At 39.9% G+C, this 55,338-nt stretch carries 72 protein-coding genes, 3 pseudogenes and 2 CRISPR repeat arrays (2 of these 77 only partly in view); of the genes and pseudogenes, 61 read left to right on the top strand and 14 right to left on the bottom strand.

All coding sequences use genetic code 11. The annotated features are described in order from the left end of the window. Together BO219_RS06645 and BO219_RS06640 are read left to right on the top strand one after the other, a co-directional pair. Positions 1-96: the final stretch of a peptidoglycan D,D-transpeptidase FtsI family protein gene (locus BO219_RS06645; protein WP_077428917.1), read on the top strand. It extends 1,653 nt beyond the left edge of the window; 96 of the gene's 1,749 nt are visible here — the last part of the coding sequence; the start codon falls outside the window, past its left edge; its stop codon occupies positions 94-96. Next, a complete protein-coding gene (locus BO219_RS06640; protein WP_077428916.1) occupies positions 93-689 on the top strand; it encodes a YrrS family protein in 597 nt (198 codons plus the stop codon). The genes BO219_RS06645 and BO219_RS06640 overlap by 4 nt, the downstream gene beginning before the upstream one ends. A gap of 4 nt (positions 690-693) precedes the next feature. Here the strand turns inward: BO219_RS06640 and BO219_RS06635 are convergent. From BO219_RS06635 to BO219_RS14425, 4 genes and pseudogenes are all read right to left on the bottom strand, one after another. Further along, positions 694-798 (bottom strand): annotated as a pseudogene (locus BO219_RS06635) (DUF2536 family protein); the annotation flags it as partial. A gap of 129 nt (positions 799-927) precedes the next feature. After that, positions 928-2,040 carry an IS200/IS605 family element RNA-guided endonuclease TnpB gene (gene tnpB / locus BO219_RS06630; RefSeq protein ID WP_077428914.1) on the bottom strand — a complete coding sequence of 371 codons (1,113 nt, stop codon included), beginning with the start codon at positions 2,038-2,040 and terminating at the stop codon, positions 928-930. Positions 2,041-2,052: 12 nt separating this feature from the next. After that, entirely contained in the window at positions 2,053-2,454 is a 402-nt protein-coding gene (gene tnpA / locus BO219_RS06625; protein ID WP_077428913.1) for an IS200/IS605 family transposase, read from the bottom strand. Positions 2,455-2,526: 72 nt separating this feature from the next. Next, entirely contained in the window at positions 2,527-2,637 is a 111-nt protein-coding gene (locus BO219_RS14425; RefSeq protein WP_143271274.1) for a DUF2536 family protein, read from the bottom strand. Positions 2,638-2,774: 137 nt separating this feature from the next. On the opposite strand from BO219_RS14425, the gene BO219_RS06620 reads away from it, so the two are divergent. The 16 genes from BO219_RS06620 to BO219_RS14765 all read left to right on the top strand — a co-directional run bounded on the left by BO219_RS06620 (position 2,775) and on the right by BO219_RS14765 (position 22,945). Next, positions 2,775-3,413, top strand: a complete 639-nt coding sequence (locus tag BO219_RS06620) for a class I SAM-dependent methyltransferase (RefSeq protein ID WP_077428912.1) — start codon at positions 2,775-2,777, stop codon at positions 3,411-3,413. A gap of 18 nt (positions 3,414-3,431) precedes the next feature. Continuing rightward, the gene (gene mtnN / locus BO219_RS06615; protein ID WP_077428950.1) at positions 3,432-4,130 is read left to right on the top strand and encodes a 5'-methylthioadenosine/S-adenosylhomocysteine nucleosidase; all 699 of its coding nucleotides are present in this window, start codon (positions 3,432-3,434) and stop codon (positions 4,128-4,130) included. Positions 4,131-4,175: 45 nt separating this feature from the next. Then, positions 4,176-5,099, top strand: a complete 924-nt coding sequence (locus BO219_RS06610; protein ID WP_077428911.1) for a PLP-dependent cysteine synthase family protein — start codon at positions 4,176-4,178, stop codon at positions 5,097-5,099. Position 5,100: 1 nt separating this feature from the next. Then, positions 5,101-6,234, top strand: coding sequence for a bifunctional cystathionine gamma-lyase/homocysteine desulfhydrase (locus BO219_RS06605; RefSeq protein ID WP_077428910.1), 1,134 nt, complete (start codon positions 5,101-5,103; stop codon positions 6,232-6,234). A 59-nt stretch (positions 6,235-6,293) separates the two neighbouring features. Beyond that, positions 6,294-6,527, top strand: a complete 234-nt coding sequence (locus BO219_RS06600; protein ID WP_226373772.1) for a YrhC family protein — start codon at positions 6,294-6,296, stop codon at positions 6,525-6,527. A gap of 377 nt (positions 6,528-6,904) precedes the next feature. Further along, positions 6,905-9,580: direct repeats of the CRISPR family, unit length 30 nt; unit sequence GTTTGTATCGTACCTATGAGGAATTGAAAC. A gap of 390 nt (positions 9,581-9,970) precedes the next feature. Next, positions 9,971-11,698, top strand: coding sequence for a TIGR02556 family CRISPR-associated protein (locus BO219_RS06595; protein WP_077428908.1), 1,728 nt, complete (start codon positions 9,971-9,973; stop codon positions 11,696-11,698). Then, the gene (gene cas7b, locus BO219_RS06590; protein ID WP_077428907.1) at positions 11,679-12,641 is read left to right on the top strand and encodes a type I-B CRISPR-associated protein Cas7/Csh2; all 963 of its coding nucleotides are present in this window, start codon (positions 11,679-11,681) and stop codon (positions 12,639-12,641) included. Before BO219_RS06595 ends, cas7b begins: the two co-directional genes overlap by 20 nt. A gap of 12 nt (positions 12,642-12,653) precedes the next feature. After that, the gene (cas5b, locus tag BO219_RS06585; RefSeq protein WP_077428906.1) at positions 12,654-13,373 is read left to right on the top strand and encodes a type I-B CRISPR-associated protein Cas5b; all 720 of its coding nucleotides are present in this window, start codon (positions 12,654-12,656) and stop codon (positions 13,371-13,373) included. Positions 13,374-13,423: 50 nt separating this feature from the next. Next, complete coding sequence (locus BO219_RS06580) at positions 13,424-15,763, top strand: CRISPR-associated helicase/endonuclease Cas3 (RefSeq protein WP_077428905.1); 2,340 nt, start codon at positions 13,424-13,426, stop codon at positions 15,761-15,763. An 8-nt stretch (positions 15,764-15,771) separates the two neighbouring features. Further along, positions 15,772-16,281: a CRISPR-associated protein Cas4 gene (cas4, locus tag BO219_RS06575; protein ID WP_077428949.1), complete on the top strand. Its 510-nt coding sequence runs from the start codon at positions 15,772-15,774 to the stop codon at positions 16,279-16,281. Between the two features lies 1 nt (position 16,282). Then, entirely contained in the window at positions 16,283-17,284 is a 1,002-nt protein-coding gene (gene cas1b, locus BO219_RS06570) for a type I-B CRISPR-associated endonuclease Cas1b (protein WP_077428903.1), read from the top strand. 9 nt (positions 17,285-17,293) lie between these two features. Continuing rightward, entirely contained in the window at positions 17,294-17,557 is a 264-nt protein-coding gene (gene cas2 / locus BO219_RS06565; protein WP_077428948.1) for a CRISPR-associated endonuclease Cas2, read from the top strand. Positions 17,558-17,571: 14 nt separating this feature from the next. Continuing rightward, on the top strand, positions 17,572-18,321 hold the full coding sequence (cas6, locus tag BO219_RS06560; RefSeq protein ID WP_077428902.1) for a CRISPR-associated endoribonuclease Cas6: 750 nt from the start codon (positions 17,572-17,574) through the stop codon (positions 18,319-18,321). A 180-nt stretch (positions 18,322-18,501) separates the two neighbouring features. Next, a CRISPR array of direct repeats spans positions 18,502-20,506; the repeat unit is 30 nt; unit sequence GTTTGTATCGTACCTATGAGGAATTGAAAC. Between the two features lie 328 nt (positions 20,507-20,834). Next, positions 20,835-21,959 (top strand): IS200/IS605 family element RNA-guided endonuclease TnpB, encoded by a 1,125-nt coding sequence (gene tnpB / locus BO219_RS06555; RefSeq protein ID WP_077428900.1) that lies wholly within the window; start codon positions 20,835-20,837, stop codon positions 21,957-21,959. A 227-nt stretch (positions 21,960-22,186) separates the two neighbouring features. Then, positions 22,187-22,417: a hypothetical protein gene (locus BO219_RS14770; protein ID WP_226373771.1), complete on the top strand. Its 231-nt coding sequence runs from the start codon at positions 22,187-22,189 to the stop codon at positions 22,415-22,417. Positions 22,418-22,534: 117 nt separating this feature from the next. Then, positions 22,535-22,945, top strand: a complete 411-nt coding sequence (locus BO219_RS14765) for a hypothetical protein (RefSeq protein WP_226373770.1) — start codon at positions 22,535-22,537, stop codon at positions 22,943-22,945. Between the two features lie 36 nt (positions 22,946-22,981). Here BO219_RS14765 and BO219_RS06545 read toward each other — a convergent pair. The 4 genes and pseudogenes from BO219_RS06545 to BO219_RS06530 form a co-directional block, all read right to left on the bottom strand. Beyond that, positions 22,982-23,368, bottom strand: a pseudogene (locus BO219_RS06545) (sigma-70 family RNA polymerase sigma factor); the annotation flags it as partial. Positions 23,369-23,396: 28 nt separating this feature from the next. Beyond that, complete coding sequence (locus BO219_RS06540; RefSeq protein WP_077428897.1) at positions 23,397-23,894, bottom strand: ImmA/IrrE family metallo-endopeptidase; 498 nt, start codon at positions 23,892-23,894, stop codon at positions 23,397-23,399. Positions 23,895-23,990: 96 nt separating this feature from the next. After that, positions 23,991-24,683, bottom strand: a complete 693-nt coding sequence (locus tag BO219_RS06535; protein WP_077428895.1) for a restriction endonuclease — start codon at positions 24,681-24,683, stop codon at positions 23,991-23,993. Further along, complete coding sequence (locus BO219_RS06530) at positions 24,676-25,032, bottom strand: helix-turn-helix domain-containing protein (RefSeq protein WP_077428893.1); 357 nt, start codon at positions 25,030-25,032, stop codon at positions 24,676-24,678. Before BO219_RS06530 ends, BO219_RS06535 begins: the two co-directional genes overlap by 8 nt. Positions 25,033-25,192: 160 nt before the next feature. Between BO219_RS06530 and BO219_RS06525 the strand changes: the two genes are divergently transcribed. The 33 genes from BO219_RS06525 to BO219_RS14755 all read left to right on the top strand — a co-directional run bounded on the left by BO219_RS06525 (position 25,193) and on the right by BO219_RS14755 (position 44,296). Next, positions 25,193-25,417 carry a helix-turn-helix transcriptional regulator gene (locus BO219_RS06525; protein ID WP_043967617.1) on the top strand — a complete coding sequence of 75 codons (225 nt, stop codon included), beginning with the start codon at positions 25,193-25,195 and terminating at the stop codon, positions 25,415-25,417. 8 nt (positions 25,418-25,425) lie between these two features. Continuing rightward, entirely contained in the window at positions 25,426-25,665 is a 240-nt protein-coding gene (locus BO219_RS06520; protein WP_077428891.1) for a hypothetical protein, read from the top strand. Between the two features lie 21 nt (positions 25,666-25,686). Beyond that, entirely contained in the window at positions 25,687-25,944 is a 258-nt protein-coding gene (locus BO219_RS06515) for a hypothetical protein (RefSeq protein ID WP_077428889.1), read from the top strand. A 17-nt stretch (positions 25,945-25,961) separates the two neighbouring features. Further along, positions 25,962-26,090 (top strand): hypothetical protein, encoded by a 129-nt coding sequence (locus tag BO219_RS15025; RefSeq protein ID WP_268915858.1) that lies wholly within the window; start codon positions 25,962-25,964, stop codon positions 26,088-26,090. A gap of 141 nt (positions 26,091-26,231) precedes the next feature. Continuing rightward, positions 26,232-26,450, top strand: a complete 219-nt coding sequence (locus BO219_RS06510) for a hypothetical protein (protein ID WP_226373769.1) — start codon at positions 26,232-26,234, stop codon at positions 26,448-26,450. 9 nt (positions 26,451-26,459) lie between these two features. Next, the gene (locus BO219_RS06505) at positions 26,460-28,757 is read left to right on the top strand and encodes a phage/plasmid primase, P4 family (protein ID WP_077428887.1); all 2,298 of its coding nucleotides are present in this window, start codon (positions 26,460-26,462) and stop codon (positions 28,755-28,757) included. Positions 28,758-28,874: 117 nt separating this feature from the next. Further along, positions 28,875-29,297: a hypothetical protein gene (locus tag BO219_RS06500; RefSeq protein ID WP_077428886.1), complete on the top strand. Its 423-nt coding sequence runs from the start codon at positions 28,875-28,877 to the stop codon at positions 29,295-29,297. 174 nt (positions 29,298-29,471) lie between these two features. Beyond that, complete coding sequence (locus tag BO219_RS06490; RefSeq protein ID WP_077428882.1) at positions 29,472-29,654, top strand: Fur-regulated basic protein FbpA; 183 nt, start codon at positions 29,472-29,474, stop codon at positions 29,652-29,654. Between the two features lie 115 nt (positions 29,655-29,769). Next, positions 29,770-30,105, top strand: a complete 336-nt coding sequence (locus BO219_RS06485; protein ID WP_077428881.1) for a hypothetical protein — start codon at positions 29,770-29,772, stop codon at positions 30,103-30,105. Positions 30,106-30,251: 146 nt separating this feature from the next. Continuing rightward, positions 30,252-30,545: a hypothetical protein gene (locus tag BO219_RS06480; RefSeq protein ID WP_077428879.1), complete on the top strand. Its 294-nt coding sequence runs from the start codon at positions 30,252-30,254 to the stop codon at positions 30,543-30,545. Positions 30,546-30,748: 203 nt separating this feature from the next. Continuing rightward, the gene (locus BO219_RS06475) at positions 30,749-30,961 is read left to right on the top strand and encodes a hypothetical protein (RefSeq protein WP_077428877.1); all 213 of its coding nucleotides are present in this window, start codon (positions 30,749-30,751) and stop codon (positions 30,959-30,961) included. Positions 30,962-31,093: 132 nt separating this feature from the next. Next, the gene (locus tag BO219_RS14660; protein ID WP_198936658.1) at positions 31,094-31,240 is read left to right on the top strand and encodes a hypothetical protein; all 147 of its coding nucleotides are present in this window, start codon (positions 31,094-31,096) and stop codon (positions 31,238-31,240) included. A gap of 2 nt (positions 31,241-31,242) precedes the next feature. Further along, positions 31,243-31,401: a hypothetical protein gene (locus BO219_RS14760; protein WP_012574467.1), complete on the top strand. Its 159-nt coding sequence runs from the start codon at positions 31,243-31,245 to the stop codon at positions 31,399-31,401. A gap of 4 nt (positions 31,402-31,405) precedes the next feature. Continuing rightward, positions 31,406-31,624, top strand: a complete 219-nt coding sequence (locus tag BO219_RS06465) for a hypothetical protein (protein ID WP_077428875.1) — start codon at positions 31,406-31,408, stop codon at positions 31,622-31,624. A gap of 61 nt (positions 31,625-31,685) precedes the next feature. Continuing rightward, complete coding sequence (locus BO219_RS06460; RefSeq protein WP_077428873.1) at positions 31,686-31,877, top strand: hypothetical protein; 192 nt, start codon at positions 31,686-31,688, stop codon at positions 31,875-31,877. 59 nt (positions 31,878-31,936) lie between these two features. Beyond that, positions 31,937-33,055 (top strand): hypothetical protein, encoded by a 1,119-nt coding sequence (locus tag BO219_RS06455; RefSeq protein WP_077428871.1) that lies wholly within the window; start codon positions 31,937-31,939, stop codon positions 33,053-33,055. Positions 33,056-33,073: 18 nt separating this feature from the next. Beyond that, positions 33,074-34,825 carry a fibronectin type III domain-containing protein gene (locus tag BO219_RS06450; protein ID WP_077428869.1) on the top strand — a complete coding sequence of 584 codons (1,752 nt, stop codon included), beginning with the start codon at positions 33,074-33,076 and terminating at the stop codon, positions 34,823-34,825. Positions 34,826-34,985: 160 nt separating this feature from the next. Then, positions 34,986-35,453, top strand: a complete 468-nt coding sequence (locus tag BO219_RS06445) for a hypothetical protein (RefSeq protein WP_077428947.1) — start codon at positions 34,986-34,988, stop codon at positions 35,451-35,453. Next, entirely contained in the window at positions 35,453-35,734 is a 282-nt protein-coding gene (locus BO219_RS06440) for a hypothetical protein (RefSeq protein ID WP_077428867.1), read from the top strand. The genes BO219_RS06445 and BO219_RS06440 overlap by 1 nt, the downstream gene beginning before the upstream one ends. Next, the gene (locus tag BO219_RS15020) at positions 35,728-35,862 is read left to right on the top strand and encodes a hypothetical protein (RefSeq protein WP_268915860.1); all 135 of its coding nucleotides are present in this window, start codon (positions 35,728-35,730) and stop codon (positions 35,860-35,862) included. The genes BO219_RS06440 and BO219_RS15020 overlap by 7 nt, the downstream gene beginning before the upstream one ends. Further along, positions 35,862-36,266 carry a hypothetical protein gene (locus tag BO219_RS06435; protein WP_077428865.1) on the top strand — a complete coding sequence of 135 codons (405 nt, stop codon included), beginning with the start codon at positions 35,862-35,864 and terminating at the stop codon, positions 36,264-36,266. The genes BO219_RS15020 and BO219_RS06435 overlap by 1 nt, the downstream gene beginning before the upstream one ends. After that, positions 36,266-36,418, top strand: coding sequence for a hypothetical protein (locus BO219_RS14655; RefSeq protein ID WP_198936657.1), 153 nt, complete (start codon positions 36,266-36,268; stop codon positions 36,416-36,418). Before BO219_RS06435 ends, BO219_RS14655 begins: the two co-directional genes overlap by 1 nt. 6 nt (positions 36,419-36,424) lie before the next feature. Continuing rightward, entirely contained in the window at positions 36,425-36,778 is a 354-nt protein-coding gene (locus tag BO219_RS06430) for a hypothetical protein (protein ID WP_077428863.1), read from the top strand. Continuing rightward, the gene (locus tag BO219_RS06425; RefSeq protein WP_077428861.1) at positions 36,778-37,434 is read left to right on the top strand and encodes an ATPase; all 657 of its coding nucleotides are present in this window, start codon (positions 36,778-36,780) and stop codon (positions 37,432-37,434) included. The genes BO219_RS06430 and BO219_RS06425 overlap by 1 nt, the downstream gene beginning before the upstream one ends. Continuing rightward, a complete protein-coding gene (locus tag BO219_RS06420; protein WP_035021146.1) occupies positions 37,403-37,750 on the top strand; it encodes a hypothetical protein in 348 nt (115 codons plus the stop codon). The genes BO219_RS06425 and BO219_RS06420 overlap by 32 nt, the downstream gene beginning before the upstream one ends. Beyond that, positions 37,737-38,093, top strand: a complete 357-nt coding sequence (locus BO219_RS06415) for a hypothetical protein (RefSeq protein WP_077428859.1) — start codon at positions 37,737-37,739, stop codon at positions 38,091-38,093. Before BO219_RS06420 ends, BO219_RS06415 begins: the two co-directional genes overlap by 14 nt. Positions 38,094-38,430: 337 nt before the next feature. Next, positions 38,431-39,927: a recombinase family protein gene (locus BO219_RS06410; protein WP_077428857.1), complete on the top strand. Its 1,497-nt coding sequence runs from the start codon at positions 38,431-38,433 to the stop codon at positions 39,925-39,927. Positions 39,928-40,121: 194 nt separating this feature from the next. After that, positions 40,122-40,700, top strand: coding sequence for a hypothetical protein (locus BO219_RS06405; protein WP_077428855.1), 579 nt, complete (start codon positions 40,122-40,124; stop codon positions 40,698-40,700). 65 nt (positions 40,701-40,765) lie between these two features. Then, positions 40,766-41,023 (top strand): hypothetical protein, encoded by a 258-nt coding sequence (locus BO219_RS06400; protein ID WP_143271273.1) that lies wholly within the window; start codon positions 40,766-40,768, stop codon positions 41,021-41,023. 1 nt (position 41,024) lies between these two features. Beyond that, positions 41,025-41,456 carry a helix-turn-helix domain-containing protein gene (locus tag BO219_RS14650; RefSeq protein WP_198936656.1) on the top strand — a complete coding sequence of 144 codons (432 nt, stop codon included), beginning with the start codon at positions 41,025-41,027 and terminating at the stop codon, positions 41,454-41,456. A 70-nt stretch (positions 41,457-41,526) separates the two neighbouring features. Next, complete coding sequence (locus tag BO219_RS06390; protein WP_158074589.1) at positions 41,527-42,906, top strand: DUF2325 domain-containing protein; 1,380 nt, start codon at positions 41,527-41,529, stop codon at positions 42,904-42,906. Between the two features lie 130 nt (positions 42,907-43,036). After that, on the top strand, positions 43,037-43,522 hold the full coding sequence (locus BO219_RS06385) for a hypothetical protein (RefSeq protein WP_143271272.1): 486 nt from the start codon (positions 43,037-43,039) through the stop codon (positions 43,520-43,522). A gap of 51 nt (positions 43,523-43,573) precedes the next feature. Next, on the top strand, positions 43,574-44,296 hold the full coding sequence (locus BO219_RS14755) for a helix-turn-helix domain-containing protein (protein ID WP_226373768.1): 723 nt from the start codon (positions 43,574-43,576) through the stop codon (positions 44,294-44,296). A 44-nt stretch (positions 44,297-44,340) separates the two neighbouring features. On the opposite strand, the pseudogene BO219_RS06375 reads toward BO219_RS14755, so the two are convergent. Continuing rightward, positions 44,341-44,715, bottom strand: a pseudogene (locus tag BO219_RS06375) (sigma-70 family RNA polymerase sigma factor); the annotation flags it as partial. 175 nt (positions 44,716-44,890) lie between these two features. Here BO219_RS06375 and BO219_RS06370 point away from each other — a divergent pair. Continuing rightward, positions 44,891-46,207, top strand: coding sequence for a TrkH family potassium uptake protein (locus BO219_RS06370; protein ID WP_077428945.1), 1,317 nt, complete (start codon positions 44,891-44,893; stop codon positions 46,205-46,207). 27 nt (positions 46,208-46,234) lie between these two features. On the opposite strand, the gene motB is transcribed toward BO219_RS06370, so the two are convergent. From motB to pssA, 3 genes are all read right to left on the bottom strand, one after another. Continuing rightward, the gene (motB, locus tag BO219_RS06365) at positions 46,235-46,990 is read right to left on the bottom strand and encodes a flagellar motor protein MotB (RefSeq protein ID WP_077428847.1); all 756 of its coding nucleotides are present in this window, start codon (positions 46,988-46,990) and stop codon (positions 46,235-46,237) included. Then, positions 46,974-47,774, bottom strand: a complete 801-nt coding sequence (gene motA / locus BO219_RS06360) for a flagellar motor stator protein MotA (protein WP_077428845.1) — start codon at positions 47,772-47,774, stop codon at positions 46,974-46,976. The genes motB and motA overlap by 17 nt, the downstream gene beginning before the upstream one ends. Before the next feature lie 140 nt (positions 47,775-47,914). After that, positions 47,915-48,454, bottom strand: a complete 540-nt coding sequence (gene pssA / locus BO219_RS06355) for a CDP-diacylglycerol--serine O-phosphatidyltransferase (protein ID WP_006317790.1) — start codon at positions 48,452-48,454, stop codon at positions 47,915-47,917. A gap of 124 nt (positions 48,455-48,578) precedes the next feature. Here pssA and BO219_RS06350 point away from each other — a divergent pair, with 124 nt between their 5' ends. After that, positions 48,579-49,376: a phosphatidylserine decarboxylase gene (locus BO219_RS06350; protein ID WP_077428844.1), complete on the top strand. Its 798-nt coding sequence runs from the start codon at positions 48,579-48,581 to the stop codon at positions 49,374-49,376. A gap of 8 nt (positions 49,377-49,384) precedes the next feature. On the opposite strand, the gene BO219_RS06345 is transcribed toward BO219_RS06350, so the two are convergent. Continuing rightward, complete coding sequence (locus BO219_RS06345) at positions 49,385-49,525, bottom strand: sporulation histidine kinase inhibitor Sda (protein WP_077428843.1); 141 nt, start codon at positions 49,523-49,525, stop codon at positions 49,385-49,387. Between the two features lie 278 nt (positions 49,526-49,803). Between BO219_RS06345 and BO219_RS06340 the strand changes: the two genes are divergently transcribed. The 8 genes from BO219_RS06340 to BO219_RS06305 are packed head-to-tail and all read left to right on the top strand — an operon-like array spanning position 49,804 to position 54,791. Next, the gene (locus BO219_RS06340) at positions 49,804-50,316 is read left to right on the top strand and encodes a YqeG family HAD IIIA-type phosphatase (protein WP_077428841.1); all 513 of its coding nucleotides are present in this window, start codon (positions 49,804-49,806) and stop codon (positions 50,314-50,316) included. A gap of 5 nt (positions 50,317-50,321) precedes the next feature. Next, positions 50,322-51,425 (top strand): ribosome biogenesis GTPase YqeH, encoded by a 1,104-nt coding sequence (gene yqeH, locus BO219_RS06335; RefSeq protein WP_077428839.1) that lies wholly within the window; start codon positions 50,322-50,324, stop codon positions 51,423-51,425. Between the two features lie 16 nt (positions 51,426-51,441). Continuing rightward, positions 51,442-52,272 (top strand): shikimate dehydrogenase, encoded by an 831-nt coding sequence (gene aroE / locus BO219_RS06330; RefSeq protein ID WP_077428838.1) that lies wholly within the window; start codon positions 51,442-51,444, stop codon positions 52,270-52,272. Then, positions 52,266-52,559 (top strand): ribosome assembly RNA-binding protein YhbY, encoded by a 294-nt coding sequence (gene yhbY / locus BO219_RS06325; RefSeq protein WP_004889429.1) that lies wholly within the window; start codon positions 52,266-52,268, stop codon positions 52,557-52,559. The genes aroE and yhbY overlap by 7 nt, the downstream gene beginning before the upstream one ends. Positions 52,560-52,569: 10 nt before the next feature. After that, positions 52,570-53,136: a nicotinate-nucleotide adenylyltransferase gene (locus tag BO219_RS06320; protein WP_004889430.1), complete on the top strand. Its 567-nt coding sequence runs from the start codon at positions 52,570-52,572 to the stop codon at positions 53,134-53,136. Next, the gene (gene yqeK / locus BO219_RS06315) at positions 53,126-53,701 is read left to right on the top strand and encodes a bis(5'-nucleosyl)-tetraphosphatase (symmetrical) YqeK (protein WP_004889432.1); all 576 of its coding nucleotides are present in this window, start codon (positions 53,126-53,128) and stop codon (positions 53,699-53,701) included. Before BO219_RS06320 ends, yqeK begins: the two co-directional genes overlap by 11 nt. Continuing rightward, on the top strand, positions 53,698-54,054 hold the full coding sequence (gene rsfS, locus BO219_RS06310) for a ribosome silencing factor (protein ID WP_006317816.1): 357 nt from the start codon (positions 53,698-53,700) through the stop codon (positions 54,052-54,054). The genes yqeK and rsfS overlap by 4 nt, the downstream gene beginning before the upstream one ends. After that, on the top strand, positions 54,051-54,791 hold the full coding sequence (locus tag BO219_RS06305) for a class I SAM-dependent DNA methyltransferase (RefSeq protein WP_077428836.1): 741 nt from the start codon (positions 54,051-54,053) through the stop codon (positions 54,789-54,791). The genes rsfS and BO219_RS06305 overlap by 4 nt, the downstream gene beginning before the upstream one ends. 60 nt (positions 54,792-54,851) lie before the next feature. On the opposite strand, the gene comER is transcribed toward BO219_RS06305, so the two are convergent. Beyond that, positions 54,852-55,338, bottom strand: the 3' portion of a protein-coding gene (gene comER, locus BO219_RS06300) for a late competence protein ComER (RefSeq protein ID WP_077428834.1). It continues 344 nt past the right edge of the window; the window shows 487 of its 831 coding nt (coding positions 345-831); its start codon lies beyond the right edge, outside the window; the stop codon is at positions 54,852-54,854.

Raw genomic sequence — 55,338 nt, 5'->3', positions numbered from 1 at the left:
GAAACAACGTCATCTGCCTCCGTCACGAATGCCATTTTTGCTGATATCGTTCGCGCAACATATGATTTGGAAGAGAAAGGAAGGTATGAAGAGTGAGCAGCCGTTTTGCGAAACGTTCAAAACAAAGAAAAGTAAACCGCATATTGAATACGTTAATTACCATTGTATTTGCGCTTATTTTATTTTTTGGATGGAAATGGTTGTTCGCCAACGACCGACCGACAAAAGAAACGAATGCTTCGCCACAACCGGTTGAAGTGGAGACAAATGAGCCGCCAAACGATGAGCAACCATCCGAAACGGAAACAGAAACAAATGAGCAACAATCGAACGACAACGTTGAAGAAACGGTTGTCGATGATCCAAACTCAAACGTGATTCGTGAGATCGTCAATCCGACATGGCAGCCGATCGGCACGACCCAATCTGAGCCACATGTGACACAATACGATAAAAACTCGGTCGATTGGAAAGAGATGCTCGATGCTATTAGTTATGCGACAGGCATTTCTTCGTCCGATCTTATCGTCTGGTTTATCGGAAATGGCGGCAGCCCGAATCACGCCGTTGCTACCGTTTCCAAAAAAGATAAAACAGAACATTATAAAGTGTTTATCGAATGGGTGACAAATGAAGGGTGGAAGCCGACGAAAGTGCAACAACTAAAAGAAATAGAGCGTCGTCCGTAACGCTCTATTTTTTTGCTTTAAAATGCACGAGCGCGCTATAAAGGAGCTGTCCGTTTTCGAGCAGTTGCATTTGATAGGAAACATGATGTACTTCAAGCATAATCGCTTTGTTATGGTGAACCTCCCACGGCTAAAGTCGCGGGCTTCTCACTTCGCAGTGAGAATTTCCTGCTTCATCGTCCTCGCAACCTACTAACTCCACAGGCGTATGATTCCGACAGTTCCTGCCGTACGATATTTATGCAAATAAACCTAATTCTTTTAAGCCTTGTTGTAGTATATTTTTTGCAGCATTCTCATCTCTTTGATGAATCGTGCCACAATGATCGCAAACCCATTCTCTTATGGATAATAACTTTACTTTTTTGTTTACACACCCACACGCTGAACAAGTTTGCGATGATGCAAACCATCTGCTTATTTTATGATATGTTCTACCATACCACATCGACTTATATTCTATCTGTCTGCAAAATTCACCCCATGCTACATCTGATATTCTTTTAGCGAGACGTGAATTTTTTATCATGTTTTTCACAGCTAAATCTTCGCTAATGATTACTTGGTTTTCGTAAACAATTTTCGAAGATAGCTTGTGTTGAAAATCTTTTCTAGTATTACTTATTTTTTCGTTTACTTTCGCTATTTTAATTCTTTGCTTGTTCCAATTTTTACTTCCTTTTTTCTTTCTTGCAAGCTGTCTTTGTAGCTTTGCCAATTTCTTTTCATATTTTTGTATTGCTTTAGGGTCTTTTATGTGGTTGTTATGATTGTCTATTAGAAATTCTTTTAGCCCCAAATCAAAAGCATACACATGATTGTTTTTTGGTAATTGTTTTATTTCAGTATCAACTAATATGGACACAAAATATTTGCCACTCGGCACTTGAGAGATAGTGGCAGACTTTATTTGTCCATCAAACTTTCTATGCAACTTGCATCTCATCCATTTAAGTTTTGGGAGTTTGATTTTGTTGTTATCAAAATCAACTTCTATATTATTGTTAGTGAAATTAGTCGTATAACTGTATCTATGTGATTTTTTTGTTTTAAATTTAGGGAAGCCAGATTGTTTTTTAAAAAAATTTTGAAAAGCGTTGTCTAAATTATAGATCGCATTAGTTAATGCGAACTTATCTACTTCTTTCAGCCACACAAATTCGCTTTTTAACTCCCTGTTACAATGATTATTGCAATCTGTTTTAGACATTTGTTTCTTTTTTGTTTCATACAATTCTATCTTTTTAGCGAGATAATAATTATATACAAATCTTACACAACCAAATGTTTTAGCTAATTGTATTTTTTGTTCTTCATTAGGACATAAGCGATATTTGTATGCCCTTAACATAGATAAACTCACCTACTTTTCCTTTTGGGAGTTAATATAATTTCTTATTTGTTCTTCTGTATTTTCACTAACTGTTGCGACAAAATAAGATGGATTCCAAAGATGCCCTCCCCAAAGTTGTTTCTTTAACTCTGGGTATTGTTTAAATAACAACCTCGCACTTACACCTTTTAATGCCTTAATCATATCTGGTATATAGTGCTGCGGACTACATTCTATGAGTAAGTGTATGTGGTCTAAATCTCCATTGATTTCTTGTATCACAAACCCATTTTCTGCGGCAATCTTTTGCAATATTTCCACCAAACGCTGTTCTATTTTGTCAGTTAATATTTTGCGTCTATATTTCACACACCATACGATATGATATTGAATAGAATAGACATAACCTCGTCCGTAGTGTATTTTTTCCATATATTATCACCTAATTGTAGGGTAACATGTGTATGAGTGAAAATCAAGATTTTATCTGGTTTTATAGCCACATTATAAATAACATATGCTAGCGTCCTTACTCATGACTAAAGTCACGAGAATGCGGACGCTGCCTCTTTCAAAACATTCTACTTTATCTTGGATTAAATCAAACGTGATCATCGTCTTCCTCCTCTCTATCCGTAGTTTAACACATTTCCATTGAACATCGACAAAAAATGTGATAGATTGAGAACAGTAATACGTTTAATTTATACTATACTTATAGGAATTATCACTTTTAAATGGAGTGTGACATCATGGGACGTGAGTTTTTAGACATCTTTGAAACGTGGGCACAGTCGTATGATTCGTCAGTATACGGGCACGATGAGCAATATCGTGACGTATTTGACGGATATGAGACGATTTTAAATACAGTTGTTGAAAAAAGCGGCAACGTTGTGTTAGAGTTCGGCGTTGGCACAGGAAATTTAACGAAAAAATTGATTGAAGCGAACAAGACGGTATATGGCATTGAGCCGTCTGCACCGATGCGCGAACTGGCGAAAGAAAAGCTTGCACATGTGTCAATTGAAGACGGAGACTTTTTACAGTTTCCATTGCCGAGCGAACCGATCGATACGATTGTAAGCACATATGCTTTTCACCATTTAACAGATCAAGAAAAAGAAGAAGCGATCGGCAAATATAGCACACTTCTTCGTAAAGGTGGTAAAATAGTGTTTGCTGATACAGCGTTTATTGACCATGAGGCGTATGAGGCGATGATTGCAGAAGCGAAACAAAAAGGATTCGTCGATTTAGCGGAAGACTTACAGCGCGAATATTACACGACAATTCCTGCCTTAGAGCATATGTTTACTACACACGGTTTTACGGTCACATTTACGCCGATGAATCGCTTCGTTTGGTTGATGGAGGCTGTCAAACAATAAGTGAAAGAGGTTGAAACGATGAACATAGCGATCATTGGAGCGATGGAAGAAGAAGTAGCCATTTTACGAGAAAAGATAGCGAACCGAACAGAAACAACGGTAGCAAATTGTTCATTTTATAGCGGCACGTTAGACGGAGCGAACGTCGTCTTATTAAAATCAGGTATCGGTAAAGTGAATGCGGCGATGTCAACAACGATTTTGTTAGAGCGGTTTGCGCCAGATGTTGTCATTAACACAGGTTCAGCTGGCGGTTTTGCGCCGTCGCTAAACGTTGGCGATATCGTCATTTCAACCGAAGTTGTTCATCATGATGTAGATGTGACGGCATTCGGCTATGCGTACGGACAAGTGCCGGGCATGCCGGCGCGCTATGCGGCAGATGAGCGGTTAGTGCAAGCAGCTGAAACGAGCGCTGCGCATATTCGCGACATTCAAGTAGCGAAAGGGCTCATTGCAACAGGCGATTCCTTTATGCACGATCCAGCGCGCGTTGACTTTGTACGCACGCAGTTTCCTGACTTATACGCAGTTGAAATGGAAGCGGCTGCGATTGCGCAAGTATGTTATCAGTTTGGTGTACCGTTCGTCGTCATTCGCGCATTATCAGACATCGCAGGTAAAGAGTCGAACGTATCGTTTGAACAATTTTTACAAAAAGCAGCTCTTCACTCATCTGAACTTGTGCAATTAATGGTGAATGAATTAAATAAATAGGGAGAGGCATCCTCTCCTTCTTTTCATCTTTTGGGAGGTCACAACATGAAAGTAGCGAAAAACGTGCATGAATTGATCGGGCATACGCCAATCGTTGAAATTACGCAATTTCCGCTGCCAAAGGGGGTACGCATATTTGCGAAATTGGAATATTTTAACCCAGGCGGAAGCGTCAAAGATCGTCTCGGCCAAGAATTGTTAAACGATGCGCTAGCGACAGGCAAGTTAAAAGAAGGTGGAACGATTATCGAGCCGACGGCAGGCAATACAGGGATCGGTCTTGCGCTTGCGGCGATCGGAAAAAACATTCGCGTCATTTTTTGCGTCCCCGAAAAGTTCAGCATCGAAAAACAACAACTCATGCGCGCGCTTGGCGCAACAGTAATCAACACCCCAACGAGCGAAGGGATGGAAGGAGCGATTCGTAAAGCGAAAGAGTTGGCGGCTGAAATTCCAAACTCCTACTGCCCACAGCAGTTCGCTAATCCAGCGAACCCACGCACGTATTATAAAACGCTCGGTCCAGAAATTTGGGAGCAACTGGACGGACATATTGACGTATTTGTCGCCGGTGCAGGAACAGGCGGTACATTTATGGGAACGGCGCAATTTTTAAAGGAGAAAAATGCGCGTGTGAAAACGGTCATCGTAGAACCAGAAGGCTCGATTTTAAACGGTGGAAAACCAGGCCCGCATCGCACCGAAGGGATCGGCATGGAATTTTTACCGCCATATATGGATACAAGCTACTTTGATGCGATTCATACGATTTTAGATGATGATGCGTTTCGTCGTGTTAAAGAGCTTGCGCAAAAGGAAGGATTGCTTGTCGGTAGCTCGTCTGGTGCGGCGTTTCATGCAGCGTTATTAGAGGCGGAACAGGCGAAAGAAGGAACGAACATTGTCGTCGTATTTCCAGATAGTAGCGAACGGTATTTAAGTAAAAACATTTACGAAGGCGGGATGTAATGTGAGAAGAAAAACGAAATTGATTCATGGTGGCATTGCTGGGGATGTGCATACAGGGGCTGTCTCGGTTCCGATTTATCAAGTGAGCACGTATAAACAGGAAGCGGTCGGTGTGCATAAAGGATACGAATATTCACGTACCGGCAATCCAACACGGCATGCACTAGAGGAGCTTATTAAAGATGTGGAAGAAGGATATGCTGGCTTTGCGTTTAGTTCTGGGATGGCAGCTATTACAGCGGTTATGATGTTGTTCAACAGCGGCGATCACGTCATTTTAACTGACGATGTATACGGTGGCACATACCGCGTCATGACGAAAGTGTTGAACCGTCTTGGCATTGAATCGACATTTGTCGATACGAGCGATTTAGCGAATATTGAAGCGCATATTCAACCAAATACGAAAGCGATTTATCTTGAAACGCCAACGAATCCGCTTTTAAAAATTACAGACATCCAAGAGGCAGCAGCGATTGCGAAACGCCATGGACTACTAACGATCGTCGATAACACGTTTAGCACACCATATTGGCAAACGCCAATTGCGCTTGGTGCAGATATCGTCATTCATAGCGCAACAAAATATTTAGGCGGTCATAGCGACGTCGTTGCTGGGCTTGTCGTCGTTAATAGCGAACAACTTGCGACCGACTTGCACTTCATCCAAAACTCGACAGGTGGCATTCTCGGTCCGCAAGATTCATGGTTATTAATGCGTGGCATCAAGACGCTTGGCATTCGCATGGAAGAACATGAGGAAAATACACGCAAAATTGTTGAATTTTTAACGAATCATCCAGCTGTTACACGCGTGTATTATCCTGGGCTTCCGTCACACCCAAATCATGACGTAGCGAAAAAACAAATGCGCGGCTTTGGCGGCATGGTGTCATTTGACGTTGGCAGCGCCGAAAAAGCAGAACAAGTGCTCACGCGCGTCCGCTACTTTACGCTAGCGGAAAGTTTAGGAGCGGTTGAAAGTTTAATTTCCCTCCCTGCAAAAATGACGCACGCATCCATTCCGAAAGAGCGTCGTGCTGAACTCGGCATTACGGACGGACTTATTCGCATTTCTGTTGGCTTAGAAGATGCGGATGATTTAATTGAAGATTTAGCACAAGCGTTGGCATAAATTACATCGCCCCCTTTTTTCTTTTCTATGATACATTGAAAGAAGGAAGGAGGACGGTTATGTTGGATGAACAAAAGCAACATTGGTTAGGAAAAGCGCGTGACTACAAAGCATACAGTCTCGTTTTATTTGCGCTTAGTGCGTTTTTATATATCGGAACATTGATTCCAAGCGCCATCGACGAAGCGAAGCGACCACTTGTGCTTGGAGCAGTGTTTATTCTCATGCTCGCCTCTATTTTTTTCTCTCACCGTTCAAATGTATACGTAAGAAAAATAGAAGAAGAAGCGTAAACCCCATTTTCGAACGAGACAAAAACGTGTAAAATAAAAGAAAATGGGCAAAAGGGGGAATGCATGATGATGTGGATGATTACAGGTCTAGTCATTACAGCTGTCATCGGTTTTGTTATTATCGCGGAAGTGAACGCCGAAGCATAAAACAGTCTCCAAATCGGAGGCTGTTTTTTATAAAACAACTACTTGTGAATACATTCACAACTGTCGTCGACCTCCAATCGTGCAAAAACCCCAGGGGATCGACGACAATTTGTTTTTTGCAACTTTTTCAGACGTATCAACGCATCAAGGTTATTGACAGAATTTTCGGATGTATGTATAATGACATTGTATAGCTTTTCCATATGTTGATTTATCAACACTGTTTCGGGGTTTGTATCGTACCTATGAGGAATTGAAACATACCAGTGTCCTCATACTCCTTGACAATCTCATTAGGTTTGTATCGTACCTATGAGGAATTGAAACCCGATGAAGTTGAAAAACTTCCAATTGTTGGGGCAGTTGTTTGTATCGTACCTATGAGGAATTGAAACCAAACTGGATCGACTTGTGCGGTCTGTCGGTGACTTAGAGTTTGTATCGTACCTATGAGGAATTGAAACCACTACGGAACACCTACAAGAACACATGCAAAACACGTTTGTATCGTACCTATGAGGAATTGAAACTCCATGTAGTTACTGCCGCCCCACGAACGCGGGACGATAGTTTGTATCGTACCTATGAGGAATTGAAACTGAAGTAGTGAATCACTAGACAAGTTGAAATCAGCAAGAGGTTTGTATCGTACCTATGAGGAATTGAAACAAGAAATGCGTGAAGGCTTGGGAGCATGGTATGTTGTTTGTATCGTACCTATGAGGAATTGAAACAAACAAGCATGTAGCAGTTCATGAACAAAGGTCTGTTCGTTTGTATCGTACCTATGAGGAATTGAAACTCCCTGTTTCCAAACAAGGCAGTTACACAGCAGACAACGTTTGTATCGTACCTATGAGGAATTGAAACCAAGATTCTTATCTGAGTTAGAACCGTTATTCTTGAATGTTTGTATCGTACCTATGAGGAATTGAAACATTCGATTCTTTGCCGCAATTCTTCTTCCGGTGTTAGTGGTTTGTATCGTACCTATGAGGAATTGAAACATACATGAATGTCAATGTAATACTCCATCAATTGTTGTTTGTATCGTACCTATGAGGAATTGAAACGACCTTTCAAAAATCATACCCGGAACACAGCTTTAGTTTGTATCGTACCTATGAGGAATTGAAACTCAACCGTTGGATAGTTTTTTCCTGTAATCCAATTCGGTTTGTATCGTACCTATGAGGAATTGAAACATTGTCCTCCATCTCCTGCTGGCTCGCCGCCATCACCGTGTTTGTATCGTACCTATGAGGAATTGAAACATCCTTTGGAAATCACTATCTATGCTTACTACAACGTTTGTATCGTACCTATGAGGAATTGAAACTTCCAACGATGATGAAATCTGTTCCCTCGATGATTACACGTTTGTATCGTACCTATGAGGAATTGAAACAACCCACGCCAGCAATTTGCGAGCTCCCCAAGTTCAACTTGGTTTGTATCGTACCTATGAGGAATTGAAACTGTTCGAGCAGCCATTTCAGTTGCTCATAGTATTTCGCTGTTTGTATCGTACCTATGAGGAATTGAAACACTGCTGAAGAAAAGAAACAACACGAGAAGGCGATGGAAGGTTTGTATCGTACCTATGAGGAATTGAAACACAGGCAAATTCGCGGGTTGGTTGAGTATGAAGTAAAGCAGTTTGTATCGTACCTATGAGGAATTGAAACTCCTGTATACTTGCTGCACTCGCCGTCGATGCGTACGCGGGTTTGTATCGTACCTATGAGGGATTGAAACCTCAGTCTTTAATCGACTCAAATCAGGGCGAACGCCGGTTTGTATCGTACCTATGAGGGATTGAAACATTTTGTACCTAGCGCATCAGCGAAGTCATCGACACTTTGTTTGTATCGTACCTATGAGGGATTGAAACATCGAGCCATGATTCGAAATGTGGGAATGTTTTGCCTTGTTTGTATCGTACCTATGAGGGATTGAAACCTTCAAGGTCCACTCGGAGCAGGAAAAACGTTGATGAGTTTGTATCGTACCTATGAGGGATTGAAACTTTCAATAATTCCATTCATTAGAAGATAAAATCCGAGTTTGTATCGTACCTATGAGGGATTGAAACAAAAGTTAGGACTTTAACTTCACCTTAAAATCAAAGTTTGTATCGTACCTATGAGGGATTGAAACCAACGGAAACGAGATTGCATCTCGAATCAATCAGACAGCGTTTGTATCGTACCTATGAGGGATTGAAACATAAAATTGTACAGGGGGGAGTCAACAAAATGGAAAGGTTTGTATCGTACCTATGAGGGATTGAAACTGGAAATCAAAGATATGGCAAGGGCAGCAAAAGAGTTTCAGTTTGTATCGTACCTATGAGGGATTGAAACTATCTTTGAGCATGCTTTTTCCTCCTCTTTGCTAGACTGTTTGTATCGTACCTATGAGGGATTGAAACATTTTCGTACGCCTCGACATCTGTGAGATTGGATAAGTTAGTTTGTATCGTACCTATGAGGGATTGAAACTCCACCCCAAGCGAAACTCTGCAGCTTTTCACACAATGTTTGTATCGTACCTATGAGGGATTGAAACTACGAGTTGTTCAAATTCCAGCCCTTCTAATTCCTTGTTTGTATCGTACCTATGAGGAATTGAAACTCACAATTCCTACCGGGAAGAGCGTTTCCCGGTAGGTGTTTGTATCGTACCTATGAGGAATTGAAACATTTGTTGTTCATGCTCTATTTTCATTTCTAAAACGTTTGTATCGTACCTATGAGGAATTGAAACATTAAAAGACTGATCGAATCTAAAAGCATAAATAAAATGTTTGTATCGTACCTATGAGGAATTGAAACCAATCAGGACTTGAACGGCTTTTTCCTTCCGCGAAAAAGGTTTGTATCGTACCTATGAGGAATTGAAATGCGTAAGGATGAGAGACATCCCCAAGGTTTCTGTCATTGTATCGAACAATCATGCAAGATATGTTTGATAAGCGTTTGTTGAAAACAATAAAAAGCTGGGAAAGGAAGAAGCGATCGATAAGGGGATCGCTTTTTTTATGTGCGTATTACCAAGAAGTGGTGTATACGAACAAGCGAAATCAAAAGCAAAAGAAAGTGGAGTATCACCGCTCCTTTGTTTGTGAAAGCATATGTTGCTGACTACGTTCAAGTATGATTGTTTACGTGTATGCAAATACGAAAATGGAAAATTCGATTTTTTTTAACAAATAAGAGTAAAAATGTATTGAAAAATATAAAAATTATGAGAAAATATAGCTATTAGTTAGCTGTGTTTTGGGAGGTGTAACATTGATCGAGTCAATATCAGAAATTGGAAAGTGGGCACTAGAAAAAAAGCAGAAAACGGTTGTAGATCAGTTGATTGAAGACCATGGTTATCCATATGCGATGAATATTTTACTAAAAGAAGAGGATGGGACGTTTGTTTTTGTTGGTATAGAAGTAGAAGAGGCTCACATAGATTTCAAAAAATATTTATTTAGAAATGGATCGCCGCGAGGAACGAACTATTCCCCAACTGCAAGAATTACGACAGTCGATAATACGTTTCATCAAAAAGTACTAGGATGGTTGAAGAAAGTTAAAGACGATGAAGACCTCTACTTCTCTTCTATTTACGAATTGCTCGTGAGCAAACAGGAGGAAGTCGTTTCTCAGCTTCAAGAAAAAATCGATCAATTGAAAGATAGAGCGATTTTGTCACTCAAAATTAACAACAAATTTTTATACGATCTTCCGTTATTTGTAGATAAATTTCTATTTATGGTGAATGAAAAAGATTTAGAGCTATACGCTGAGGGAAAAGTATGTTCTGTGTGCGGAGAGAAAAAAGATGTTGTCATCGGGAGAATGTCGGTTTTTCGTTTTTATACGCTTGATAAGCCAGGATTTATTACGGGCGGTTTTAACGAAAATTCAGCATGGAGGAATTTTCCTGTTTGTTTGGACTGCAAAGCATTCATTGAGGAAGGGAGAAAAACGATTGAAGAGAAGTTGCGTTTTCAGTTCTACGGTTTATCGTATTTACTTATTCCAAAATTTATTCTTTCCTCTCCAATGAATAGCGACGACTATGAGGACATAATGAATCTTCTATTTTGGCAGCCAAAAGATATACGGCTTCAAGATGAAAAAGTCCAATCATTTATGACAACGGAAGAAGATATACTAGCGGTGCTTGCGGATGCCAACAATACCATCTCCCTACAACTGTTATTTTTACAAAAAATTCAAAGTGCAGAGCGTATTTTGTTGCTTATTGAAGATGTTCTTCCGTCAAGATTACGAGAAGTTTTTCAAGCGAAAGCACATGTAGAAAAAGTACTTTCTTTTGCAGATCGCCAATTCCATTTTGGAATGGTGAGGACGTTTTTTAATAGTAATGCAGATCGATATTTTCTGACTATTGTTGATCGAGTATTTAAGAAAGAACCAATCCATTTCACGTTTTTGTTGCCGTTTATTATGAAAGAGATTCGTCGCGATTTTTATGAAGTGGAATCAAACACAAACTTCTTCTACAAGGTGAGACAAGCTATAGCAGTCATTCTTTTTCTTGAACAGTGTGGGGTGCTGAAAATGAAAGGAGGAAGCGTAGTGCCAAGCAAATTTGATGCGCTATTTGAAACGTTTGGGCAACAGTTGGATACAAATGAGAAGAAAGCGATTTTCTTATTAGGTGCGCTGACGCAAATGTTACTAGAGGTACAGTGGAAAGAGAGAGGGAGTCAGCCGTTTGTAAAGCAGCTGATGGGTTTAAAGATGGATGAGCGCACAGTAAAAGGACTTCTTCCAAAAGTGATCAATAAACTAAAAGAGTATGATGCATATCAAAGAAGTCATCAGCAGTTAGCAGAAGACATTTCATCATTATTTATGATGGCACAAAAAAACTGGAAGCTGTCCGTGGACGAGTTGAATTTTTATTTTGTTTGCGGAATGAATCTTGTTTCTAAAGTGAAAGAGTGCTTATTTGAACAGAAAGGGGAAAAGGTTAATGTTGAACAATCGATCTGAATTGCTTTTTTTATACGATGTCATGTGGGCAAATCCAAACGGAGATCCTGTAGACGAAAATAAGCCTCGAATTGATGAGGAAACAGGAAAAAATATCGTAACGGATGTACGATTGAAGCGCACAATACGAGATTATTTACATGGCTATTTAGGAAAAGAAATTTTTGTTCGTGAAATTGCTGATGAAAACGAATACATTCAGGACGCAAAAATGCGTGCGGAAGATTTCTTGATTAAAGACGGCGAAAAACAAAATAAATCAAAACTATCCTTAGTCGAAATGAAAACGCTCATTAACGAACAAGTATTAAATGAGTGTATTGATGTGCGACTTTTTGGGGTAACTTTACCGATTGAAAAAAGTAGTAAGGAAGCGAGCTCTATTACACATACAGGACCGGTGCAATTTAAAATGGGACAATCGTTGCACTCCGTTAAGTTACACTATGTAAAAGGGACCGGTGCTTTTGCTTCGGGAAGCAAAAAGTCGACAAAAACGTTTCGTGAAGAATATGTATTACCGTATTCGCTTATTTCCTTTTACGGCGTGATTAATGAAGTAGCTGCTAAACATACGAAGTTAACTGAAGAAGATGTACAGTTGATGCTTGAAGCGATGTGGAATGGGACAAAAAGTCTTATCTCTCGTTCAAAAGTGGGACAAGTTCCGCGTTTATTGATGAGAGTAGTATATAAAGAGAAACATTTCCAAATTGGAGAATTGGATAAATATGTGTCGCTCCATGCAGAAAAAGTAGATGAGGAAATTCGTGATGTAAATGACTATGTGCTAGATGTGACGAATTTGCTTCAAGTGTTAGAAAAATATAAAGAGCGCATTGAACGAATTGAGTTAGCAAAAGACGATCGTCTTGTTTGTAGTGAAAATTTAGTAAGATCTTTAGAATGCAAAGGTTTTGTTGTTGAACAAAAATCGTTTTAAGGGTGAAGTTATATGAATGTACTTATTTTTGATCTATACGCCGATTTTGGACATTTTCGTAAAATATATTCAACCTCTTCACCCCTAACATATTCCATTATCCCACCTACCGCCTTTTACGGGATGATTGGTGCCATTGTTGGATTAGAAAAAGAGGAAAATACGTACCTCAAATATGTGAATCATCATACGGTAAAATTTGCAGTGCAGCTACTTCATCCTGTAAAAAAAATAAGAATGGGATTAAATCATATCAATACAAAAGGAAATGTGTGGATTCCAAAACATCGGAGGGAAGGAGCGCGAACGCAAATTAGAACAGAGTTTCTACGCTTTCCGAAATACCGATGTTATGTACATATCGAGGACTCCACACTATTCAATAAACTGATTGACTATGTAACATTTGGAAAAAATGTATATACAGTGAGTATGGGCTTAAGCGAATGTCTGGCGAAAACGGAATTCGTTTCTATTCGGGAGTTTGAAGAGAAAAAAGACGAGGAAGCTACTGAAATCGCGACAGCTGTTCCTGAACGGAAACTGAACAGTCTAGAAATTGAATTCGGAAAGGAATATTTTAAAGAAAGATTGCCTATACGTATGGATCATGAACGAATTGTGGACTTGTACGGTGAAGTGCTTTTCGAAGCTAATGGACGAACGGTGAAAGCTTCTGTTGATTCCTATTGGACGGATCATCAAGGAACGCAAATTGTTTTTCTGAATTAGAGCGCGTATGTCACTTCATGCGTGCTCTCTTTACATATGGAGGGAACATGATGAATGAATTATATTCGCATCCGAACTATCCTCTTCAAAGACATATAGAAGGGGTAAAATGGTTGTCGTCACAATTTTTGCGTGAAAAAAATTTAAGCTTCACAGAGCAAGAGTGGGTACAAACGCTTGTGGAGCATGTTGCTTTTTTTCATGATATTGGGAAGTCACATCGGTATTTCCAAGATTATATTTGTGGTTTGAATGTTCCGAAGCAACTGAAAACCCATGCGTTGCTCTCGGCGTTTGTGTTTATGGCTTTTATAGAGAAATACGAGAACATTGAAGAGTTATGGAAGTATATTTCGTTTGTTATTATTAAGCGTCATCACGGCGATCTTCATGACTTGCTGGAAGAATGGAAACAATTTAGTAGTGAAATGGAGCAACAGTTACTAAATCAAATTGAAGCCATTGATTTTCAACAACTAAATGACACATATATGCATTTCATTCCTGAACTTTCCAAACATCCATTGGCGAAGTCTGATTTTGAAAATGCTGTTCGAAATTTATTTAAACAAAGCCGCAACATTCGGCGTTACGTCATGCGTTGGAATCAAGAAAATGATTCGCTAGTTCCCTATGTACGATTTTTATTTTTATTTTCATTGCTACTAGATGCAGATAAATCAGAAGCGGGAATTATACAAAAAGAAACAAAGTCTTTTTTTGAAAGATGTGCTATCCCTTCCTCGCTTATCGAAGTATATAAACAGAAACGAAATTGGGACAGGAATAAAATAAATGAGTTGCGCGAAAGAGCGTTTGAAGAAATTACAACCATTCCGATTGATGTGGCGAATCATTTTTATTCGCTACAACTCCCAACTGGTATGGGGAAAACTCTTGCATCTTTACAATTCGCCATTCGCCTTAGAGAAGCGATTGAAAAGGAAAAGGGCGTTACTCCACGTATCGTATATAGCCTACCATTTTTAAGTATTATCGATCAAACAGCATCTGTATTAGAAGATATTTTTCGATCAAATAACAAGGTGGTCGATCAACGGTTATTTTTATCACACCATCACTTAGCAGAAATGCAATATTCGCTTGCACAAGATGAAGAACGATATGATGTCGATTATGATGTGGCAAAACTTTTAATTGAGGGATGGAACTCGGAAATCGTTTTAACTACATTTGTTCAACTTTTTCACACGATATTTACTAACCGAAATAAGTTGATACGAAAATTTCATCGCTTAGCTAATGCTATCATTATTATTGATGAAGTGCAGGCTATACCGCATCGATATTGGCTTGTAGTAAAAGAAATGTTTCGAATTTTAGCTGAAGAACTGAACTGCTATTTTGTATTTAGCACAGCGACCACACCTGCCATTTTTCAAAGAGATGAAATGGTACAGCTTGTTGAGCCTTCGACATACTTTCAAGCATTGTCGCGTGTTCAGCTGTTTCCGTACGTGCAAAAAAATATGACCATTGACGAGTTTGTGAATCAACTTTGTTTGGATGAAGAAAAAAGTTACTTATTTATCGTTAATACAATCGATTGTGCGAAAAATTTATATGAAAAATTAGCTGAACATATTTGTTCAGAAAAAATGACATTTTTATCAACACATATCCCCCCGAAAGAAAGGTTGCGAAGAATTCAAGAGATTAAGAACGGAACATATCGAGTTGTTGTAAGCACGCAACTCGTAGAGGCTGGAGTGGATATCGATTTTGATGTTGTATATCGTGATCTTGCCCCATTGGATTCCATTCACCAAGCAGCAGGAAGATGTAACAGAAACGGTTTAAAAAAGGGAGAGGTTTATGTAATTTCATTAACAGATGGGAGACGTCGCTATGCTAGCTATATTTATGATTTAGTACGTATTGATTTAACTCATTCGCTTTTGAATAACTATTCGGTTATAGAGGAGAGCGAGTTTTTCTCTTTGATTGAAAAATATTTTGAACAGCTCTCTCTGAAAATGAATAATCGAGAGTCTATTCAGCTTTTAAATGGAATTAAAAGTCTTTATTTTGACGGCGAAGCAACAACGGAACGCGTACCAATTTCTCACTTCCGTCTTATTGAAGAAGGAGAAGATAAATTTGATGTATTTATTGAATTGGAAGAGGAAGCCAAAACGATATTTCAACGGTTTGAGAAAATCATAAGGATAAAGGATCCTTTTGAACGCCAAAAGCGATTTGCGGCTATGAAGGCATCTTTTTATCAATACGTTGTTTCTATTCCACGAAAAGTTAGCCATAAACCACCTATTTTATATGGTATAGGTTACGTTAACATAGATATGCTTGATGATTTTTACGATCAAGTGCTTGGATATAAAACGAAAAGCGAAGGAATGATATGGTAGGTGAAAACATGGACTATGAAATTCCTATCACCGGAACAGACATATGGTATTATTACATCTGCCATCGCGAAGTATGGCTGATGAAACATCAAATTGCACCTGATCAAGAAGATGGATCGCTTGATCTTGGACGTTTTATTTCAGAGATGTACTATCGAAGAAATAAAAAAGAATTGTCATTCGGCAATATTGTCATTGATCGCATTCGCCAAGAGGATGGGCAAATCGTTGTGGGGGAAGTGAAAAAGTCGTCGCGGTATATGAAAAGTGCAAAAATGCAGCTCCTTTATTATTTAGACCATTTACGTCAAATGGGAATTCAGGCGAAAGGGGAGTTGTTGTTTCCAGAAGAACGAAAAAAAGAAGTGGTCGAATGGACAGAGGAAGCAAGATTAGAGCTAGAGCAGGCTGTTAAAGAGATTCAGCGCATTTCGCGCATGCCGGTGCCACCGAAGCCAAAGAAAATCCAGTTTTGCGCAAAATGTGCGTATCGTGAATATTGTTGGGCGGAGGAATGAGATGAAACGGACATTGTACATTTTTCAAAACGGAGAGTTGCGCCGAAAGGATAATAGTCTTTATTTTGAAACAGAGGAACGGAAAAAGTATATTCCCGTCGAAAATACAAGTGACATATACATTTTTGGAGAAGTAGATGTATCGAAGCGTTTTCTTGAGTTTGCTTCGCAAAAACAAATCATCGTTCATTATTTTAACCGTTACGGCTATTATGTTGGGTCGTTTTATCCAAGGGAACATTTAAATGCGGGCCATGTGATTTTAAAACAGGCGGAGCATTATATAGATATACAAAAACGTCTTAACTTGGCACGACGATTTATTGAGGGTTCGATCCAGCAAATGGGGCGCGTGCTAAAGTACTATCGTTCCCGTTTGGAGAAAAAAGATGTTTTCAATGACATATTAGAAAGTTTTGAAAAAGAGTTGCTTTTGTTGACTGACGCTCAAACAGTAGAGCAATTGATGGCATCGGAAGGGCATATGCGCGAAAAATATTACAGTGCGTTTGATACGATTATTCGTCATCCCGATTTCGTATTTGAAAAACGAACGAAGCGCCCACCTCATAATCGTTTAAATGCACTCATTAGCTTTGGAAATTCGATCGTGTATACGATGTGTTTAAGTGAAATTTACAAAACGTATCTCGATCCGCGCATTGGCTTTTTGCATAGTACAAATTTCCGACGGTTTTCACTTAACCTTGACGTGGCTGAAATATTTAAGCCAATTATTGTTGATCGTCTTATTTTTTCATTAATCAATAAAAAAATGTTAGCCAAAAAACATTTTGATAAGCTAACGGACGGTATTTTATTGTCTGAAGAAGGACGAAAAATATTTGTGAGCGAATTAGAAAAGAAAATGCAAACAACGGTACAACATCGCCATTTAGGAAAATCGGTATCGTATCGACGACTAATCCGTCTCGAACTATATAAAATTCAGAAGCATTTATTAGGGGAAAAAGAGTACGAACCGTACGCAGCGAAATGGTAGGTGATGGCGGTGTTTGTTATTTTAGTGTACGATTTTAATGAGAAGCGCGTAGCGAAAGCGTTAAAAATTGCCCGTAAATATCTTCATTGGGTACAGAACTCTGTGTTTGAAGGAGAAATATCAGAAGCAAATTATAAGAAATTAAAAATTGAACTGCAAAACATTATGCACTCGGATGAAGACTCTGTCATTTTTTACACGTTTCGTACGCAAAAATATTCAAAACGTGAAGAGTTTGGTTTGAAAAAAGGCGGAGAGGAATTTATTTTATAGAGGGGAAAAGACGAATGAGATTGATGATTACATTACGGGGAACAGAGGGAGCGGTAACATTGCCACTCCACTATCAACAATATTTGCAAGGGCTAATCTATCATTCGCTAAGCGACGGATCGTTTGCATACTTTTTGCATGAGCGTGGATTTCGCAAAGAAAAGCGATCGTTTAAACTGTTTACATTTAGCCGTTTATTTGGCGAGCATCACGTTCAATATGATGCGAAAACGATTACTTTTGTTGATTCGATTCAATGGCACATCGGCACTGTATTACCTGAATTGACACAACAGTTAGGGGAATATTTGCTTCTTCAGCCGTATGTGCAAATTGGAGATCAGCGTATCATTGTCGAACGGGTAGAAACAGAAAAACGATCTATTGATCGAAGTGAAATTGAAATCGAAATGTTGTCGCCACTGACCGTATACAGCACGTATGAAACGGTAGACGGAAAGAAAAAAACACAATTTTTTGATCCGAGCGATGAAGTATTTCCGCATTTAGTCGAACGGAATTTTCATAACAAATATGAAGCATATTACGGGATTCCGCCAAGCGATCGGCTACTCATCGAACCTGTCGATGTTCGAAAATGCGATCGGGTCGTAACGAGCTTTAAAGGCTTTTACATTACAGCGTGGAAAGGGCGGTATAAGCTCATTTCTTCTCCAGAGAATTTAACGTTTTTGTATCGTGTAGGTATCGGCGGACGGAATTCACAAGGATTTGGTATGTTTCGTGTTGTGTCAAGAAAGTGAAATAATTCACAACTGTCGTCGACCTCTAATCTTGCAAAAACCCCGAGGGATCGACGACAGTTTATTTTTTGCAACTTTTTCAGACGTATCAAAGCATCAAGGTTATTGACAGAATTTTCGGATGTATGTATAATGTCACTGTATAGCTTTTCCATATGTTGATTTATCAGCACTTTTTGGGTTTGTATCGTACCTATGAGGAATTGAAACGTGTTTTTCTCTCTTTAGCTCTTGAGGCCGCTTCTCGTTTGTATCGTACCTATGAGGAATTGAAACACAGCGCGTAAGTTCCTGCCGCGTTTGAGGTATAAGTTTGTATCGTACCTATGAGGAATTGAAACAAGTCTACGTTTGAACAAGCTGTTTATAATGCTGCTGGTGTTTGTATCGTACCTATGAGGAATTGAAACCTGAAGATGGTACGGAAGTTAATCCTGATGGTTCAACGTTTGTATCGTACCTATGAGGAATTGAAACTGATTTCGCTTTTGAAGTCTGTGAAAAATCCGTCAACGGTTTGTATCGTACCTATGAGGAATTGAAACTGCTACTCACAAAAGCGAGGTGATGACGATGCACATTGTGTTTGTATCGTACCTATGAGGAATTGAAACTGCTACTCACAAAAGCGAGGTGATGACGATGCACATTGGTTTGTATCGTACCTATGAGGAATTGAAACTACAATTGTACAACAAAACCAACCAACAGGATTAGGCGGTTTGTATCGTACCTATGAGGAATTGAAACCATGAATTATCACGCGGAATCTTCTCTCATGTATCAAAGTTTGTATCGTACCTATGAGGAATTGAAACTACCGATTCCGATTCTTTTTCAATCATATTCGCCTGCGTTTGTATCGTACCTATGAGGAATTGAAACACAAGCTTGTACCCTTGCAGCTGATACTTTCTGACTTTGTTTGTATCGTACCTATGAGGAATTGAAACAGTAAAGCATCATCGGTGATGGGACTCAAATTGTTAGAGGTTTGTATCGTACCTATGAGGAATTGAAACCAGCGCGTCAGAACTTGTTGAAAAGTATGGACAGCCAGCTGGCGTTTGTATCGTACCTATGAGGAATTGAAACTTCTACCATACTTAACACCCTTTCTTGTTTGTTTGTGTTTGTATCGTACCTATGAGGAATTGAAACTATCGTTTGGCAAAGTTATACAACGTTGATATTTCGGTTTGTATCGTACCTATGAGGAATTGAAACTTGACGGCGATACCGTTTCACTTGAGACAGGACGCGGGTTTGTATCGTACCTATGAGGAATTGAAACAGTCAGGAGCGTTCACAAATGCAATACGAGCCAACTCGTTTGTATCGTACCTATGAGGAATTGAAACTCTCATCATGAAACTGTATACCGACAACGCGATACTTTCGTTTGTATCGTACCTATGAGGAATTGAAACCTGATATGCTTCCGAGATACGCTTTTCTAAGTCGCAGTTTGTATCGTACCTATGAGGAATTGAAACACCCTCTTCATAGACTCATGATACAAACGTATAACACGTTTGTATCGTACCTATGAGGAATTGAAACAATCGTTCGTCCGGTGTGATATCATCAAATTTTTTTCGAGTTTGTATCGTACCTATGAGGAATTGAAACATGCAATTGTAGCGCTTACGCAATACGTTGCGGTGATATGGTTTGTATCGTACCTATGAGGAATTGAAACAACATCAAATCCAATCGTAATGTAAAGCGAAGGAAAGCAAAATAAGTTTGTATCGTACCTATGAGGAATTGAAACAGACAGAACGTCCAATTTCTTTCTTTTTCGTTTTCATGCGTTTGTATCGTACCTATGAGGAATTGAAACCATAGATTCCATTATTAACCAAAATTAAACGCTCGTCAGTTTGTATCGTACCTATGAGGAATTGAAACCGGAAAGAAGCACACCGACGAGGCAACGCAGAAAATTTCGTTTGTATCGTACCTATGAGGAATTGAAACTCAACCCCACAGTCTATCTAAAAAATCATCAGTTGCGAGTTTGTATCGTACCTATGAGGAATTGAAACCCGTTAAACACAAGCTGATCACCGCCTGGAAGAGGCGGGTTTGTATCGTACCTATGAGGAATTGAAACCGTCGTAGAGAAAGTGATTCAGACCGCGGACGGGGAGTTTGTATCGTACCTATGAGGAATTGAAACATGGGTATAGATGAAAAGCGTAACTAGAACTTTATCTTAGTTAGTTGAGAATATTCCTACCTCAAGGAACGTGAAGAGGATTGCCCGGCAAGTAGGTGGGAAATGAATCGTTTTCGGATAGGGGGAGCTACTTTTCATCTCGATTTTTTGACTGTTCGGAAGTCATTTGTAGTAGGTGAAAAATCGTATGGGTACGCGTACCCTCTCTGTTTCTGTTTTGTATTTTAAAAGTGTTTTTGGAAAGCGTAAAACAACAGTTTGTTTTTGCATCGTCCTATCTCAATATTGTTCATTAAATTATGGTATACCATGACAGAAGGTGAAAGTCATGATCGTATATAAAGCGTATCGGTTTCGTATCTACCCAAATCAGAAACAAAAAATACTGATAAATAAAACGTTCGGATGCGCACGCTTTGTGTTTAATCATTTTCTTGCCAAATGGAACAACGCATACAAAGAAACAGGAAAAGGACTTTCTTATCAGTCTTGTTCTGCACAATTGACCAAGTTGAAAAAAGAATACACTTGGCTAAAAGAAGTGGACAGTATCGCACTTCAAACCTCGTTGAAACATTTGTCGGATGCTTACACACGCTTTTTCCAAAAACAAAACGACAGACCTCGCTTTAAGTCAAAAAAGAACAAGGTACAATCTTATACAACAAAGTACACGAACGGAAATATTGCGATTGTAGGTAACAAAATCAAACTTCCGAAACTAGGGTTCGTTCGTTTTGCCAAAAGTCGTGAAGTCGAAGGACGTATCTTATCCACGACCATTCGACGTAATCCAAGCGGAAAATATTTTGTATCTATTCTTGCAGAAACAGATGTGCAACCACTCCCTAAAACACATACAACTGTTGGTATCGACATGGGACTAAAGCACTTTGCTATTCTCTCAGACGGCACCAAGTACGCTAATCCGATATTCTTTCGGAAGCTTGAAGAAAAATTAGCAAAAGCACAACGTATCCTCTCTAGGCGCCAAAGGGGGAGTTCCAATTGGCATAAACAGCGTATGAAGGTCGCTCGTATTCATGAGAGTATCGTGAATGCCAGAAACGACTATTTGCATAAAATCTCCACCGAAATCGTCAAAAACCACGACATCATCGGGATGGAAGATTTGTCAGTCAGCAACATGCTCAAAAACGACAAACTAGCCAAGGCGATTAGCGAAGCGTCATGGGCAACGTTCGAAGCGATGATCGCGTACAAAGCCAAATGGTATGGGAAACAATTGATTGTGGTGGCGAAAAACTTCCCATCCAGTCAGTTATGTTCCTGCTGCGGATATCAAAACAAGGATGTGAAACATCTTGCTTTACGTGAGTGGGAATGTCCAAGTTGTCACACTCATCATGACCGAGATGTAAATGCAAGTATAAATATTAAAAACGAAGCCGTTCGGCTTCTAACCGCAGGAACTGCGGGGCTAGCCTACTAAATAACTGAAGGATGCTTCGGTGTTCGTAGGAATCTCCCGCTTTAAACCAACCACAAGGTTATTAAGCGGTGAGTAGTTCAACTGAACGTAGTGGGATGTAAAGTCGATACTCTCGCATAGATAGGTTTTATTTGGATAAAACCTCCCCCTTTTCACCTACTTTTCACCATCGACTTGTACACTTACGGTATAGGGTACATGATATGTGAAAGGTAGGGGAGTATATGTTGAAGAAAAACATTGTAAAAATAATATTAGACGTATCGATGGCGATTACGTTTGTGTTGTTAATGAATCCGCGGGTGTTTAATGGCTTACTGTTTCATGAAGTGGCAGGGTTAGTGATTGGTGTCGCTGTGCTTGTGCATATTGGATTAAACTATCAATGGGTTGTCCATACGGTGAAAAAATATTCGATCGTTCGCTTTCGAGGAAAACGGGATTTAGTTTTTTGCTAAGTGTATTATTGCTTCTTTCGATGACGGGGATTATTGTGACAGGTATTCTGATTTCGAAAGTTGTGTTTCCCACATCTTCTTAGTGGCGAAAATCATGCGTTGCGGGAGATACATGATGTGTTTGCGAAATTGACGCTTTTGCTTGTTGGGGTGCATATCGCATTGCATTGGCAATGGATTATGGGCGTGTTTCGGAAAATGTTGAAAACAAAAGAAGGAAATTGGAACAAAAAGGCGATTGTGACTTCTGTCCTTATTCTTGCGTTATTTATAGGAAGTATGCAGTGGCTAGCAACCAATGTAAAGCCTAATGAGGCGTTTAAGCCGAAGTTTGAGCAAAAAGTAGCACAAGCGAGCGAAACATTTCCACCACCCGGAAAATTTCGTGAAAGACCACATGAAGAACATCATGGAACCAGCCATCCGTTGCTTGTTATTTTGGGACACTTCACATTTTGGACAGTTGTGATTGTTCCAGTTTACTACATCGAAAAACGAATGCGTCATAAACGACAAGTTCGTGTATAAAAACAGGTGTCCTGGGTTGGCAGGACACCTGTTTTATTATGATTCTTTTTTCCCTTTCTCGTGTTTATAACATTCGTGATATAGCTTCATTAACGCCCGTTTTTCAATGCGTGAAACGTAGCTGCGGGAGATGCCGAGTTCTTTTGCGATTTCACGCTGGGTGCGTTCCGGTTGCATGTTTAGGCCGAAGCGGCTAATAATCACTTGGCGTTCGCGGTCGTCCAGTACATGTAAATGTTGGGCGATGTTTTCGAGCTCGTTATTTTTTTCAATCATATCACTAATATCTTCGTCTTCAGATTTTAATACATCTAACAAACTAATTTCATTTCCATCGCGATCTTGCCCGATCGGGTCGTGAAGGGAAACGTCTTTTCTCGTCTTTTTTAGCGAACGTAAATGCATAAGTATTTCGATTCTAATGTCAATAGTACGCGGTAATAAATAACAATCACAAACAAGAAGCCTCTAGTTTTGTACTGAGCACTTTATTTTCAATGTAATCCATCCGCCTTTCACAAATTTCAGCTGGCACACGGAACGTTTCCTGCATTTCATATACGATGAAGTCGCGTTTTTGTGAAAAATCGATATATGTAAGCATATGATAAGGGATCGCAGCGAATAACGTAAATCGCTTTGTTTGTGATTCTTGAAAGTATCTGAATGAGTCCGCCATTTTCGACTGGTCGCCCACATGTAAGAATAAATGCCCGATTTCATGAAAAAATACTTCTCTACGCTTGAGTGAGTCTAAATCGTGATGAAGCGCTACAATTTTCAAGTCGTCGCAGTATTCCGCAAACGATCCGAATTTTGATTCGAGAAGCAAAATATCGAATTTCCTTGCGATATACTCTTCATCGAGCTGAGAAGGATAGATGATCCCGTTTTGCTGATATGCTTCCGAGATACGCTTTTCTAAGTCGCAAGGCTTATATAAGTACATTCTACCTCATCCCCCACAAGTTTTTTTCTTTAATTATACAAACATATGTTCTTATTTACAAGAAAAAGAAAAATCCCTAAGCTTGACCAAGGGATTTTATTTTTTCGCAGCTGACACCTGTCGTTTTGCTTCTCGTTCTTTCCAAGCTACAATCTTGTTCTCAACAAATTCAATTGCAAAACAGTCGATATGATGTGTATCAGCTTCGGCAAGTGCGGCATTGGTATATGTTGTAGTAGCAATAAACCACCCTTTTATGCAACGATGATTACGTTTTGCCCCAACTAATTCGCGAATCTCTTTAACTGTAATTTGTCTTCCTGAATTTATATAGTGTTTGCATTGTACAGCGATTTTAAATTTTTCTTTCTTGTCTGTAAGAATTAAGTCAACCCCCTTGTCTTGTGCAGGAGGGGTGATTTCTGGATTGTAGCCCATTGCTTTGAAATATAAATAACAAAGCCGTTCAAATTCATAACCGTTTAGATCGCGTAACGGTAGAGAAATGATTTCATCATCCGATCGGACACCATATTTCTTTTTGTTCCCATTTAATGAGTTCTTAGCTGTTGATTTCTTTGTTGAAGCACTTTTCCGAGGAGTGTTTTTCTTTGGAGATTTTTTAGCTGGAAGCATTCTTTCAACTAAGGCAGGGATGACGATTATTCCAAACAATAACGTTCCCAAAAAAGCATATACGTTAGCGAACTTAGAATAGTTCAGCAGGATTACAGCGAGAAACGCGAATCCCACTAAACCAGCAATAAGTTGCCTCTCTTTTTTACCCATTTTTTTTCTCCTTTTCTTGTCGTGCTTTCCACTTAATGAATTCAATATGCTTCTTAATTTCCTCGATCTCTTGTTCTGTCAATCCGTCCATGTCGAAAAAGAAAAGGTTTCTACCTTCTTTACTATCGATAGTTTCATGTGGATTATCAGTCCGACCATAAAGATAATCTATTGACACTCCGAAAAAATCAGCGAATTTAGCTATTAATTCGATGTCTGGTGTTCTTGATCCGTTTTCATATCCTGAAATTGTTGATTCGGCAAGCGAAAAAATCTTTCCAAATTCTTTTTGACTAAGTTTTTTTTGTGAGCGCAATTTTCTTAATCGTTCTCCAAATTTTTGATTCATGACAATCCCCCTATCATTTCAAAAAATATTATACCTTTGCAAAACGCAAACAAAAATATTTTTTAAAAAACTTTACAAAACGCGTTGACACTTTGCGTTTTGTGAAGTAATATAATAATTGAACAACGCAATACGCAAAGTAAAATTGGAGGTGAAAGTAATGAACTTGCTAAAAGAAGCCAGAATTGCGGCTGGTTTAAGCATTGAAAAAGCCGCAGAGAAACTCAATATTTCGGCTGGATATCTTTCGCAAATTGAAAATGGACATCGACATGTGAGCGCAGAACGCGCAGAACAGATTGCAAAACTGTACAAAAAGCGTAAAGATGAAATTTTTTTACCTTCTCGCTACGCAGTACGCGAAGTTTCATCTAATCCAGCTTGAAAAAGAAGGTGATCTTTTTGCGAAAATTCAAACGGGTATGGAACAGCCCAAACGGAAAGTATCGCGTTGTCGGTATACAGTTTGACGATGAGATAACGGCAACGATTTTCGTTCAAGTGCAAGGGCGGAAAACATCGTTGACGTATAACATGCGCACAAAAGAAAAGCTTCCAAAATACGTTGTTGATGCGTGTGAATTAATCAAACAAGAACTTACATTTCTTTGTAATCATTGTAAATCAAATTAAATATCGAAAGAAGGTGTCGAAATGCTCAAAAAAGGGTTTTATCTCGATGAAATCGACAAGAAAAATAAAGCTTTATTGTGTATTGATTACATGCTTGAAGCGATTTTTAACAAAGATTATGAAACGGCAGAGATCGAAGCGAAAGAATTTTTAGCAGTGATTGAAATGCTTAAAGAAATTGAAGCTAAAAAAAAGCGTCGTGCAGATCTTGAGCAATTAGTTAGCGAGATGCAGAAACGAGGAATAAAGATAGATTTTGCAACGAAAGTACATGCCTAGTAGGGGAGGGATTGGGGGTGAAAATCACCGTTGTAAAAGGACCGTTGTTCAATCAATTAGAAAAAGAAGTGTATGCCTATTTAGCAAAAGTCCTTCCAGAACAATATCAAAGAGCGAAGGAAAGCGACAATGAAAAAGCGTCATAAAAAAAGCAGCAAGTGCGGCAACACTTACTGCAAGGCACAGAAAAAACATTCTTACTGAAAATATAACACGTTTCGCGATATTTTTCCATATTCGGCTCTCTCTTTTGGGAGCCGCGCAATCAAAAAAGGGCGGTGTTTTTAATGAAAAAAGCAAAAACAAAAGAAAATCCGATGGAAAAATACGTTCCTGCGGTCATGCGTTGGATTGAAAATACGTTTGATATGAGTGCAATTCAAGTCGAAGATTTTTCCGTTTTCCCAGCTGGAAAGCTCATTCGCGATGAAAACGGGCATACGATGGTTGTTTTCTATGACATTTTTACAGAGCAAGTCAAATACACATTCCCAACTGGAAAGTGAGGAACGAAAATGCAAGCAGCGATCGACCTACAATCAGGACTTGAACGGCTTTTTCCATCCGCGAAAAAGCCGTTGAAAATCATTCGTCTAGTCGGCTATTCGCGTATGAATACGGAAAACGATCCGAACAAAGCGTATAGCGTAGCAAAACGACCGTGCATGAAAGGCTGGCAAGATCTAAATCGTCCAGGCATGACAGAAGGTGAGATTCGTTCCTGGCTGCGGCAAAAAGGATGGACAGGGCTTGTCATTCCAGACGGATATGACGTGATTGACATCGACGAACAGACAGAAGGGGAGCTGATTTTTAAGGCACTTTTGCGCGAAGGATATAAATTTCACGCGATTCGAACAATACGAGGATTTCAATTTTTCTTTCGTTCGATCGGAAAAATCAAAGGACAAGATGCGACAGTGCTTATGGCTGGCGGTTTCGTCGGTGACTATCGTCTTTCCGGGCGCGGTCAAGTAGTTCTTCCAAGCGAAAATACAGGCGGACGCGAGTGGGTACATATTGCAGATGGGGAACTTTCGCCGATGCCGATCTATTTCGAACGATTGAAAAAAATTGATAAAGCGCAACGACCGTTTCCGATCCCGATGCACGAGGGGGGACGCAACAACGCGATGTACGCGCATTGTTGCCGGCTCGTTGAATTTGGCTACACACAAGAGCAAGTGCACGAGATAGCTAGTTTCCTAAATCGATATTTTTTCCTTCCTCCGTTAGACCAGCGAGAGTTTTCAAACACGCTAAATAGTGCTCTCAAGCATGAGCCAAGTGGAACAAACTATTCTTCTCCGCCACCGATGACTTTCCCAGCACGAAAAGAAGGAGAGTCGAAAAAGTTCAACTTGACCGAAATGGGGAATGCCGAACGTCTTGTTGCTCGAAACGGTCAAAACCTGCGTTATTGTGTGGAGTTTGAGGAGTGGCTCATATGGGACGGAAAGACGTGGATTGAGGATAAAAAGAAACAAATTGAACGGATCGCGATTCGCACATTTCGCGAAATGTACGCCGAAGCAGCAAAAGAGGAAAACAACGATGCGCGAAACGAACTGCTGAAATGGGCAAAGGCGAGTGAAAAAAGTTCTGTATTCATAAATTCCATTGCTAGGGCGGAAGCGATGTTACCAATCAGTCAGGAGGAGTTGAACATGGACAAATTTTTATTGAATTGCGCAAATGGAGTGGTCAATTTACGGACAGGTGAGCTGTTGCCACATGATCGCAAATACATGATGACGAAAAACACACATATTCCATACGATCCAAATGCAAAATGTCCGACGTGGATTGCATTTTTAGAATCCATCTTTCGTGATGGTGACGATGTAAAGCAAGACATTATTAACTTCCTGCAAAAAGCGATAGGATACGCTCTTACAGGCGATATAAGCGAACAAGTGGTGTTTTTTCTATGGGGAACAGGGAGAAACGGAAAATCAACGTTTATTAATACCGTTAAGGCTTTACTTGGCGATTATGCGAAGCAAACAAACTCGAATACATTTACAGCGAAAATGAATGATTCGGGGATAAATAACGATATTGCACGTTTGCACGGTTCACGTTTCGTGTCGGCTGTCGAAAGCGAGGACGGCCAACGGCTCAGCGAATCGCTCATTAAACAATTAACCGGCGGTGAGCCGATCACAGCTCGCTTTTTGCGGAAAGAATTTTTCGAGTTTGTGCCGGAATTCAAGATTTTCTTTACAACGAATCACAAGCCGATTATCAAGGGCGATGACGAAGGAATTTGGCGACGCATTCGTCTTGTTCCGTTCACCTATACGATTCCAAAGGAACAAGTGGACAAGCATCTTCCAGAAAAATTGATGAACGAACTTCCTGGTATATTGCGCTGGGCAGTCGAGGGATGCTTGAAATGGCAAAAAGAAGGCTTAGGAGAGCCAGATGAAATCAAGAACGCAACGGATGAATACAAAGACGAAATGGATCTTCTCAGCAATTTCTTGAACGATTGCTGCGTGATCCATCCAGGCGCGAAAGTGCAATTGAACGAGTTGTATAAAGAATATATCGACTGGTGTGAAGAAAACAGCGAAATTGCGATGAAAAAGCAAAAGTTTTCGGCGCGTTTAGTGCTGCGAGGATTCGAAAAACGAAAATCCACCGGAAACAAAACATTCTTTTTCGGCATCGGTCTTTCAAACGAAAGTTACAAAGTTACCACTAGTTACTCAAATTCGGGTAAATCGCCTATAGGCGATACATTTACGGAAATACAGAAAAATAAGTCACTTAAGGTAACTAGTAACTTTGTTGAGGAAGAAATTTAGTTACTTAGTTACCATGAGTTACTCATTTCTAGGTAAATCTTATATATAGCGATATATAGGAAAATACCATATTTTAAGTAACTTGAAGTAACTAGGTAACTTATAAGGAGGCTCTATATGTTATATAAAATTTTTTGTGAAATAGATAATCTAAATATTCAAATAAAAATAAAAAACAAAAAACTAAGTTTGATATATGAAGAAGGCACATTGCCAATGGATTTAAAACAACAAATCAAGCAGCATAAACAACAGCTAAAAAAACGCTTGGAAGAGAATGAAATGGCGCGTGCAAAAGGTTTTCTCATCTATCGCTACGGCGAACTGTACGAGTATCGCTATGGATTGGGCGCGTATTTGTTCATCGAACGCGAAGGAGATCTTGCGATTGCATGGCGTGCGAACTACATGCCGGAGGAAAAACAACCATACAAAATAAAAATGCTTGCTGAGCGTGTTCCATTTGAAAAAGCGTTCCATGAGGCAGCCAGTTTCATTGACTGGCTGCAACGGCAAAAAAGAGGTGTAAAAGGTGCTTAAAAAAATGATTATGCCGGCGAGTTTCATGTTAATTTGCATAATGTTAGCAATGTATTCGGTAACAATTGTGAAGAATGAAATGGATCAGGTAATGATTATGAGTACTTTGTTTGGATACGGAGCAGGCTACTTTGTTTGTGCGTTGGGTAAAGAGCTAGAAAAGAGGGATGACAAATGACAAAAACATTCAAGTCTTATTTACGTGAAGCCATTGAGAACGTGAAAGATAAACGAATTGAGCAGCTCATTCAAATGGGACGCGTAAAGATGGAAGATGGTCGGCAACTTTATGAGCTAACGATATCTGAACTAGAACATGAATACAGATGTATGAAAGAAAAGAAGGTGTTTTTTTGATATATCGTTTCTTTTGCGATAAATGTGGCTTTGAAGTTTGGAGTATAAAAGTTATTGCGAAGTTGAAATGTCCATGCGGCTTTTATGTGCTTTGTGAGGAAAAGGAGGACTGAAAATGCGACTGGACATATACACTTGTTCAACGTGCGGCGAAGGTTTTTCGGTTGAAGAGGACAAGCAACCTATCACTTGTCCTCTTTGTGAATCGAAATTATTTGAATTTTCTAATACAATCATCGGATCGAAAATCGAACTTGATTATGCTGATATGGAGTTGTTCGAAGCATATCTACAAGATTTCTTACGTGATGTTAGAGGTATTGAAAAAATCGAAAGTGTTTTTACTGAAATATTGGATGAAATTTTCATTGAAAAGTCAAAAGAGTATGCAAAGAACCCTGCGAATAGGGGGGCATGCTGCAAATGGCCAGATGATGACCTTCCGTTTTAGAAAATAAAACAAGGGGAGAGAATTGTGAGAAATACATTGAAAAACACAATAAAAGAAATCATAGAATCGATGGTGCTTTCTATAATTTTTGCGTTTTTAACAGGAGCATTTTTGTACTTTTTAACTTCCAAATAGGGGGAGATGAGATGTATCTTTCGCAAGTGAAATCAAATGGAAAGCAATATATATATTTATGTTCATACGTTGGAACACAGGAATATTCAACAAGAAAAGAAAAACGTATATATTCTTTTGGGGAAACAAAAAAAGCTTTGATAAAAATGAAACGCTGGAAAAGAAAATTCAACGAGTTTCCGAATGAATTGCTTAACCTTGGATGTGGCATGGAAGACTTGGAAGAATGGATTAGAACAATAGAAACAGGTATAACGAAAACGGGAAGAATTTTCAAAACGAACGTAAAACGTGCTTCGTTTTAAAGATGTTTATAACATCTACAAATTTTCACGGCACATATAGCCGAATGACATAATACATCTGAAAAATATCGCTTACATGTTTTAGAGAACTGAAATCGAGTGAAGAAAAATTCACTCGATTTTTGTCGTTATATGACCAAATTTTTTTGGTGATATGAAAAGGACAAAATTATCTGTACATTTGAATTGTGGAGGTGATATTCATGGATGAAACAGAACTTCAAAACGAAAATACTTCCAATGGCGATATACAAGGTGTTCAACAGTATGTCGACTTACGATCGCATACGACAATTGAAACGCCAGAGGGAAACATTCATATCATTCATGAAATCACACTCGGTGACATTGTTATTTCTGTTTTGATCGCTGCAACACTCATTTTCATGTTTTTAGAACGCATGATGAGGAGGTAGAACAATGTATTCCCTTGTCTTTGCAACGCCAAAGGACATTCTTGCGACATACCTCGTCATCATGGCATCCTGTATCGCATCATTTCCGATCGTAATGTTTCTCATATCTACTGTAAAAGGTGTGAAGAAGCGATGGTGACGACTGGGACACTCGCAGCATACGCTTTCAAAGTCGTCTTTGGAAATGCAGATGTGATGACAGGTATCGCCACATGGACAATATTTTTGACGCTTTTGTTTCTGTCTATCGCCATATATAAAGAAACGAGGAGGGAGTAATAATGTCGAGCATCGGGAACGTTTTTGACTGGGCGTTTTTCTGGGGTGTATTCGGGTTTTTATTAAAAACAGTCGCTCCCTTCATCATGCTGATTATAGCTATTGTGGCGGTAGGAATGCTTTTACACGGTGTGATCGTAGCGATCAGATCGAGGTCGTGATATCATGCCAGAATTTCAAACATTTTTCACACCAGCACGACTAAATGAGTTTTGGTATTACGTCAAGTGGCTGCTCTTTTACGTTGCGCCAGCCATTATGATCGTTGCAGCAGCTGGAGCATTGTCTATGTTTATTGCGATGATAAAAAAATCATTTGCAAATACAAAGAAAATTGACGAAAACGATCAAAACGGCGAAGATTACGAAATTCGACGTTACTAAGTTTTCAACTAGCATTTGCTAGTGGAATATAAAAAATTTTAATTTTAAGGAGGAATTATACATGCCTGCTTTAGGAGCTGCTATTGATTTATCAGGTCTTTCTTTACCTTTTACGGTGGCAGATGTGATTGGAAGTGTGAACTCTTTACTTGGTTGGGTGGGACCATTCGTACTCTTGGCAATCGCATTAGGTTTTGCACCAAAAATTATTGCTTTTATCAAATCAATTTTCGGTCGCGCTGCATCGCGATAAGCAAGAAAAAAGGAGGAGCGATCCTCCTTTTTCCATAGAAAGGGCGTGTCGTATTTTAGATGTTTAAGAAAATCAACATCATACTTTGTTTCTTGCTCCTTGTATCATTTTCCAAGCCTTTTTTTGCTTCAGCAGCAGGGGAGTTTCAAGTAATTGAAGTTTACGATCCGCAAAACTTAATCAGTACGCCGTTACATTATAACCCGAATTATCATGGTATGGATGCTGTTCTTGTTTACTTTAGAGGAACAAGTATAAAAAAGCTTTGGGTATCTGACTACGCCGATTCTTCGTTCAGCACACCATTGAATCCGAAAACAAGGACGGCGGCAGACTACGGATGGAGCTATTTTAATGGATTTTATTTTGCATGCAACAGATACTATAAAGCTGAATTTTTTGGGGCGACGGACAACTTACTTATTCGCATTAAAATTCATGTGACGGGATTAGTAAATCCCTCGTGTGATTCATCATCATATGGGAATTACGACGACATGGGGGGAAGTGATTCAAATACCTGTAATGCTTGTGACCTTTTCTCGTGTCCAGGGTGGGATCAATACCTAGGAAAACTAACAGAAATAAAAAATGCAATTCCACCAGCACCAAACTGGAACCAGGTGGCGACCGTTTTTCGTGATACAATCGTTCCTCAACTTGTATCCGATATAGGGACGCTTCTAGGGCCAGCACCAAGTGTACCGAACGAACCTGCGGAACTATCTGACTTGGACACACGAGGAATAGGAAATAAAGTTCCGAGTATGCCTGATCCAGGGCTTGATACGTCGGGATTCACCAAGGGAAGAATTGAAAGCGAAGCACCTGTCATTGAGGAGCGTCCTGATCCAACAGGAGGATGGGATATTTCAGATCCACTTGATACACTTCCTGACTTTCCAAGCATGCCAATCCCAGGCGAAACCGATCCAAAAGGTTGGGATGCAGGAAAACCAAAAGAAACGGAAACACAATTGCCAATTCCAAAAGAACAAGAAGGAACACCGGACACAGGTAATGCACCAACGCCAAGCCAAAACAACGACACACCGCCAAGCCCAGGCGACAATGGCGGCAACGCGCCAATACCGCAAGACGACGGTATACAAGGCTCAAAATACTACAAAAAACACCCTGATGATCCAGATGGGAGTGGGGCTGATGCAACCTTGTAGACTGAAAGGAGGCTATTTATGAAGAGGATTTTACCTTTTATTGCTTTTATTGTAAGTTTTATTTTCTTATTTACACCTTTTTCAAGAGACGTTTTTGCTTTTAATGGTGGATTATTAAATAATAAAACTATTTATTTTGGAGCATATGTTGGACATAAATACAGCCGAATTAGTACGGTTACAGATAATGAACTAAGTACTTATCAAGATATATTTGAATTTAACAACTATAATACGATATGGCATCAGTTCTCAATTCCTACAAAAATTGGTTCTTTTTATCTAAAATCTTCTACAAGACTGAATTTAGTTTTATATAGTTCCAATATGACCAAATTATATGAAAGAACTCACGTATCTTCTGATGATATTCAGTTTCTTGATTCTTTAGTTGATAATGTTTCCTACGTTGCATTAATAAACACAGGCACTGGTGGCGGTCGCGTTTATGAATTTGATGTTTTTTCAAATGCATTAGTTGATACTATGCCACCTTCTAACGTTAATTCGTTAGTTGCTAGTAGTATCAAAAGTACTTCTTTTAGTGTTGATTGGTCTAACCCATCCGATACAGATTTCGATGGAACTAAGATTTATTTAAATAATATTTTAGTAACCACTTTAGATAAAACAAAAACATCTTATACATTTAATGGTTTAAATCCTAATACAACATATACAGTTAAAGTTACTTCATTTGACACAAGCCAAAATGAGTCAAGTGGAGTAACTTTAACAGTCAAAACTCTACCACCACCCGATGTTACAAACTTAGAATTATTTCCATCGACTTATTCTATCTTAGCTCAATGGATAAATCCTACAGATTCAGGATTTATAGGAAATGACATTTATTTAGATGGAAACTTTATCACTTCTTTAGATAAAGACGCAACGTCATATAACTTTACTAATCTAAACCCAAACACTTCATACGCTGTAAAAGTTGTTTCTAAATTCATCGATGGGTACTCATCGACAGGACAGACAGCAACTGCAAAGACAACAATTCCAGTAGAAGATGTCGCTGACCTGCAAGCCGATGCAAAATACGACCGGGTGAAATTATCATGGACACCGCCGAACAGCGAGTTTTTCTCTCACGTGAAAATCTATCGTAAAAATGTCGAACAACAATCGTTCTGGGATCAGCTTTTTGGCACGACATCTGTTTCCGCCGAAACCCCATCAGACGGTTATACGCCGATGTTTGAAACGAACGGCACATATTGGACGGACTTGACTGTTACGCCGGAAACGACGTATTCATACAAGGTTACGTCGGTCAATATTGAAGGGGACGAGTCGCAAGGGGTAACGGTTGAAACAACAACGCCGTCCGAGCCTGTTCCAGTCTTATCTGGCGTGGCGACAACGCAAAACGAAAACGGTGACTATGTCGTTACATGGGCGAGTCCGACAAAAGGGATAGTGAAAGTGCTGATTGCCGGTAAAGAATACGCCCAAGTAGATGCAGCAACAAAACAAATCGTAATAAAAAAAGAAGATATGAAAACAGACTTTTTTGGAGCATATGCTGCGACACTTATTCCTATTGGTGAATATGGAACGAAAGGACAAGCTGTTACTGTTCCTAGTCTGGGTGAAAAAATTGACTTTCCTTTAAGTTTTCAAGATTTTATGGAAACAGTAGTGAGTATTCTAGCATGGGTAGCTCCATTTATCGTTTTATCGCTTGTGTTCATTTTTTGGCGACCAATTTTCAATTTTATTAAAAAAGCAATTAGTGAAAGGCGTGTGAAACAATGAATTTTAGTATATTGCAAGCCGTATTGGAAATAGTTTTTCAACGCTATATGGTATATCTCACGCCTATTTTGTTTCTTTTTACCGTTTTTTTGTTTTCTGATCGTCTTGTCGCGTTTTTATACGACGCTTTCAAACGTAGTAGGTGGTAGCAATGAATTACATGTATATGTTTGTTTTAGGTGGGATTTTGACCGACGCATTTGGAAGGCTCTTTGATGTCATATGGGGCGGTATAAAGTGGATCGGTCGGTTGTTGAAAAAGCTGTTTCAAGGGCTTGTTGACTTGTTTGTCGGTTTTTTTGAAGTGATCTATGCGTTAATTGACGGTTTGTTGTATTTTCTCTACAAAATTGGCGTGCTGGCGGTCAAGTTGTTTTTACTATTTTTTGAGCTGGCAAAAATGATTGTCTCCCTGTTTGTCGGTTTTGCTCGAACACTTGCCAGTCTAGTGTATATCCCTCGTAGTGGAAGTGGAAATGGCTATTCTGAAATGCTTGGAAAAATTTTTACCGCAATGCAGCCACTTAAACTCGAGCCGATCGCGTATATATTGCTATTTATCCTTTGGATGTTTACCGCAGTCGCCGCAATTAAGTTGCTATCGTCTATTCGGATAGGAGGGGAATAATGGGGATCAAGGAACAAATTCGCAGTTTTATTGACAAAATTTTTAACCCTCCTATAACGTTTCTTGATATGGGCATTGAGAAACTCCAAGCAGTTGGACGATTAACCGCGCAAGGTTTGAATATAGGCAAGTATCTGTCGGTATTCGGCGACATGCCGACCGCATGGCAGCTTGTCATTTCATCGGCGCTGATGTCAGTGGTTATTCTCGGATCTTTGCTTATTTTCCGTTCTGTTATGCGGCTCTATTATTCTTTGAAAGAAGGTGTGAAATGGTGGTAGATGCGTTTTTCTATATGTTTACGCTAGGCGCTGGAGCAGCTTCCGGAGTTGGCGTTGTCGCTTTTTTCGGTTGGAAGGTTGTTCAGTTTTCAAATAGAAAGAAAAAACAAAGAAAGGCGGTCATCTGATGGCATTCTTCAAACGAAAAGAAAAAGATGAGTTTTTCCCGGAAACGAACGATATTCTCATTGTGTTCGACGACGAACAAAAAACAAGCGACATACAACGCATCGATGAAATTCGCGACAATGCGATATATGTCATCGGAAAGTATTGCGTGCCGATGCACGATTGCGAGGTAACGACAGGAATTGAAGGACGACATTTTTTCTATCGCGCGCCGTCGCGTTCTGTCCAGGAAACAAAACGATTGGCCGAACTTGAAAAAAGCATCGTGCTTCGTCAAATCACTACATACCGCGCGCCGGAGACGCAAAGTCAAATGGATATCACAAAAATTCTTCTATTCGGACTTGTCTTCTTTGCATTCATTGTGATGGGAATTTCAAGCTGTTCCGGAGGTGGATCGTGATGCAAAATCAAATAGCCTTTCTCATTTTTGAATTGAAAGGAATGATAGACACAATCGAAGAAATGGCGAGCATAGATGATCAATGGAATTATCCTTGCATCGAGCGTCTTCAAAAGAAGGTCAATGAGCTTGTCGAACTTGTAAAGGAGTGATCGCATATGCAAGGAACAAGCAATGCCGAAAAGCTACAAAGCGTCATTTCTGATGATTTGTTTCCGCAGGTGCAGCACATATCGGACGTAAAACAAGTACTTGAAGAAATGACGACAAAAGCGCAGGAACTGCAAGAATGGCAAATTAAAGCGATTTTGTTACTTGAAAGTCTTTCGAAGAATGAATACTTGCACGGAAAAACCGATCCGTATCGCGAAATTATCAATTTCATTATGCAAGGCAAGGTTCTTGTCGCTGATCCGCAATATTATATCGACACGATTGAAGCGCTTATTCCGAAACCGCCAAAACCGGTCATTGTCGCGCCGAATGGCGTTGAGAAGGGAGGAAAACGGTAGTGGCACATCATTTCTTCATACAAGGTCCGTTAGGGGCTGGAAAAACGTTGATGATGTCGATTTTAGCTCACCATTGGCGTGAAAAAGTGCGTGCGCGTGGCGGTGATATTCAACTATTTTCAAATTACGGTTTAAAAGATTCGACTCCTCTTGAACATTATACAGATTGGTACAAAGTAGCTGAAGCACAGGGGAGCATATGCTGCTGGGACGAAGCGCAAATGGCGTTTTCTAACCGGAAATGGTCGAAATACGGCGCGACGATCGCAACAGAAGTCATGATGTTTACACGCAAAATGAAAAGTGTGCAAATATACTGTTCGCCAAGCATAAACAACGTGGATAGCCGCATTCGGCAAATTGTTGAAGTGCTTATCAACGTTCGGAAAATTGGCGATCGAGGTTTTGCAATTCATTTCACCGATTATCAAACAGGTGAGTTCATGCACAAACAGTTCCTTCCGATGTGGAAGGCAAAGAAAATTTTCAAACTTGGCTTATATGACACAGACACGATGGTACTAGGTTTTCCTCTCCCGTCAACGGAACGAGAAGGAAATGAGTTTTTCCAAACACTTGAGGAAATACACGACAAAGCGCGTAAAACAGTTAGGAGGGCTGCCCATGAACTACTCACTGGTGCCGCAGCATTATAAAGATAAAGATCCGCGTACATTGTTGTATCATTTTCCGTCCATTCCAGTCGTGAAATTCGCGAAAATCACGCAGAAATTCTATTTTTTCAAACAACTTGAAATCGCGCAGGACATTGTCAACCGAATGGGGTATATTTTGCTTCCGTCTGTATGTATGCATTGGGAACGAGTGAAACAATTTGCAGATCGACGAATAAAAATCGGTAGAAACTCATTTTTTATGATGAAAATTGAAGAACTTACAGAAAAGGAAAAAGAAAAGCTGAACGAATACGTATCTGAATTGCGAGGAGGAGAAAAATATGCAACTAACTAATGATGAATTAGCTATGCTCATTTTGCATATGAGTATTATGCGGAAAGAAATAAAAAAAGCGCTAAAGCGCAATTACGGATTTTTAGAAGGAAAGAAAAAAATGAATGTTTATGATTCGATTTTAGACAAAATTACATCGTTTAACGAAAAGAAAACATCACATGATATTTCGCTAGATGACGATGAATTGGGCATGTTGCATGCATTTTTATCCTCATATACGGTCGAGATTGAACGGCAGGCTCAAAAAGAAAAAATGAATGTGTCAAGTAGCGAGGTATTTCAATTATTAAATGATATTTTATGCAAAGTTGAGGGAATGCAAATTGCAAAAATGCATTGACGAGCTAATAAAAGAATACTATCGCAAACGATATATACTTTCTGAAGCAAAACGGAATGGAAATAAGTTTCTCGCATATATTTACGCGCAAGAGATTGAAGAAATTAAACGCATTTGTTTTGAAAAATATAAAATCATCATCGATTAGGAACAGATAGCATGCTTGTACATGTTATCTGTTTTTTTCATTTGTACAACCAGTTGTTGCATATCTTCAAACAAAGGGAGGTATGCGCGATGAATGTACGGGTTATAAAGGGAAAGCATACTGACAACAATATTCAAGCCTGCTATCATTATTTATTGAAGATATATAGAAGGGAGATAGCGAAGAGAAATGAAAGCTATCTACGCAAGAGTATCGACAGAAGAATCGGCACAGAAAGGATATTCAATCGCTCATCAGATTGAGGAAGCGAAGAAGAAGGCGAAAACGGACGATGTAATGATATACACCGATGAAGGCTTTTCCGGCGAATTTCTTGAGCGTCCGGGGCTGGAACGCTTGCGCAACGATATACGAAACGGAATGATCGATACCGTCATTGTGTATGATCCCGACCGGCTGGCGCGTAATCTTATGCACCAGCTGCTGCTTGATGATGAGTTTCGAAAATACAATGTTGAATTGCTGTTTGTCAATGGAGAGTATGCAAACACGCCGGAAGGGAAGCTGTTTTTTTCGATGCGCGGAGCTATTTCAGAGTTTGAAAAAGCAAAAATCCGTGAAAGAACGATGGCAGGGCGGAAAAGAAAAGCGAAACAAGGAAAAGTAGTAAAAAACGATAAAATATATGGCTATGATTATGACAAAAAAACAGGTCAACTCATCGTAAACGAAAGTGAAGCTGAAATCGTCCGTTTTATATTTGATAGCTTTACGCAAGGGCGATTTAAAGGCATAAACGGAATTGCATTGCATTTAACTGAACGAAATATACCAACAAAAATGGGGAAATCAGTGTGGCATCGGCAAGTGGTACGGCAAATATTGATGAATGAAACGTACATGGGAAAAAAGCCACAAAACAAGTGGAATACAGAAGGCATGCTGGCGAATAAGTATCGCAATGAAAAAGTGCCGATGCGCTTGCGTAATAAGGATGAGTGGATCTATGTCGATGTGCCAGCTATCGTTTCAGCAGAACAATTTCAGCAAGCGCAAATGCTGCTAGAACAAGCGAGAAGGCGCTATACGAAAGCACCGAAACGTCAATACTTGTTGTCAGGGCTATTGCGCTGCGCACAATGTGGAAATACGATGACTGGACGATACGCAAAAAATTGGGGTAAATACTTTCGAGAGTATACAGACATAAAAAATACAGCTGGCGCAAAACACCCTGGCTGTGGAATGACCATTCGGGCTGATGAAATTGAACATGAGGTATGGATCTACCTTCTTGATTTGTTCAACCATCCAGAGCGAATACGAGAATTCCAGCCTGTTGCTGACGTTGAACATAGCTATGAAACGAAGGAGCTCGCACGGATTGAAAAAGAGATTGACCGAACGCGGAAAGGACGCAAACGCCTGCTGTCGCTTGTCACAATGTCCGATGACGACGAACTCGACCTAGAAGAAGTGAAAGAAGAAATACGCAACTTGCAGCAACGCGAAAAAGAGCTAATTGAACAATACAACCAGCTCGAACAACAACTCAAAGAAATGCAAGAAAGCAAGCCGAACGAACACATTTTGCAAGAAGCGATTGACTTTTTTCTGAATCACAAAGAAGAACTTGACTTTGAAATTAAACAGACGCTGATCCGCAAAGTTGTTAAAGAGATCCGTGTTATTGATAAAGAAAATATCGAGATTCACTTATTTTGAAGACGTCAAAAAAGAGGCGTCTTTTTTTTGGTTGAACGAGTTAGAAAAAGAATTCCCGGAAGCTGCTATTACTGACAGGAGAAGACCTGTCAATTTTTTTGCAAAAAAATCGAAAAAAATTTAAAAAAAGTGTTGATTTGTAACGATAACGTGAATATACTAAAAGTAACGATAACGTGAAAGGGGAATAAAAAATGAAAACAATCGAAATGCAAGTAACAGCTCACGATCTCCGATCTACATTTGGAGACGTTGTTGACTATGTTGTCACGGAAGCAGCTAGCTTGGTGGAAGGCTGGACACATTATGATGTTATCGCGCACGATCGCAATATCGGTGGCGTTGAAGTTTGGGAGCTAGATTTAGAACATCGTGAACTCGCTGGCGAAACAGAATGTGTCGCAGATGTTTACATTCGTTTCTACGGTATGTCGGATGACACACCAGACGACGCAATAGTCGCGGACGCAATCATCGAAGTTGATAGCAATGCACAAAAACGTGTTAGAGTGAAACAATCGTTTATGAAACTTGCTAACACCGACACCGACTTTTCTTTGGCGGCAGATATGTTTATTCGGTGGTGTGTGGAAGAAGAATTTCACCCCGAAAGCTTCCGCTTGTTCAATGAGCGGATTCAAGAGGAACAAATTGATGACACATGGGACTTCTTCTTCGGATACGGTGACGATTTTGAAAAATTCGCATCTGATTGGGTCGACGAATCCGAAGAGGATGATTACATCAGATTCGCAAAACAAAAAACAAACTGAACACCTTTTAGCGCTCACAAGCGATTGTGGGCGCTGGTCAAAAAAAATAAAAGGAGAGGATCATGATGAAAACAGTTGTCATTGGAATGAATTATGGAAAAACTCCAAGTGGAGAACGGAAGTCTTTCAAAGGAATGTTGGTTGAAAATGAAATTGTTCCAACGCTTATCGTTTGCGACCAACATGGTTGGGAGTACGGATGTCGACGTGAAAATTATCGGACACTCGTGAACGCACGTGTAGTGTCCGTTTCGGAAGGAAATGAGTGCGTACTTGGCGAGTACGTGCTTGAAGCAGATGAGATTAAGGAGGATGTGATGTAGGATGTTAAAAATTGAAGATCGTGGACATATGGTGTTGATATGGGAAAATCTTTTAGATTGGTACGATGAGGAGAGTGAAACGTTATACGATTCCGCTCCGATTCAGTTTGAAAACGGACGTATCGAAGTTATTTGTGAAGATTTTATCGCGATTGAAAAAGAAGAAGGTTTTGTCCTCTATGTGCAGAACAGTTTAGGTGAGGTGGAGGAAATCCTCTCCACAGATGGGTATCTGATGAGCACGAAAGAGGCAGCTGAACGTTGGGGAATTGACGAGTCGTACATCAGAAGAAAAATCAATGAATTTCCACCAGGAACGACTCGGAAATTTGGGAAACAGTGGGTTGTTACAAAAAACGGCATGAACGCTGTTTTTGGTCAAGTCCCATCATTACAAAAAGTGTATGGCGATGAGAAAAAGGATACGGTATGATGAAGGACGGGAGTTATTTTTTCCCGTCATTTTTTTATTTTTCAGGTTTGCAGGGGGAGGAACAAAGAAAATGGTCGATATTCGTCCGTATTCAAAACAGAAACTACACGTCACTGTATGGTTGAAAGGGAAGTGCAAATACTGCAAACTCAACAACGAAAAGAAGATACATGACTACGGGGTATTGACTTTTGAAGAGCTAGACAAGCAGTTAGACGAAACAAAGCATGAGCTTGTGCCGATCGTATGCAAAAAATGCGGTTCAGAAACAACACCAGAAAGTCTATTGTATCGTGATGAATTAAGAAAAATGGTTATTAGTGAAGTGAACATCAATTATGGACACACAATTGTTGGAGAAAAAGCGCATGAAATTGAAGAAGCGCATAGAAAGCGGTATGAAATTTTCGATGAACACAAAGATGCGTTTTGGGAAAGGTACACAGATTATGCGATTGCGAATTGGCGGGATATGGTCAATGAGCTTGTTGATTTTGAATTCCAGGAAGCATATCAGAAGTTAGGAATTGAAACCAGCGCCCGTACGATTGCCCAATATCGGAAAGATGTGCTGAATCGGTTCAAAACAGTAGAAGAGAAGCAGCGTTTTTGGAGAGCAGCGAATGAATATTTCATCTATCACCATCTGCTGGATATCGGACCGCTTGGTTGGGCACTTGAAAAAGATGTGAAGTACTACGGACAGAAACGGATGCGGTTCATTGTGCTACATTTCCCACTCGGTGAAGCACTTGAGGAGTTGCGAACTGAATGGATTGGCCAGCTGATCAAGAAAGAAAAAGGCGACAACGACTTTCTATTCCGGCGCATCGCAATGCTGACGGACGAATTGAATAGGACACGTCGGAAAATCACGAAATACGTTCATCAGATTGAAGAATTGAAAGCAGAGCAAGCGAAATTACAAACTCGATTAGCAGAAACATATGAGGAATTGCGGAGAGAACGGAAAAATAAACATATATCCAATCGCGATCCAGCTGACATACAGAAAATACATGAACTGAAATCATTTATCGCGGAGCTGATCGACGAACTGAAAGAAAAAGAGCATCTTCTTCAAGAATTGCAGCCGGTGCAAAAAGAAGTCGCGGTGACAGTGTTAGAAGAAGAAACAGAAGACGATACAGAAAAAGAAGTTATAGATGTTCTTGCGGGGAAAACGGTAGCTATCATCGGCGGACATCGCCAGGAGCAAGCAGGCAGAAAGTATCCTTGCACAATTCTTACGCATACAGGCGAAGTGTTAGACCCGGACTTTTATCGTATATTGAAACAAGCCGACATTATTATCATATTGACGCAATTCATTTCCCATTTAGCCATGTGGGAAGCAAAAGTATATGCGTTACAGAACGATGTTCCGATCTATTTTATGAAAGGATTGAACATTACAAGGTTGCTGATGGAAGTAGCGAGGAAATTATGAAAAAGACACCTACACAGGTGCCTTTTTATTTTTAAAAAAAATCGCAAAAATTTTAAAAATGTCTTGTATTTTAGACAGAATGAGTTATAATATAATCAGAAAGTTAAATACAAGACAGGAGGAAAAGAAAATGAACAAAAAGGAGATCATGAAAAAAGCGGTTGCTTTAGCAAAAACAATGGTTGGTGATTGGGTGGCTCGCATGGCATTAGCATTAAAAACTGTATGGGCTGAGGTGAAGAAAATGGGAGAAAAAGTGTTGCCAGCTTTAAAAGGGACAGAGAAGCAAGTTACGTGGGCTAATGATATTCGCAATAAGTTAATTCCGATCGTAGAGAAGAACGTTGATATTTTCATTACTAAATTAGAAAATGCGGAATTTTTCGAGAAAAAAGACGATGCTTACCGCGCGAAAAAGAAAGAAGAAATTAAAGCGGCATTCAACGAATTTATAAATAAAGACCACGCAGATTATTGGATTTACTTCACGCAAACAAACGTGATTCATCGTGGACGAATCGATGAAGAATGCTTATTGTATATGTTCTCTTATCAATTTTTAAATGGGCGTGTAAAGTCAGCGTTTGATCGTATGCGTTCCGAATTATACTTATAATCTTTATCTCCTCCTGTCTTTTTAAAAAAACAACTGAAAGGGGAAATCAAAATGTTGATGTTTAGAGAAGAATATGGTAGCAGAGATGACGCATTTAACGGAGCGATCGAGAAGGTATTTGAGATGATTGAAGGAGCATACGAATGGGATTTGGATGCAGCGGATAACATATATCCACTCGAACGCAGAGAGATAAGTTTAACTAATGAGAAAAGCGAGAATGTCGGTAGAGTGACGATCGACATATATCCATCCGAAGAAGACGGTTATTACATTGTTGAAGCTTATTTGATTAGCGGCAATATATCACCGATCACGGCTGTTTACACGGCGCGTGAAGCGGAAAAAATATGGGGATTAGGGCAGAACACCGTCGTTAAATGGATTGAGCGAGGGAAGTTTAAGCTAAGCGAAGCACGGAAAAGTGGTGGCACGTGGTTAGTCACTCATAAAGGGATGGAACGTGTGGCTGGACGTTTAGATGATTCGTGGATGACGGAGATTGTTGAAAATTACGTCGATGGATTGAAAACATTTATTGATGAAGCGGACATGTTCTACGCGTGCGATTATATTGATGAGATTGAAGACATACTCGACGAAAAAGAGATTGAGTACACAGATATGGAAAAAGAAAAAATAAAACGACTAATCATAAGAGAATTAGTTGAAGAATACGGAGAAGATAACGTGTTTTACGGTTCTTATGAACATAAAATTGTTATCAATGATAGAGTCGAAACTATTTACGCTCAACTAGTAATTATAAAATAGTGATACACAGTTTTCATGCGTCATTCAGACATGAGTGGCGCATTTTTACATTTATTTACGCATACTATTGTTATTAGAATTTCATTCTCGATACAACGAGCAGCATATGTCGCTAGTTTTGTTCCTTTTCCTGTTGAATAGCTTTCGATCGCTTTAATTAAGCCGATTGTGCCAATTGAAATTAAATCTTCTGGATCTTCTCCCGTGTTTTCAAACTTTTTCACGATGTGAGCAACGAGACGTAAATTATGTTCGATCAGCTTGTTTCGAGCATGTTCATCTCCTTTCGCCATCTGTTTCAAATACATCGCTTCCTCTTTTGCATCAAGCGGTTGTGGAAAGGCATTATTTTTTACATAAGAAACTAAAAAGACGAGCTCTTTTACAAACAAAGCAAGCGCAGAAAAAATCGTGCCCATGTTCGTTCACCTCACAGGTGGTCATTTGTTGCTTATGTATGTATATGCATTAGAAAACTTGTTCGTGTTTGGACACTTTATTTTCTTTTTCCTTCTTTGTTTAATGAAGAAAATGATATATAATCGTGAAATATAAAAACATGACGTGAAAGAAGGATGAGTCGTGCGAAAAGGAATGACAAAACCGTTAAAACTCAACCCACCGCAGTTGTTAGCACTTATGTTTCTTTTTCTCGTTGTTGTCGGTGGGGTGTTATTAAAGTTGCCGATTGCAACAGAGAAGGACATTAGCTGGCTTGATGCGTTCTTTTTATCGACATCTGCCGCAACGGTAACCGGTTTAGCACCGATTGATCCCGGTTCGACATTTACCTTATTTGGAGAAATTGTTTTAATGGTGCTCATTCAAGTTGGTGGACTTGGAATTATGACATTTGCGGTGCTTGTTGTCATTGTGCTTGGGAAAAAGATCGGAATGAAGCAGCGCATGTTAATGCAAGAGGCACTAAATCAACCATCGCTTGGCGGTGTCATTCGTTTAGCGCGCAATTTATTGTTGTTTTCTTTATTTATGGAGCTTGTCGGGGCAACGTTATTAGCAATTGATTGGGTTCCGAAAATGGGCTGGGCGAAGGGGCTGTATTACAGCCTTTTCCACACGATCGCATCGTTTAATAATGCGGGGTTTGCATTATGGCCTGATAATTTATCACGTTTTGTCGGCGATCCGATCGTCAATATGACCGTCTCTTTGCTTGTTATTATTGGGGGGCTCGGTTTTACTGTCGTATTTGACGTGTTATATCAACGACGGTGGCGAAAACTATCTCTCCATACGAAGCTCATGTTAGTGATGACGCTTGTTGTGAATGTTGTGGCAATTGTTGCTGTATTTTTCTTTGAACAACATAATCCGAAAACGCTCGGTTCACTTTCGCTTCGAGAACAGCTTTGGGCCGCGTACTTTCAAGGCATTACACCAAGAACGGCAGGATTTAATACGATTGATATTGGCTCACTAGAACAACCAACAGCGATGCTTATGATTTTCCTCATGTTTGTTGGGGCAGGAAGTACATCGACAGGTGGAGGAATTAAACTGACGACATTCGCGGTGATCGTTTTTGCGGTGGTGAGCTTTTTAAAAGGGAAAGAAGAAACGGTCATTTGGCAGCGTACCATTCGTCATACAATTATTTTGCGTGCGTTAGCGATTGCTTCGATGAGCATGTTGTTTATTTTTGTTGTGACGCTAGCTTTGACGCTTACAGAGGATGCATCTGTCCTTGCGCTTTTATTTGAAGTCGTATCCGCGTTCGGGACCGTTGGGCTCTCGATGAATTTAACGCCGCATTTATCAATGATCGGAAAAGTGCTTATTATTTGCGTCATGTTGTTTGGAAAATTAGGTCCGTTAACGCTCGTCTATTCGATTGCGAAGCCGAAAAAAACAAATATTCGTTATCCAAATGGCGATATATTGACAGGATGAACAAAAGCGAGGGGCAGTCCCCCGCTTTTATTGTGCCGGTTCTTGCGGCATAATTAAAATTTCTACCCGTCGGTTTTTCGCTCGTCCTTCAGCTGTTGCGTTAGATGCGATCGGTTTAAATTCACCGTATCCTTTTGCGCTAAATAGTTGCGGATCTAATTTTGTATTTTCAAGCAATAGTTTCATAAAGTTAACGGCGCGCATGACGCTCAATTCCCAGTTTGAAGCAAACTTTGCATTGTTGATTGGCACGTTGTCTGTATGTCCACTAATGACGATGTTGCGCGGTGGGTTCATGACGAGCAAATTCGATATTTTTTTAGCGACATCGCGATATTGCGGTTTAATATCGGCGCTACCGGAATCGAACAATACGTCGTTTGCAATCGTCACAAGCAGTCCTTCTTCCGTCATGGCGACAGATAGTTCCCCACTCAATTGATTCGTTTTTACATATTCGTTAAATTTACTTTGAATCTTTTTTAATTCCTCGTATTCTTCTTTTGAAATTTTGACATACGTTTTTTGACTCGGAGAATCTTTAATGATCGAATCTATTTCTTCGCGTTCAATCGGACTTAAATAATGCAGCGCCCCTGTGCCGCCTGTGAAGACGCTATTAAAGGCTTTTGAGATTTGTTGAAATTTCTCTGAATCAATTTGGCTACTAGCAAATAACACAATAAACAGTGCTAATAGTAGTGTCAACAAATCAGCGTACGGAATTAACCAGCTCTCATCGAGATGTTCCTCATGATGATGCTTTTTATGCTTTTTCGCCATTATTTTGAGCTCCTTGTTCTAAAAGTTTTTGACGCTCGCTCATCGGCAAGTAAGAAGCTAGTTTTTGTTCGATCGCCCGCGGTGCTTGTCCTTCGATGATGGAGAGCACCCCTTCAATCATCACTTGCCGCACTTTAATCTCCTCTTTCGATTTCCGTTTCAATTTGTTCGCAAACGGATGCCAAAGCACGTATCCGGTGAAAATACCCATAAGCGTTGCGACGAACGCCGCACTAATCGCGTGACCGAGACGTTCAATGTCAGACATATCTTGTAAGGCAGCGATTAACCCAACGACGGCCCCAAGTACCCCAAGTGTAGGAGCATACGTTCCTGCTTGTGTGAAAATAGTTGCATTCGCGAGATGACGTTCTTCCATCGCTTCAATTTCTTCAGTCATCACATCGCGAATGAATTCTTGTGACTGTCCATCAATCGCTAAACTTAATCCGTTGCGCAAAAATGGGTCATCAATTTCGGCGACTTTCGCTTCTAGCGCTAACAACCCTTCGCGGCGAGCGATGTTCGCCCACTCAACGAAAAGTGGGATCAATTCTTCAATTTTTGGCGTTTTCGACTCTTTAAAAATTACCCCGAATAGCTTTGGGACTTTCGAAATTTCTTTCGTTGGAAAGGCAAGGGTTACTGCGGCCGCTGTCCCTAATAAAATGATTAAAATAGCCGCAGGGTTAACGAGCACAGCTGGGCTAACTCCTTTAAACACCATTCCGACACCGACTGCGATAATGCCAAGAATGAGCCCAATTAAGGACGTGCGATCCATGATATCACCTCTAGTTGTAGAATGAAAATAAATCCAAGTTTATCATATAATTTATCCGAATGTTTGAAAAGGGAAATTTGTACGAAAAAAAACCTTGAAGCACGAGTCTTCAAGGTGAGCGTTCCTTTTTTTACGTATGACTAAATTTTTTTTAGCCTAAATGAACCAACCATTAAAAGAGAAAGCGTGAAAATAATAAAAATAAAGACGTAAGGCGGAAAATAGTGAATTGTTAAATAACTGAGCGTCAATAAACACCCTGCAGCTGTGATCGGCAAACCGGTAAAATAACCGTTGCTTTCAGTAATGTTAAACCGAGCTAAACGAAATGCCCCACACCCGATATAAAAAACCGTAAAAAATGAGCCGGGTGCCCCAAATTCGTGCAACAATCCTTGATAAAGTAATAGTGCAGGTGCTACTCCAAATGATATAATATCACTCATTGAGTCCAATTGTTTTCCTAAGTCTGATTCGATGTTCATTTTCCGAGCGACTGTTCCGTCAAAACGATCGGCAAGTGCAGCTAAAAAGATAAATAATACAGAGACGTTCAGCTGGCCTTTTACCGCAAATAAAATCGCGAAACCGCCTAAGCTTAAGTTTGTTAACGTCAATACGTTTGCCGTATGCGCTTTAAGTTTTTTAATGGTATGATCAATATAATCGGATAAAAACATATAAGTTCACTCCTTTATTGAAATCGTGCCGACCCACTTGCCAAAAATATCACTCGGTTACTAATATTTTATTGATAATAAGCGAACTAGTAAAGGATATTCTTTACTTGAGGGGGGAAAATCGTTGGTTAAATGGCTATATCAACTATTTATTGAATTGACAAATCATGCATGGACATCGAAATGTCTCGCTTCGTTCACACGATCGAAATGGAGTCGGTTATTCATTTCATCTTATGCGAAAGTATACAAAATTAATAAAGAAGAAATGGAAAAAAAGTTGCATGAGTACGAAACGTTACAACAATTGTTCGTGCGTACGTTAAAAAAAGGGCTTCGTCCGATCGATACACATCCAGATAGCGTCGTCAGCCCGGTTGATGCAGTCATTGAAGATGTTGGGATCATTACGGACCAAAAAGAAATCATCGTCAAAGGAAAAACGTATTCGATTCGTGAAATGCTTGGCGATGATCAGATAGCTGAAAAATATTTGCATGGAACGTTTATTATTTTGTATTTAAGTCCGAGTCACTATCATCGCATTCATAGTCCAATATGTGGAGAAGTAGTGAAGCAGTGGGAGCTCGGTGGGAAGTCATACCCTGTAAACCGCCTTGGATTGAAATATGGCAAGGCTCCACTTTCTAAAAATTACAGAAGAATTACCGAACTGTATACAAATGGCATGTATACGGCTATCGTGAAAGTCGGAGCGATGTTTGTCAACAGCATTGAATTAACACATGAACATGATTATGTGAAAAAAGGGGAAGAAATCGGATATTTTTCATTCGGTTCTACGGTTGTGTTACTGTTTGAAAAAGATGTGTTCACATTAGACGAACAAATCGTCCCGCCATTTGAAGTAAAAATGGGACAACGAATCGGCTTTTTGGCGCAAAAGAAAAAGAGCCAATAGAGGCTCAATTACGATGTTTGTTTCAGTTTATGATGAAGACGGCGACGCAAAATCTCACGTTCAATCAGTTGAATAAATTCTTTGCTTAGTTGTAATTCTTTCGCTTTGTAGTATGATTCAATTAATAAGTCGTCAGGCAAACATTTCATTTTTTCGCCTCCTCGGTATACAAAGGAAAATGTATACATATAATGGTAGGTTTATCTTCACTTTACCATAAATCGAAAATAAGAACAATCGTTCTGATTATCCACATGTGATGGTGGATAAGTTGTGGATTTATTGTTTATAAAGGTGATGGAATGTTGAAAAATGCGTGTGGATGATGTGTATAAAGTTATCCACAAAACGTGAAAAACGTCGGGTTTTGTCGAAAAATTTTACAATTTGTTTATTTATGTAAAAAACGGAGAAGGAATGAGGAAGTATGTTAAAATATTTTTTGCCAAATGAACATGCGAAAAGTATTTTTGAGATTACGCCAGAACATTTGAAACAAAAAGGAATGAAAGGGATTATTACCGATTTAGACAATACGTTAATTGAATGGGATCGTCCGCTTGCGACGCCGGAAGTTGTCAGTTGGTTTGAACAAATGAAACAAAGCGGCATTCAAGTGACAATCGTGTCAAACAACAATAAAAAAAGAGTGGAAGCGTTCGCGAAGCCGCTCGGCATTCCGTTCATTTTCGAAGCGCGCAAGCCGTTAACGAGAGCGTTCCAACAAGCGTTGCGCGACATGAAGCTAAGAAAGGAAGAAGTCGTCGTTATCGGTGACCAGCTTCTTACCGATGTGTTTGGCGGTAATCGCCTCGGCTTGCATACGATTTTAGTCGTCCCTGTTGCGCAAACAGACGGCTTTTTTACGCGTGTGAATCGAAATATTGAACGAAGAATTTTAAATGTCATGCGAAAAAAAGGTATGATTCATTGGGAGTGATGATAATGAGTGAACAAGTCATTTGTATTGGATGTGGAGTAACGATTCAAACAGAAGACGAAACGAAAGTCGGATATGCGCCTCCTTCAGCGCTTGAACGCGATCCGATTATTTGTCAACGTTGTTTTCGGTTAAAACATTACAACGAAGTGCAAGACGTATCATTAACAGATGACGACTTTTTAAACATTTTGCACGGCATCGGACAAGCAGATGGGCTTGTCGTGAAAATCGTTGATATTTTCGATTTCAATGGAAGCTGGTTGCCAGGGTTGCATCGGTTTGTCGGAAAAAAAGATGTGTTACTTGTCGGCAATAAAGTGGATTTGTTGCCAAAGTCCGTCAAACATGAAAAGGTCACGCGTTGGATGAAACAAACTGCACGAGAACTTGGCTTACAGCCGCGTGACGTTTTTTTAGTTAGTGCACATAAAGGATATGGCATGAAGGAAGTCATGACGGCGATTGACGAGTATCGCAACGGAAAAGACGTATATGTTGTCGGTTGTACGAACGTTGGAAAATCAACGTTTATTAACCGTATTATTAAAGAAGTGACGGGTAAAGGAAATGTCATTACGACATCATATTTTCCAGGGACAACGCTTGATATGATTGAAATTCCACTCGATGATGGCTCAGCGCTTTATGATACACCGGGAATTATAAACCATCATCAAATGGCGCATTTCGTTGACAAGAAAGATTTAAAAGTCATTACACCGAAAAAAGAAATTAAGCCGAAAGTATATCAATTGAACGAACAACAGACGTTGTTTTTTGGTGGGCTTGCTCGATTAGATTATGTAAGTGGTGGGAGACGTCCATTTGTATGTTATATGTCGAATGAATTATTTATTCATCGAACGAAACGTGAACATGCCGATGAATTGTATGAAAGACATCTTGGTGAATTGTTGCAGCCACCGCGCAAAAGCTATTGCGAGCAATTGCCACCGCTTGTCGCCCATCATTTTACGTTAAAAGAACCAAAAACAGATATCGTTTTTTCAGGGCTTGGCTGGGTGACGTGTCACGAGCCGGGGGCACAAGTCATCGCATATGCGCCAAAAGGCGTTGGTGTAATGTTGCGGAAGTCGCTCATTTAACACAAAGGGGGAGAGGATGTTGAAATTGTTTGGGCTGATCGGCTGTCCTGTTCATCATTCGTTGTCGCCGCTTATGCATAACGATGCGTTTCAATCGTTACATATTGATGCGCATTATCATGCGTTTCACGTCGAACCGCATATGTTAAAAGAGGCGGTAGAAGGCTTAAAAGCGTTACAATGCGCTGGGTTTAATGTGACGATCCCGCATAAGACAGCGGTGATGGAATATATGGATGAGCTTGATGAAACGGCTAAGCAAATGGGGGCAGTAAACACAGTCGTTAATGAAAATGGAAAATGGGTTGGCTATAATACAGATGGTGAAGGATTTGTCCGAGCGTTATGCGAGCAAATGAACATTGAATTATCTGGCGCACGCATATTGATTATCGGTGCAGGCGGAGCGGCGCGCGGCATTTATTTTACTCTTTTAAAACATGAAGCAGCTGCTATTGATGTATGTAATCGCACGATGGAAAAGGCAGAGGCGTTTATTCAAAAAGAACGGTCAGCTGTGTATTCGCTTGAACAAGCAGAAGAACGGTTAGGAGCGTACGACATCATCATTAATACAACGTCTGTCGGTATGTACCCACATGTCGATACGATGCCGATCTCCCTTCAAACGTTAAAAACCGGGACGATCGTCAGCGACATTATTTACAATCCACTCATGACGAAATTTTTGCAAGAAGCAAAAGAAAAAGGGGCGCGCGTGCAAAACGGTGTAGGCATGTTCGTCTATCAAGGTGCACTAGCGTTCGAAAAGTGGACAGGGATCTTTCCAAATACGAAACGAATGGAACAACTTGTGATACAACAGTTAGGAGGAAAAACATGTTAACAGGAAAACAAAAACGATTTTTACGTTCTTTAGCTCATCATTTAACACCGATTTTCCAAGTGGGAAAAGGTGGCGTCAATGACAATATGATTAAGCAAATTGCCGATGCGCTTGAAGCAAGAGAGCTGATTAAAGTGAGTGTATTAAAAAATTGCGAAGAAGAAAAAGAAGTAGTGGCAGAGCAATTAGCGGAAGGTGCAGGGGCGGAAGTCGTCCAACTGATTGGGCATACGATCGTATTATATAAAGAATCGCGTGAACATAAACAAATTGTGTTACCGAAATAGGAGCGTTGTGGTGAAAAAAGTAGGCATTTTAGGTGGGACGTTTGATCCGCCTCATTACGGGCATTTATTAATTGCGGATGATGTACGAACGGAGTTACAGCTCGATGAAATATGGTTTATGCCAAATTACATTCCACCTCATAAAGATAAACAGGTGACGGATCACGTGCATCGCGTTCATATGTTGCGGGCGGCGATTGCGAATCAACCGCACTTTCGCGTTGAAACGATTGAGCTTGAACGAAAAGAGCGATCATATACGTACGATACGATCGTTTTGTTGAAGCAAAGATATCCGGATACGATGTTTTACTTTATTATCGGTGGAGATATGGTTGAATATTTACCGAATTGGTATCGAATTGACGAACTTGTTCAGCTTGTGCAATTTGTCGGGGTGAAACGGCCTGGCTATTCTCTTCGTACACCGTATCCGATCATCGAAGTGGATGTGCCGACGTTTGCGGTTTCTTCTTCGCTTATTCGTGAGCGGATTCAAAGTGGGAAAAGTGTCACGTATTTGTTGCCGGAAGCGGTTCAATTATATATAAAGGAGAATCGGTTGTATGAAACGTGAAGAAGCGTTAGCGATCGTGCGCACACAATTAAAAGAACAGCGGTATATTCATACGTTAGGCGTGATGGAAACAGCCATTGAACTGGCGAAATTGTACGGAGCTGATGTACAAAAAGCGGAATTGGCGGCAATTTTTCACGACTATGCAAAATTCCGCACAAAAGAAGAAATGAAGCGCATCATTATCGAACAACATATGCCCCAAGATTTGTTAGCATATAGCCCAGAGTTATGGCATGCGCCTGTTGGGGCATATTTAGTCCAAACGGAAGTCGGCATTCAAGATGAAGACATTTTACAAGCGATACGTTATCATACATCAGGAAGACCAAATATGACATTGCTTGAGAAAATTGTATACATTGCTGATTACATTGAGCCAAATCGTTCGTTTCCGGGTGTTGACGAAGTGCGTGCGTTGGCGCGAGAGCATCTAGATCGTGCGCTGTTTCGAGCGCTTCAAAATACGATCCAATTTTTAATGGACAAACGCGAACCGATTTACCCAGATACGTTCCATACGTATAATGATATAGCTAAAAAATTGAAGGAGGTTTCTTCATGACAGAACGAGATATTTTACGTATTGCAGTACAAGCAGCGGATGACAAAAAAGCCGAAAACATCGTAGCGTTAAATATGAAAGGCATTTCGCTTGTCGCTGACTACTTTATGATTTGTCACGGTCATTCCGATAAACAAGTACAAGCGATCGCGCGTGAAATTAAAGAAAAAGCAGAAGAGCATGGTGTTGTAGTCAAACGTGTTGAAGGATTTGACGAGGCGCGTTGGATTTTAGTTGATTTAGGGGATGTTGTCGTTCACGTGTTTCATAAAGAAGACCGCGAATATTACAATCTTGAACGCTTATGGGGCGACGCACCGCTTGAACACATTGAGAGTGATCTTGGGGCATGACGTACGAACGATTTGCGAGTTGGTATGATCAATTAATGAGCGATGCTCCATATGATGCGTGGTGTGCCCTCGTTGAACGAACGGTTACTTCGTATCACAATGGAAAACGACTGCTTGATCTCGGATGCGGTACAGGGGAACTTGCGATTCGGTTATCGGAAAAAGGGTTTGACGTCACCGGTGTCGATTTGTCGGAACAAATGTTGACTATTGCGCAGATGAAAGCAGAGGAGCGGGGGGTAAACCTCTCGTTTTTTCAGCAAGATATGCGCGAATTTGGCCCGTTCGAGCCGTTTGATACAATCGTCATTTTTTGTGATTCACTCAATTATTTATTACAGGAAGAAGACGTTATCGCTACGTTTATGCGTGTACATGAACAATTGCGACCTGGCGGATTGTTTTTATTTGATGTACATTCTTTATTTAAAATGGAACACGTCTTTTTGCATCATCGCACGTTTGCGAGCAATGATGACCAAGTGAGCTACATATGGAACTGTTACGAAGGACCGTGGCCACATAGCGTCGAACACGAACTCACGTTTTTTGTTCAATTACAAGAAGGGATGTATGAACGAGTCGATGAAATGCACGTACAGCGAACATACGATGTCGATCAATATGTCATGTGGTTAAAACAAGCAGGGTTTCATGTATTGCATGTATGGGCGGATTTCACAGAGCAACAACCAACAAAAGAAAGCGAGCGCATTTTTTTCATTACGCAAAAATAAAATCCCAAAAGTGCCTCACTTTTGGGATTTTTCTTCAACAAATAAGCAGGATTTTTTTTGTCAATCACGAATATTGTCGATTTGTTGGCGCACCTTTTCTGTTTCTTCATAAAACTTTTCGTGCGTTTTTTGAAAAACGTGAACGAACAAGTCCCCGACTTCTTTTTCCAACACTTCAATGCCCGCTCCTGTAATGCCACCTTTCACACGCACTTTTTCCTGCAATGTCGGTAATGTGTACAAGCGTTGTTCTAGCAAGGCACCGAGCCCGATAATCATTTCAGTTGCCAATGTTGTTGCTTGTTCTTTCGTAATGGATGTTTGTTGAACGGCTGCATCGATAAACTTTTGAATTAAGTAGCTGAAAAAAGCAGGACCACAGCTCGTTAAATCAGAAGCGATGCGCGTAATAGGCTCGTCTATGTATATTGGACGAGAAATGGAACGAAATAAATGTTCAATCGTTGTCCGATCCGCCTCTGTGCAACGTTCACTTACCGTAATTAACGTACTTCCAGCGAGTGCGCGATTTGTAATGCTCGGAATG

Source organism: Anoxybacillus kestanbolensis (genome assembly GCF_001996285.1).
GTDB lineage: Bacteria > Bacillota > Bacilli > Bacillales > Anoxybacillaceae > Anoxybacillus > Anoxybacillus kestanbolensis_A.
This window is presented reverse-complemented; position numbering and strand designations above follow the sequence as displayed.

Excerpts from the sequence above, each read along its gene's own strand:
- tnpB (WP_077428914.1), bottom strand. The coding sequence starts at position 2,040 with ATGTTAAGGGCATACAAATATCGCTTATGTCCTAATGAAGAACAAAAA.
- tnpA (WP_077428913.1), bottom strand. The coding sequence starts at position 2,454 with ATGGAAAAAATACACTACGGACGAGGTTATGTCTATTCTATTCAATAT.
- BO219_RS14425 (WP_143271274.1), bottom strand. The coding sequence starts at position 2,637 with ATGATCACGTTTGATTTAATCCAAGATAAAGTAGAATGTTTTGAAAGA.
- BO219_RS06620 (WP_077428912.1), top strand. The coding sequence starts at position 2,775 with ATGGGACGTGAGTTTTTAGACATCTTTGAAACGTGGGCACAGTCGTAT.
- mtnN (WP_077428950.1), top strand. The coding sequence starts at position 3,432 with ATGAACATAGCGATCATTGGAGCGATGGAAGAAGAAGTAGCCATTTTA.
- BO219_RS06610 (WP_077428911.1), top strand. The coding sequence starts at position 4,176 with ATGAAAGTAGCGAAAAACGTGCATGAATTGATCGGGCATACGCCAATC.
- BO219_RS06600 (WP_226373772.1), top strand. The coding sequence starts at position 6,294 with ATGTTGGATGAACAAAAGCAACATTGGTTAGGAAAAGCGCGTGACTAC.
- cas7b (WP_077428907.1), top strand. The coding sequence starts at position 11,679 with ATGTTGAACAATCGATCTGAATTGCTTTTTTTATACGATGTCATGTGG.
- cas5b (WP_077428906.1), top strand. The coding sequence starts at position 12,654 with ATGAATGTACTTATTTTTGATCTATACGCCGATTTTGGACATTTTCGT.
- BO219_RS06580 (WP_077428905.1), top strand. The coding sequence starts at position 13,424 with ATGAATGAATTATATTCGCATCCGAACTATCCTCTTCAAAGACATATA.
- cas4 (WP_077428949.1), top strand. The coding sequence starts at position 15,772 with ATGGACTATGAAATTCCTATCACCGGAACAGACATATGGTATTATTAC.
- cas1b (WP_077428903.1), top strand. The coding sequence starts at position 16,283 with ATGAAACGGACATTGTACATTTTTCAAAACGGAGAGTTGCGCCGAAAG.
- cas6 (WP_077428902.1), top strand. The coding sequence starts at position 17,572 with ATGAGATTGATGATTACATTACGGGGAACAGAGGGAGCGGTAACATTG.
- tnpB (WP_077428900.1), top strand. The coding sequence starts at position 20,835 with ATGATCGTATATAAAGCGTATCGGTTTCGTATCTACCCAAATCAGAAA.
- BO219_RS06540 (WP_077428897.1), bottom strand. The coding sequence starts at position 23,894 with ATGTACTTATATAAGCCTTGCGACTTAGAAAAGCGTATCTCGGAAGCA.
- BO219_RS06535 (WP_077428895.1), bottom strand. The coding sequence starts at position 24,683 with ATGGGTAAAAAAGAGAGGCAACTTATTGCTGGTTTAGTGGGATTCGCG.
- BO219_RS06530 (WP_077428893.1), bottom strand. The coding sequence starts at position 25,032 with ATGAATCAAAAATTTGGAGAACGATTAAGAAAATTGCGCTCACAAAAA.
- BO219_RS06525 (WP_043967617.1), top strand. The coding sequence starts at position 25,193 with ATGAACTTGCTAAAAGAAGCCAGAATTGCGGCTGGTTTAAGCATTGAA.
- BO219_RS06515 (WP_077428889.1), top strand. The coding sequence starts at position 25,687 with ATGCTCAAAAAAGGGTTTTATCTCGATGAAATCGACAAGAAAAATAAA.
- BO219_RS06510 (WP_226373769.1), top strand. The coding sequence starts at position 26,232 with ATGAAAAAAGCAAAAACAAAAGAAAATCCGATGGAAAAATACGTTCCT.
- BO219_RS06505 (WP_077428887.1), top strand. The coding sequence starts at position 26,460 with ATGCAAGCAGCGATCGACCTACAATCAGGACTTGAACGGCTTTTTCCA.
- BO219_RS06500 (WP_077428886.1), top strand. The coding sequence starts at position 28,875 with ATGTTATATAAAATTTTTTGTGAAATAGATAATCTAAATATTCAAATA.
- BO219_RS06490 (WP_077428882.1), top strand. The coding sequence starts at position 29,472 with ATGACAAAAACATTCAAGTCTTATTTACGTGAAGCCATTGAGAACGTG.
- BO219_RS06485 (WP_077428881.1), top strand. The coding sequence starts at position 29,770 with ATGCGACTGGACATATACACTTGTTCAACGTGCGGCGAAGGTTTTTCG.
- BO219_RS06480 (WP_077428879.1), top strand. The coding sequence starts at position 30,252 with ATGTATCTTTCGCAAGTGAAATCAAATGGAAAGCAATATATATATTTA.
- BO219_RS06475 (WP_077428877.1), top strand. The coding sequence starts at position 30,749 with ATGGATGAAACAGAACTTCAAAACGAAAATACTTCCAATGGCGATATA.
- BO219_RS14660 (WP_198936658.1), top strand. The coding sequence starts at position 31,094 with ATGGTGACGACTGGGACACTCGCAGCATACGCTTTCAAAGTCGTCTTT.
- BO219_RS14760 (WP_012574467.1), top strand. The coding sequence starts at position 31,243 with ATGTCGAGCATCGGGAACGTTTTTGACTGGGCGTTTTTCTGGGGTGTA.
- BO219_RS06465 (WP_077428875.1), top strand. The coding sequence starts at position 31,406 with ATGCCAGAATTTCAAACATTTTTCACACCAGCACGACTAAATGAGTTT.
- BO219_RS06460 (WP_077428873.1), top strand. The coding sequence starts at position 31,686 with ATGCCTGCTTTAGGAGCTGCTATTGATTTATCAGGTCTTTCTTTACCT.
- BO219_RS06455 (WP_077428871.1), top strand. The coding sequence starts at position 31,937 with ATGTTTAAGAAAATCAACATCATACTTTGTTTCTTGCTCCTTGTATCA.
- BO219_RS06450 (WP_077428869.1), top strand. The coding sequence starts at position 33,074 with ATGAAGAGGATTTTACCTTTTATTGCTTTTATTGTAAGTTTTATTTTC.
- BO219_RS06445 (WP_077428947.1), top strand. The coding sequence starts at position 34,986 with ATGTATATGTTTGTTTTAGGTGGGATTTTGACCGACGCATTTGGAAGG.
- BO219_RS06440 (WP_077428867.1), top strand. The coding sequence starts at position 35,453 with ATGGGGATCAAGGAACAAATTCGCAGTTTTATTGACAAAATTTTTAAC.
- BO219_RS06435 (WP_077428865.1), top strand. The coding sequence starts at position 35,862 with ATGGCATTCTTCAAACGAAAAGAAAAAGATGAGTTTTTCCCGGAAACG.
- BO219_RS14655 (WP_198936657.1), top strand. The coding sequence starts at position 36,266 with ATGCAAAATCAAATAGCCTTTCTCATTTTTGAATTGAAAGGAATGATA.
- BO219_RS06430 (WP_077428863.1), top strand. The coding sequence starts at position 36,425 with ATGCAAGGAACAAGCAATGCCGAAAAGCTACAAAGCGTCATTTCTGAT.
- BO219_RS06420 (WP_035021146.1), top strand. The coding sequence starts at position 37,403 with ATGAACTACTCACTGGTGCCGCAGCATTATAAAGATAAAGATCCGCGT.
- BO219_RS06415 (WP_077428859.1), top strand. The coding sequence starts at position 37,737 with ATGCAACTAACTAATGATGAATTAGCTATGCTCATTTTGCATATGAGT.
- BO219_RS06410 (WP_077428857.1), top strand. The coding sequence starts at position 38,431 with ATGAAAGCTATCTACGCAAGAGTATCGACAGAAGAATCGGCACAGAAA.
- BO219_RS06405 (WP_077428855.1), top strand. The coding sequence starts at position 40,122 with ATGAAAACAATCGAAATGCAAGTAACAGCTCACGATCTCCGATCTACA.
- BO219_RS06400 (WP_143271273.1), top strand. The coding sequence starts at position 40,766 with ATGAAAACAGTTGTCATTGGAATGAATTATGGAAAAACTCCAAGTGGA.
- BO219_RS14650 (WP_198936656.1), top strand. The coding sequence starts at position 41,025 with ATGTTAAAAATTGAAGATCGTGGACATATGGTGTTGATATGGGAAAAT.
- BO219_RS06390 (WP_158074589.1), top strand. The coding sequence starts at position 41,527 with ATGGTCGATATTCGTCCGTATTCAAAACAGAAACTACACGTCACTGTA.
- BO219_RS06385 (WP_143271272.1), top strand. The coding sequence starts at position 43,037 with ATGAACAAAAAGGAGATCATGAAAAAAGCGGTTGCTTTAGCAAAAACA.
- BO219_RS14755 (WP_226373768.1), top strand. The coding sequence starts at position 43,574 with ATGTTGATGTTTAGAGAAGAATATGGTAGCAGAGATGACGCATTTAAC.
- BO219_RS06370 (WP_077428945.1), top strand. The coding sequence starts at position 44,891 with ATGACAAAACCGTTAAAACTCAACCCACCGCAGTTGTTAGCACTTATG.
- motB (WP_077428847.1), bottom strand. The coding sequence starts at position 46,990 with ATGGCGAAAAAGCATAAAAAGCATCATCATGAGGAACATCTCGATGAG.
- motA (WP_077428845.1), bottom strand. The coding sequence starts at position 47,774 with ATGGATCGCACGTCCTTAATTGGGCTCATTCTTGGCATTATCGCAGTC.
- pssA (WP_006317790.1), bottom strand. The coding sequence starts at position 48,454 with ATGTTTTTATCCGATTATATTGATCATACCATTAAAAAACTTAAAGCG.
- BO219_RS06345 (WP_077428843.1), bottom strand. The coding sequence starts at position 49,525 with ATGAAATGTTTGCCTGACGACTTATTAATTGAATCATACTACAAAGCG.
- BO219_RS06340 (WP_077428841.1), top strand. The coding sequence starts at position 49,804 with ATGTTAAAATATTTTTTGCCAAATGAACATGCGAAAAGTATTTTTGAG.
- yqeH (WP_077428839.1), top strand. The coding sequence starts at position 50,322 with ATGAGTGAACAAGTCATTTGTATTGGATGTGGAGTAACGATTCAAACA.
- aroE (WP_077428838.1), top strand. The coding sequence starts at position 51,442 with ATGTTGAAATTGTTTGGGCTGATCGGCTGTCCTGTTCATCATTCGTTG.
- yhbY (WP_004889429.1), top strand. The coding sequence starts at position 52,266 with ATGTTAACAGGAAAACAAAAACGATTTTTACGTTCTTTAGCTCATCAT.
- yqeK (WP_004889432.1), top strand. The coding sequence starts at position 53,126 with ATGAAACGTGAAGAAGCGTTAGCGATCGTGCGCACACAATTAAAAGAA.
- rsfS (WP_006317816.1), top strand. The coding sequence starts at position 53,698 with ATGACAGAACGAGATATTTTACGTATTGCAGTACAAGCAGCGGATGAC.
- BO219_RS06305 (WP_077428836.1), top strand. The coding sequence starts at position 54,051 with ATGACGTACGAACGATTTGCGAGTTGGTATGATCAATTAATGAGCGAT.